Here is a 47,346-nt window from a genome sequence, read left to right on the forward strand (position 1 = left end):
CGGCGGGCGACGGGGCGTCAACGCGGGGCCGAATGCGATGGTCGCACCTCGTTGGCGCGCTTTCGGCTGCCGGTGTCATGCCGCGCCTGCAGCATGCCTTCCTCGGTCTGGACGGCGACGGCCTCGCCATGCTCGACGACCGCGCCCGAGGACGCGTCCGGGCGGTCCGGCCGCGGGCGCTGGTTCTCGCCGTCGGCGCGGTCGAACGCGTGCTGCCCCGACCCGGCTGGCAATGGCCCGGCGTCATGACGGCCGGCGGCCTGCAGCTGCTTCTCAAGGAGGGCGTCAGCGCGCCCGATGGCGACATCCTGATCGCCGGCAACGGCCCTCTCACCATTGCGCTCGCCGCCGATCTCGCACGGCTCGGCCGCCCCCCGGTCGCGCTGGTGGAAGCAGGCGATCCGTTCGTCCGCTTCGCCGCGGCGCTGCGCCTCTCGGCCCATCCCGGACTGGTCGCCGAAGCGGCAAGCCATCTCCTGCGGGTCTTCGCTTCGCGAACGCCCTGGCTGCGGGGAGCGCAACTGACGTCGATCGAGCGCCGCGACGGGCGGCTCGTCGCAAGCGTGCGGGACCGAAAGGGCCGGACGCAAGCCATCGAGGCGGACATGATCGCGCTGCACGACGGCATCCGGCCGAACGATGTCGGTCTGCCGGCCGTCTCCAGTCGTGAGCCTTTCGTGGTGCGGGCGGGCGACTGCCGGGAAGCGCTGGGCATTCGTGCCGCCGCGGCCGACGGGCGGCATGCGGCACGGCGGGTGATCGCGCTCCTTTCTACACGAGAAGCCGTCTTTGCAGAGCCGGTCGTGGAAGCGCAACGCCGGGCGCAATCGGTCCTCGCCGATCTCTTCAGGCCCGTCGACGATGGCAATCCGCTGTCGACTCTCCCCGACGAGACGATCCTGTGCCGCTGCGAAGGCCGCACCGTCGGCGAACTGCGCGCCATGCTCGCCGAAGGCGAACCGAGCGCGCGGGAAATCAAGCTCAACGGCCGCTTCGGCATGGGCCTGTGTCAGGGACGGTTCTGCGCCGACAATGTCCTGCAACTGATGGCATCCACGCGCGACGACGCTGGAATTCCGGTCGACCGACTGAGCCGCGACCGCTGGCCGCTTCGGCCCGTCACGATCGCGGCGCTGGCAGCCGACGATGAACAACGGGAGAGATCATGACCCAGACTGCTCGCAACCATGCAACGGCCACGCCACCGGCGATCCTCGTGCGCAATCCCTTCGACGGAACCCTGGTGGCCGAGGTCGCGGCCAGCACCCCGACCGAGATCGCGCAGGCCGTCGCAGCCGCCGGTCGTGCGCAGGCCGGGTTCAAGCACTCATCGCCCTTCGAACGCCGCAGCTTGCTCGATGCGCTGGCCGATCGCATCGCCGCCAACGCGGAGGAACTGGCGCAAACCATCCGCCTCGAGGTCGGCAAGACCATCCGCGAGGCGCGCAACGAGGTTCGGCGTTCGCAGAACACGCTTCGCCTTTCCGGCGACGCCGCAACCTTTCTCGATGGCGAGGTGCTGCATTGCGGCATCGTGGCGGGCGGGGCCGACCGGCGCGCGACCGTCACCTATGTGCCGACCGGGGTCGTCGGGGCCATCACGCCCTTCAATTATCCGCTCAATCTCCTCTGCCACAAACTCGGGCCGGCGATCGCGGCCGGAAATGCCATGGTGGCAAAGCCCTCGCCGAAAGCGCCGCTTGCGGCAGCGCGCCTGGCGGAACTGGCAGTGGAGGCCGGGTTCCCCAAGGGTTTGTTCCAGGTCGTCCACGGCGGCGCCGACGCGGCGCTGGCGCTCGCCCGCGCGCCGATCGACCTCCTCTCCTTCACCGGCGGTCCCAAGGCCGGCCTGGCGCTGAAGAACGCCAGCGGACTGGTGCGCTGCCTGATGGAGCTTGGCGGCAACGATCCATTGTTCGTCTTTCCGGACGGCGATCTTGAAAAAGCGGTCGAGACGGCGGTGACGCATCGCTTCGAGATCGCCGGCCAGAGCTGCGCGGCCGTGAAGCGGCTCTACCTTCACCGCGACATCGAGGCCGCGTTCACCAATCGTCTGCTGGAGGCGGTCGCGGCCGTGCGCTTCGGTGATCCGGCTTCCGAGGCGACCGACATGGGACCGGTGATCGACGAGGACGCGGCCAGCCTCGTCAGGCACCGCATCGCGGCGACGCTGTCCAACGGCGCGACGCTGCTCGCAGGCGGCGGCGGGGAGGGAACGCTGGTCGAGCCGACCGTGCTTGCCGGCGTCGATCCCGCCTCGCCGGTGATCGCCGACGAGACCTTCGGCCCGGTGATCGCCATCCGCAGCTTCGACGATGCCTCTGACGTGATCGCCGAGGTGAATGCCGGCGCCTATGGATTGCAGGCCGGAATCTTCACCAACGACCACGCGCGGGTGAAGCGGTTTTCGCGCGAACTCGCGGTCGGCGGCGTGATGGTCAACGAAGGCCCCGACTTCCGCGCCGAACACGTGCCCTTCGGTGGCATTAAATCGAGCGGCCTTGGCCGGGAAGGCGTCCGCATCGCGATCCGCGAGATGTCGGAAACGCGCGTGGTGATCGACTGACATGGAGACGACGATGACATTCGACGCAGAACGGCTCAAAGGCGTGTTCACCGCACTGGTGACGCCCTTCAGGGACGGCAAGGTGGACACCGCCGCCTTCGAGGCGCTGGTCGAGCGCCAGATCGCGGCCGGCGTCGCCGGCCTGGTGACGGCCGGCACGACCGGCGAAGCCGCCACGCTGCGGCAGGACGAGATCGACGATCTGGTTGCCCGCACCGTGCGGATCGCGCGTGGCCGGGTCATGGTCATCGCCGGGGCAGGGACCAACGACACCCTCGCCACCATCGAGAAGGCGCGACGGGCCGAGTCATCGGGCGCCGACGGTCTTCTGGTCGTCACGCCCTACTACAACAAGCCGTCCCAGCGCGGGCTCTTGCAGCATTACGGCGCCGTGGCCGACGCGACCGGCCTGCCGGTCATGCTCTACAGCGTGCCCGGCCGCTGCGGCGTCGAGATCGCGGTGGAGACCTGCGCCGCCCTGCGCGACCGTCACGACAACATCGTCGCCATCAAGGAAGCCGGCGGATCGGTCGAGCGGGTGACCAGGCTTCGACGCCAATGCGGCGGCGACTTTCCGATCCATTCCGGCGACGACGCGCTGACGCTCGCCTTCCTCGCCGCAGGCGCGGTCGGCGTGACCAGCGTGGTGTCCAACGTCGCACCGGAGGGAATGGTCGCGCTGGTCCGCGCCTGGCAAGCGGGCGACGCGGCGAGGGCGCTGGCCCTGCACGAGCAACTGGCCGAACTGGCCGAAATCCTCTTCATCGAGCCCAACCCGGTTCCGGCCAAGGCGGCGCTCGCGCTCGAGGGCCTCGCGAATGCCGACCTCCGATTGCCGCTGACGCCGATGGAGCCTGCCAACCTCGACAGGCTGCGCGGCGTCATGCACCGCTATCGCTCGTCGGGCGCCACGCCGCTGCGGCAAGGCGCGGTCGGCGGCGGGTGAGGGTGTCGACACCAGGGACCGGACACATCATGCGGTGTTCGAACACGAACCGCAGCGAGGGGGTTTAGCGATGTACAGATGGGATTTCAGCGTAATCTGGCAGTATTGGGACCTGTTCATGTACGGGCTATGGCTGACGGTGGTCTACACCTTCGGCTCCATCGTGCTCGGTGTGCTGATCGGGCTTCTCGTTTGCGCAGCGCGGCTGTCGGGCTGGATGATCTTCTCGCTCATCGCGCGGACCTATCAGGAGATCTTTCGCTGCACGCCGCTCCTGGTGCAGCTTCTCTGGTTCTACTACGCCTTCCCGCTGCTGGTCGGGATATCGATCGACAACCGTGTTGCCGCGATGCTGACGCTGTCGCTCTATGTCGGGGCCTTCTATGCCGAAATCTTTCGGGGCGGCATCCTGTCGATCGACCGCGGCCAGCGCGAGGCCGCCGCCGCCATCGGCATGAGCAACTGGCAGGCGATGCGGCGCATCGTCATGCCGCAGGCCTTCAAGCGCATGCTGCCGGCCTTCATCAACCAGTCGGTGATCCAGTTCAAGAACACCTCGCTGGTGTCGGTCATCTCGGTCGCCGATCTCGCCTACATGGCAGCGGTGGTGAACGGCCAGACCTACCGCCCGCTCGAATCCTACACGGTCATGGCCGCGCTCTACATCGCGGTGCTTTTCCCGCTCACGCAGATCGCCGACTGGATCGAGCGGCGCCTGCGCGTCAGCGACTGACGAGAATGGAGTCCAGCATGACCAACGTGCAACAAACCGCAGCCGGGCCTCAAACCGTCCTCGAAGCGCGCGGCATCCGGAAATCCTTCGGCGGGCTCGAGGTGCTGAAGGGCGTCGACGTGACGCTCGCGCGCGGCGAGGTCGTCGGACTGATCGGCCCCTCGGGCTCGGGCAAGTCGACGCTGATCCGCTGCCTCAACATGATGGAGAAGCCGACCGGCGGCTCGGTGATCTTCCGCGGCCACAAGATCGGCAAGTCCTTCCGCGACCGGGACGGAACCACCGGCATCGGCACCCTGCGCCGCCATGTCGGCATGGTGTTCCAGCACTTCAACCTGTTTCCGCACAAGACGGTGCTGCAGAACGTCACCGAAGGGCCGATCGTGGTCTGCAACACGCCGAGGGCGGAAGCCGAGGAACGCGCCATGGCGCTCCTGGCCGAGGTGGGGCTCGCCGAAAAGCGGAATGCCTATCCGAGCCACCTGTCGGGCGGCCAGAAGCAGCGCGTCGCGATCGCCCGCGCGCTCGCCATGCAGCCCGAGGTGCTGCTGCTCGACGAGGTGACGAGCGCGCTCGATCCTGAACTGGTCGGCGAGGTGCTCAACGTCATCCGGCGGCTCGCCGACGATGGCATGACCATGGCGATCGTCACGCACGAGATGGCTTTCGCCGCCGATGTCGCCGACCGCATCCTGTTTCTCGACGAGGGCCGGATCGTGGTCGAGGGAAAACCCGACGAGACGATCCGCAACCCGACCAACGAGCGGCTGGCTAGCTTCGTCTCCCGCTTCAACCATTGAGGATCGAGCGATGACGGAGGCCAGGCCCGTGCGCAATGTGACGATCTTCGGCGCGGGCCGCGTCGGGCTGTGCCTCGCTGATCTTCTGGCCGGAAGCGGCGACTACGACGTCACGCTCGCCGACTGCACCGAAGAAGCGCTGGCAGCCGCCTCGGCCGCCGGGCACGCTGCGTCCCATGCGGATGTGTCCCGTGGCGAAGACATCAACAGGATCCTGCCCGGATCGGATCTGGTCGTGGCCGCCGTTCCCGACCGCCTGGTCCATCGTCTGGCCGCTGCTGCGGCCGATGCCGGCCTTCACTACCTCGACTTCAGCGAGGCCGGCGAAGAGACCCGCGCGGCCGCTGCCCGCGCCAGGTCCGACCGCGCCTTTCTCCCCGGCTGCGGCGTTTCGCCCGGCGTCGTCGATTCGATCGCCTACGGACTGGCCCTGCGGCTCGACCAGGGTTGCGACATCGACATCCGCGTCGGTGCGATCCCTGCCGCTCGCACCAACCGCCTGGGATACGGCCTGATCTGGAACCTGGACGGGTTGCTGGCGGAGTACACGAAGCCCTGCACGGCCATCGTCGACGGCAACCGCGTCACCCTGCCGCCGTTGTCGGGGCTCGAGGAGTTCACCGTCGACGGCGTCCGCTACGAAGCTTTTCTCACCGCCGGAAGCATCGAAGGGCTCGCCACCCTTGTTGCGCCGCACGCCCGCAACCTCGTCTTCCGCACCATTCGCCATCCCGGCCATCTCGACTACATGCTGCTCCTGCTCGACGATCTGGGGCTGCGCTCGCGCCGCGACCTTCTGGGGACCGTGCTACGCAACGGTCTGCCGGCCGGCGGCGCGGATGTCGTGCTGATCGACGTGCGGGCGAGCGGAAGCCGCGCCGGGAAGCCCGCCGAGGAGCGCTTCGCGATGCGCCTCAAGTCGCAAGCTGGCGGCGCCGACCACGGCGCCCTGGCGGCCGGAAGTGCGGCGCACGCCGCAGCCCTGATCGATCTCACGCGTGCAGGCACCCTTCTGGGCGAGCGCCTGCGAATCCCCGCGCTGGTCCCCCACGAGGACGTCTTCGAGAACCGCTTCTTTGTCGATCTGTGCACGTGAAAGCGTGGGAAACCGTGCTCGCCCGTGCTTTTCAGGTCCTCGGATAGGGCCATTGGTCCACGGCATTTTCGTGTTGAATATGCGGCGTTGAAGCACTGGCCTTTTGCGGTGCGTGTGTTAGAACGCGCCGCAACATAAGCAGCAAAAAACATGGGGCGCCATGTCGGTCCGCCGTCTCGCAGAGCCAGCCGTTCAGCCAGCAGCCTTCGCCTTCGACAAGACGAAATCGGCTGAAGCCGGAACCTGGATCGCCAAATACCCCAAGGGCCGCGAACAATCCGCGGTGATTCCGCTCCTCATGCTGGCGCAGGAGCAGGAAGGCTGGGTCACCAAGGCCGCCATCGAGCATGTCGCCGACATGCTCGCGATGCCCTACATCCGCGTCCTCGAAGTCGCGACCTTCTACACGCAGTTCCAGCTGAAGCCGGTCGGGACCCGCGCCCACATCCAGGTATGCGGCACGACGCCCTGCATGCTGCGCGGCTCCGAGGCGCTGATGGACGTGTGCCGCACGAAGATCCATCCGGACCAGTTCCATCCCAATGCCGACGGCACGTTGTCATGGGAAGAAGTGGAGTGCCTGGGCGCCTGCGTGAACGCACCGATGGTGATGATCTTCAAGGACACCTACGAGGATCTGACGCCGGAGCGACTGGCCGAGATCATCGACGAGTTCGAGGCCGGACGCGGCGATGCCGTGAAGACGGGACCGCAGACCGACCGCTGGTTCTCCGCGCCCGCGAGCGGCTTCACCGCCTTGAAAGACGAAAAGAACGTCCTCAAGGACACGCGTGCCGCCCCGTCGGAGCCGTCGGCGGCAGCACCGGCCGCCGAGGCCCCCGCGCCGTCGAGGGCGGCCCGGCCGAAAACCGATGCGCCCGAAACCAATCCCGCGGTGAAGTCGCCTTCCGACGTCAAGGTCAGCCCTGCCGTCGAGAAGGCCGCGAGCGTGCCGTCGCCAAAGGAAGACGCCGCCGCCGCCAACAAGGCCGAGCCCTTGGTGGAGGGCGTCGCCAAGGTCCGCACCGCCCGCATGCCTTCCGATGCGGAGGTTCCCTCCGCCGAAGGCCTGAAGGCGCAGGCCGGCGCCGATCCCTTGCCGGTCGAGGGCTCGACCGCTTCCGACGTCGCGGCGCCGTCGCTCGACGACGCGAGCCGTCCGGCCGGCATCGAGCGCCCGGCCGCGCCCGACGATCTGCAGCTGATCTCTGGCATCGGTCCCAAGATCGAGGGCACGCTTCATTCGATCGGCATCTTCACCTATGCCCAGATCGCTGGCTGGACGCCTGAGCAGCGCGCGTGGGTCGATGGCTACCTTCGCTTCCGCGGCCGAATCGAGCGCGAGAACTGGGTGGCCCAGGCCAAGGCGCTCGCTGATGGCGGCCGCGAGGAGTACGTCCGCGTCTTCGGCAAGGAGCCTCGCTGATGGCGAGCTGTCCCGCGGCTTCCGGCAGCACGCGCTTCGGCCTCACCGAATGCGCGCGCATGACGCTCCTGAAAACCGCCGTCGCGCTCGTGGTGATCCTCGGGGCGGGGGTCTATACTGGCGAGACCGGCTGGCTCGTGCTTGCGGCCGTTCTCGTCTCCTTCTCGACGCTCGTCGTCGGCTTCCAGGTGCTTCTGTCGGGCAAGCGCCCGTTCGCAGCCCAGAACTCATCGGTGAACCGCCATGCTCGCTGACAAGGATCGCATCTTCACCAACATCTATGGTCGGTTCGACAAGTCGTTGAAGGGCGCGCAGGCGCGCGGCCATTGGGATGGCACCGCCGGGATCATCGAGAAGGGCCGCGACTGGATCATCAACGAGATGAAGGCGTCGGGTCTGCGCGGTCGCGGCGGCGCCGGCTTCCCGACCGGTCTCAAATGGTCGTTCATGCCCAAGCAGAGCGACGGGCGTCCGTCCTATCTGGTCGTCAATGCCGATGAATCCGAGCCGGGAACCTGCAAGGATCGCGAGATTCTGCGCCACGATCCGCACACGCTGGTCGAGGGCTGCCTCATCGCCGGTTTCGCCATGGGGGCCATCGCCGCCTATATCTACGTGCGCGGCGAGTTCATCCGCGAGCGCGAGGCCTTGCAGCGCGCCATCGACGAGGCCTACGAGGCCGGGTTGATCGGCAAGGGCAACAAGAACGGCTACGACTTTGACATCTACGTCCATCACGGCGCGGGTGCCTATATCTGCGGCGAGGAGACGGCGCTGCTCGAAAGCCTCGAGGGCAAGAAGGGCCAGCCGCGCCTGAAGCCGCCGTTCCCGGCGAATGTCGGCCTCTATGGCTGCCCGACGACGGTCAACAACGTCGAGTCGATCGCGGTCGCGCCGACCATCCTGCGCCGCGGTGCATCCTGGTTCTCGTCGATCGGCCGGCCCAACAATGTCGGCACCAAGCTGTTCATGCTGGTGGGGCACGTCAACACGCCGTGCACCGTCGAGGAAGCGATGGGCATCACCTTCCGCGAACTGGTCGAGAAGCATGGCGGCGGCATCCGTGGCGGCTGGGACAACCTGCTCGCGGTCATCCCCGGCGGCGCGTCGTGCCCGGTCGTCAAGGCCGAGGACATCATCGATTGTCCGATGGATTTCGACGGTCTGCGCGAGAAGAAATCGTCCTTCGGCACGGCGGCCGTCATCGTCATGGACAAGTCGACCGATATCGTGAAGGCGATTGCCCGCCTGTCCTATTTCTTCAAGCACGAGAGCTGCGGCCAGTGTACGCCGTGCCGCGAAGGCACCGGCTGGATGTGGCGCGTCATGGAGCGGCTTGTCCGGGGCGAAGCCCACAAGCGCGAGATCGACATGCTCCTCGACGTGACCAAGCAGGTCGAGGGCCACACGATCTGCGCGCTCGGCGATGCCGCCGCATGGCCCATTCAGGGCCTGATTCGCAACTTCCGGCCCGAGATCGAGCGCCGCATCGACGAGTTCAGCCGCAACGCCCACCGCCACGAGCCGGTGCTGGCGGCTGCCGAGTAGCAAGAACGGGCCGAACGGCCGCGTGAATTGGAGACGACCGAGCGAGGGGCCACCAAAACGAGGAGACTTGCCATGTCGACCGATCCGGTGCCACCCCGGCCATTGCCCGAGACGATGATGATGGATGCGAAGTTTCAGCAGCTTGGGCGCGATTTCTCCGCCGCGTTGCCCCTGCCTTTCGGGGCCGACGCCGAGGCTGTGAAGCGCAACATCGCGACGTCGGCGGCCATGGCCGCTCTCGGTGCGGGCATGGCCGGCCATGCCTTCGGTGTCTGGCTGAGCGCGGTGTCGACGTCGATGGACGTGGCACAGCGCTTGTCGGGTCTCGCGACCGGGCATCTCTCGCCAGAGGTCCAGGCGCCGGACGCGGCCGATGGCGTGGCTGAACCGGCTGGGGCTGAACCGGTGGCGAACGCCGCTGGACCGACGGCGCCGCTGGGGATCGAACGGCCCGACGCGCCGGACGACCTCAAGGCGATCGGCGGCATCGGGCCGAAGCTGGAAAGGGTCCTGAACGGTCTTGGCATCTGGACCTACGCCCAGATCGCCGGCCTGGGCGAGGGCGAGGTCCTCTGGCTCGACGAGCACCTGGGTTTCCGGGGGCGGATCGCGCGGGACGAATGGTTGAAGCAGGCGGCAGTGCTGGCTGGCGCGAAGGCCTGAGAGGTCGACGGGTCCGGACGTGACCCGGCCGATCGGGGGATTGGTCCACCGGGATGTTGCGCTGCGGCGAAATTCCGGTTGATGGGGCCGGTCGAAAGACTATGAAGACGGAAATGCAGCGCCGCTGGAGCGCTGTGGAGATCGGAAGACGGCATGGCTAAGATCAAGGTCGACGGGAAAGAGATCGAGGTGCCCGACCACTACACGCTGTTGCAGGCAGCGGAAGAGGCCGGTGCCGAGGTTCCCCGTTTCTGTTTCCACGAACGTCTGTCGATTGCCGGCAACTGCCGCATGTGCCTGGTCGAGGTGAAGGGCGGCCCGCCCAAGCCGGCGGCCTCCTGCGCCATGGGCGTGCGCGACCTGCGTCCCGGTCCCAACGGCGAGGCGCCCGAGATATTCACCAACACGCCGATGGTGAAGAAGGCGCGCGAGGGGGTTATGGAGTTTCTCCTCATCAACCACCCGCTCGACTGCCCGATCTGCGACCAGGGCGGCGAGTGCGACCTTCAGGACCAGGCGATGGCCTTTGGCGTCGACGCCTCGCGCTACCACGAGAACAAGCGCGCGGTCGAAGACAAGTACATCGGCCCACTGGTGAAGACCATCATGACGCGCTGCATTCACTGCACGCGCTGCGTGAGGTTCACGACGGAAGTCGCTGGAATCTCCGAGCTCGGCCTGATCGGCCGTGGCGAGGACGCAGAGATCACCACCTATCTCGAACAGGCGATGACCTCCGAACTCCAGGGCAACGTCATCGACCTGTGCCCGGTTGGGGCTCTCACGTCGAAGCCCTACGCCTTCCAGGCACGGCCGTGGGAACTGACCAAGACCGAATCGATCGACGTGATGGATGCCGTGGGTTCGGCGATCCGCGTCGACACGCGCGGCCGCGAGGTCATGCGCATCCTGCCGCGCGTCAACGAGGCGGTGAACGAGGAGTGGATCTCCGACAAGACCCGTTTCATCTGGGACGGCCTGCGCTCGCAGCGTCTCGACCGGCCCTATGTGCGCCGCAACGGCCGGCTCGCGCCCGCCTCCTGGGCCGAGGCTTTCGCCGCCATCCGCGACAAGGTGGCGGCGGCGAAGCCGGAGCGGATCGGCGCGATCGCCGGCGATCTCGCCAGCGTCGAGGAAATGTTTGCGCTGAAGCAGCTGATGGCCGCACTCGGCTCCACCAGTATCGACTGCCGGCAGGATGGCGCCGCGCTCGATCCCTCGCTCGGCCGGGCCTCCTACCTGTTCAATCCCACGATCGAGGGCATCGAAAACGCCGACGCGCTGCTGATCATCGGCTCCAATCCGCGCTTCGAGGCCTCGGTGCTCAACGCGCGTATCCGCAAGCGCTGGCGCATGGGCGGTTTCCCGATCGGCGTCATCGGCGAGGCGGCAGACCTGCGCTACGACCACGAGATGCTGGGCGCCGGCACCGAGACGCTGAAAGACCTGGCCGGCGGCGGTCTGTCCTTCCTCGACGTGCTGAAGCAAGCCGAGCGCCCGATGATCATCATCGGCCAGGGCGCGCTGGCGCGTCCAGACGGCGCAGCCGTGCTGTCGATGGCGGCGAAGATCGCGGCCGACGTGGGCGCCGTCGCAGACGGCTGGAACGGCTTTGGGGTTCTCCACACGGCGGCTTCGCGTGTCGGCGGCCTCGACATCGGCTTCGTGCCGGGCGAGGGCGGCAAGGACGTCGCGGGCATGATGGGCGCGGTCGACGTGCTCTTCCTCCTCGGCGCCGACGAACTGGCCACCGACGCCATCGGTGCGGCCTTCACGATCTATATCGGCAGCCATGGCGACAAGGGCGCACACCGCGCCGACGTCATCCTGCCGGGCGCCACCTATACCGAGAAGTCGGGCACCTACGTCAACACCGAAGGCCGCGTCCAGATGACCACCCGCGCCGGCTTCGCGCCGGGCGAGGCCCGGGAGGACTGGGCGATCCTGCGGGCGCTGTCGGACGTGCTGGGCAAGAAGCTGCCCTACGATTCGCTGGCGCAGCTGCGCGCGGCGCTGCACGAAAAGCACCCGCATCTGCGCGACATCGACGACATCGCGGCCGGCGACCCCGGCGACATCGCCAGGCTGGCCACCATCGGCGGCGAGATCGGCAATGCCCGCTTCGTGCCTTCGATCGGCGATTTCTATCTGACCAACCCGATCGCTCGCGCCTCTGCGGTGATGGCCGAGTGCTCAGCGCTGGCCCGGGACGGCTTCAAGCAGGCTGCGGAATAGGGCAGGGACCATGGAAGAGTTCTTCACCATCTATGTCCTGCCGGCGCTGATCATCCTGCTCAAGTCGGTGGTGCTGATCGTCGTGCTGCTGATCCTGGTGGCCTATCTGCTCTATGCGGACCGCAAGATCTGGGCGGCGGTGCAGCGCCGCCGCGGGCCTAACGTGGTCGGCCCCTGGGGCCTGCTGCAGGCCTTTGCCGACCTTCTGAAATTCGTCTTCAAGGAGCCGGTGATCCCATCCGGCGCCAACAAGGGCGTGTTCCTGCTCGCACCGCTGGTCTCGGCGGTGCTGGCGATCGCCGCCTGGGCGGTCATCCCGGTCGCGCCGGGCTGGGCCATCGCCGACATCAACGTCGGCATCCTGTTCGTCTTCGCCATCGCTTCGCTCGAGGTCTACGGCGTGATCATGGGCGGTTGGGCGTCGAACTCGAAATACCCCTTCCTCGGCGCCCTGCGGTCGGCCGCGCAGATGGTGTCCTACGAGGTGTCGATCGGTTTCGTCATCGTGACCGTGCTGCTGTGCGTCGGCTCGCTCAACCTGACCGACATCGTCATGTCCCAGGTCACCGGCCTTGGAACCATGGTCGGCCTGCCGAACACCTTCCTCGACTGGCACTGGCTCGGCCTGTTCCCGATGTTCGTCATCTTCTTCATCTCGGCACTGGCCGAGACCAACCGTCCCCCCTTCGATCTGGTGGAGGCCGAGTCGGAACTCGTCGCCGGCCACATGCTCGAATATTCGTCGACGCCGTTCCTGCTGTTCTTCCTCGGCGAATACGTGGCGATCGTGCTGATGTGCGCGCTGACCACGATCCTGTTCCTCGGTGGGTGGCTGCCGCCGTTCGATTTCGCGCCGTTCACATGGGTGCCGGGCGTCATCTGGTTCGTGCTCAAGGTCTGCATGGTGTTCTTCATGTTCGCCATGGTGAAGGCCTTCGTGCCGCGCTACCGCTACGACCAGCTGATGCGCCTGGGCTGGAAGGTGTTCCTGCCGATCTCGCTCTTCATGGTCGTCGCCACGGCGTCGTTCCTGAAGATCACGGGGCTGTCGTGATGAGCGCGGGCATCATCGGCGCCCTCGTCGGCCTCGTCATCGCCATCGCTGATTTCGCGCTGCTGCGGCTGCTCGCCACGCGTGTCGAGCTTCCCGAGACCAAGCGCGTCCTGAACGTCACAGGCCTGAGCCAACTGGTGCTCCTGCCGATCGTGGGCTATTTCGTGGCCCCCCTGTTTTCCGGAGAATAGCCATGTCGGCCCTTGCTCAAGCCGCCAAGTCACTGCTCCTGAAGGAATTCGTCGGCGCCTTCTTCCTGTCGATGCGCCAGCTGTTCGCGCCGAAGTACACGGTCAACTACCCGCACGAGAAGGGGCCGCTCAGCCCGCGTTTCCGTGGCGAGCACGCGCTGCGCCGCTATCCCAACGGCGAGGAGCGCTGCATCGCGTGCAAGCTCTGCGAGGCCATCTGCCCGGCGCAGGCCATCACCATCGAGGCCGGGCCGCGCCGCAACGACGGCACGCGCCGCACGGTGCGGTACGACATCGACATGGTGAAGTGCATCTATTGCGGCTTCTGCCAGGAAGCCTGCCCGGTCGACGCGATCGTGGAAGGCCCGAACTTCGAGTTCTCCACCGAGACGCGCGAGGAACTCTACTACGACAAGGACAAGCTGCTCGCCAACGGCGATCGCTGGGAGCGTGAGCTGGCGCGCAACATCGCGCTGGATTCGCCATACAGGTGATCCGCCAATGATGGACGGGCGGGTTTCGCTCGTCTAAGGGACAACGCGGCTGCGGACGGGCAAGACCCGATCCGGACCGCTCAAGGGTGCGGCGCAGGCTGCGCCGTCGAAACCGGGGGAAACCCATGCTGACAGGACTAGGGGCGATCTTCTTCTATGTGTTCGCCTTCATTGCGGTGGCGAGCGCCTTCATGGTGATCACGGCGCGCAACCCCGTGCATTCGGTGCTGTACCTGATCCTGACCTTCTTCAACGCGGCCGGACTCTTCCTGCTGACAGGGGCAGAGTTCCTCGCGCTCATCCTGCTCGTCGTCTATGTCGGCGCGGTAGCCGTGCTGTTCCTGTTCGTGGTCATGATGCTCGACGTCGATTTTGCCGAGCTGAAGCAGGGCGCCCTGCAATACGCGCCGATCGGCGCGCTGGTCGGGCTGATTCTCGCGGCCGAGCTGATCATCGTGATCGGCGGCTACACGCTGGCGCCCGAACTCGCCACCGAGATCAGCCGTCCGATCCCTCCGTTGGCGGAGCGCACCAACACCGCCGCGCTCGGCGACGTGCTGTATACGGACTACCTCTTCTTCTTCCAGATCGCCGGCATGGTGCTGCTGGTGGCAATGATCGGCGCCATCGTGCTCACGCTGCGCCACAAGGAAGGCGTGAAGCGCCAGTCCATCCCCGATCAGGTGGCGCGCACGCCGGCCACGGCGATCGAGGTCGTCGACGTCGAGACCGGCAAGGGAATCTGAGGCAGGATCATGGAAGTCGGCATCTCGCATTTTCTCACCGTCTCGGCGATCCTGTTCACGCTCGGCGTGTTCGGCATCTTCCTGAACCGCAAGAACGTCATCATCATCCTGATGTCGATCGAGCTGATCCTGCTCGCGGTGAACCTCAACTTCGTCGCCTTCTCGGCCGAGCTCGGCGACCTCGTCGGACAGGTTTTTGCCCTGTTCGTGCTCACCGTCGCCGCCGCCGAGGCCGCGATCGGGCTTGCCATTCTCGTCGTCTTCTTCCGCAACCGCGGCTCGATCGACGTCGAAGACGTCAACATGATGAAGGGCTGATCGGCAGACCATGTATCACGCGATCGTCTTCCTCCCGCTCCTCGGCTTCCTGATCGCCGGCCTGTTCGGCAACGCGATCGGCGCGAAGGCTTCGGAATATGTGACCTCGGGCCTGCTCGTCGTCGCCGCGCTTCTGTCGTGGGTGGCCTTCTTCAGTGTCGGCTTCGGCGACGGCGCCTCCTTCACCGTGCCTGTCCTGCGCTTCATCGAGACCGGCGGCCTCAACGTCGCATGGGCGTTCCGCATAGACACGCTGACGGTGGTCATGCTGGTCGTCGTCAACAGCGTCTCGGCGCTCGTCCACATCTACTCGATCGGCTACATGCATCACGACCCGCATCGGCCGCGCTTCTTCGCCTATCTGTCGCTCTTCACCTTCGCCATGCTGATGCTGGTGACGTCGGACAACCTCATCCAGATGTTCTTCGGCTGGGAGGGCGTCGGCCTTGCGTCCTACCTCCTGATCGGCTTCTGGTACAAGAAGCCGTCGGCCAACGCCGCCGCCATGAAGGCTTTCGTCGTCAACCGCGTCGGCGATTTCGGCTTCGCACTGGGCATTTTCGGCGTCTTCGTGCTGTTCGGCTCCGTCGAGTTCGACACCATCTTCGCCAGCACCCAGGCCTTCATCCCGGCCGAGGGGGGCGCTGCAGCCGAGAACGGCGCCGCCGTGCTGAACTTCCTCGGCTACGAACTCGACCGTGCCTCAGCGCTCACCGTCGTCTGCCTGTTGCTGTTCATGGGCGCCATGGGCAAGTCGGCGCAGGTGCCGCTGCACACATGGCTGCCGGACGCGATGGAAGGCCCGACGCCGGTATCGGCCCTCATCCACGCCGCCACCATGGTCACCGCAGGCGTGTTCATGGTCGCGCGCCTCTCGCCGATCTTCGAGCTGTCGCATACAGCGCTTCTCGTCGTCACCATCATCGGCGCCTTCACCGCCTTCTTCGCCGCGACCGTCGGCCTGGTGCAGAACGACATCAAGCGCGTCATCGCCTACTCGACCTGCTCGCAGCTCGGTTACATGTTCGTGGCGATCGGCCTCGGCTTCTATTCGGCCGCGATCTTCCACCTGTTCACGCATGCCTTTTTCAAGGCGCTGCTGTTCCTCGGCTCCGGTTCGGTCATCCACGCCGTTTCCGACGAGCAGGACATGCGCCGCATGGGCGGGCTGCGGAAGCTCATACCGGGCACCTACTGGATGATGATCATCGGTACGCTGGCGCTCACCGGCGTCGGCATTCCCGCCACCATCATCGGCACCGCCGGCTTCTTTTCCAAGGACGCCATCATCGAGGGCGCGTTTGCCGCCCACGGCGCGGCCGCGCCCTTCGCCTTCGTGCTGCTGGTCGTCGCTGCCCTGTTCACCAGCTTCTACTCCTGGCGTCTGATCTTCATGACCTTCCACGGCAAGCCGCGCGCCACCGCCGACGTCATGCACCACGTGCACGAATCGCCGATGGTCATGCTGGTGCCGCTGTTCATCCTGGCCTTCGGCGCGCTGTTCGCCGGCATCATCTTCCACGACTTCTTCATCGGCCATGGCTATGACGGCTTCTGGAAGGGCGCGCTGTTCATCCTGCCCGAGAACCACATCCTGCACGAGTTCCACGACGTTCCGTTGTGGGTGAAACTCGCACCGCTGGTGGCCATGCTGTCCGGCTTCGGGCTGGCCTGGCAGTTCTACATCCGCTCGCCGGAGACGCCGAAGCGGCTGGCCGCCCAGCATCGCGGGCTCTACGCCTTCCTGCTCAACAAGTGGTATTTCGACGAGCTCTACGACTTCCTGTTCGTGCGCCCGGCCATGCGCCTTGGCCGCTTCCTGTGGAAGACGGGCGACGGCAAGGTCATCGACGGGCTCGGGCCCGATGGCGTGTCGGCCCGCGTAGGCGACATCACCGCCCGCGTCGTCAAGCTGCAGAGCGGCTACCTCTACCACTACGCCTTCGCCATGCTCATCGGCGTCGCCGCGCTCGTGACCTGGATGATGCTGGGGAGCAATTTCTGATGTCTGAGTGGCCCATTCTCTCCACGGTCACGTTCCTGCCCCTCGTCGGGGCGTTCCTGATCCTGATGATCAAGGACGAGGGTGCCGCCGCGCGGCGCAACATCCGCAATGTCGCGCTGTTCACGACCGCCTTCACTTTCGTGCTGTCGCTGTTCATCTGGGCCGCCTTCGACCCGAGCAATGCCGGCTTCCAGTTCGTCGAGAAGGTCGAATGGCTCGGCTCGGGCGTCACCTACCACATGGGTGTCGACGGCATTTCGATGCTGTTCGTCATCCTGACCACCTTCCTGATGCCGCTCTGCGTCCTGGCCTCGTGGGTCTCGGTGGAGAAGCGCGTCAAGGAATACATGATCGCCTTCCTCGTGCTGGAGACGCTGATGATCGGCGTGTTCTGCGCGCTCGACATCGTGCTGTTCTACGTTTTCTTCGAGGCCGGCCTGATCCCGATGTTCATCATCATCGGCGTCTGGGGCGGCAAGCGGCGCGTCTACGCCTCCTTCAAGTTCTTCCTCTACACGCTGCTCGGCTCGGTGCTGATGCTGCTCGCCATCATGGCCATGTACTGGCAGGCCGGCACCACCGACATCCCGACGCTGCTCGCGCATGATTTCCCGGCCAGCATGCAGACTTGGCTGTGGCTTGCCTTCTTCGCCTCCTTCGCGGTGAAGATGCCGATGTGGCCGGTCCACACCTGGCTGCCCGACGCGCACGTGGAGGCGCCGACGGCGGGCTCCGTCATCCTGGCGGGCATTCTCCTGAAGATGGGCGGCTACGGCTTCCTGCGCTTTTCGCTGCCGATGTTCCCGCTGGCCTCGGCCGATTTCGCGCCCTTCGTCTTCGCGCTGTCCGTCATCGCCATCATCTACACCTCGCTGGTGGCGCTGATGCAGGAGGACATCAAGAAGCTGATCGCCTATTCGTCGGTCGCCCATATGGGCTTCGTCACCATGGGCATCTTCACCATGAACGACATCGGCATCCAGGGCGCGATCTTCCAGATGCTGTCGCACGGCCTCGTCTCCGGCGCGCTGTTCCTGTGCGTCGGCGTGGTCTACGACCGCATGCACACCCGCGAGATCTCGGCCTATGGCGGCCTCGTCAACAACATGCCGAAATACGCGGTCGTGTTCCTCATCTTCACCATGGCCAATGTCGGCCTGCCGGGCACGTCGGGCTTCGTCGGCGAATTCATGACGTTGCTCGGCGCCTTCCAGGCCAACACCTGGGTCGCCTTCTTCGCCACCACCGGCGTGGTCCTGTCGGCAGCCTACGCGCTGTGGCTCTACCGCCGCGTGGTGTTCGGCGCCCTGACGAAGGACAGCCTCAAGGGCCTGCTCGATCTCTCGACCCGGGAGAAGGCGGTGATTTATCCGCTGGTCATCCTGGTGATCTTCTTCGGCGTCTATCCGTCGCCGATCCTCGACGCGACGGCCGCTTCGGTCGAAGCGCTCGTCAGCAATGTCACTGCCTCGATCGATGCCGGGCGGGCCACCGCCGCGGCGGCTCTGGCGCAGTAAAGGTTTGGTGGGACGATGACGCCTGAACTCTCCTTCAGCCTGACGCTGGCCACCCCCGAACTGATGCTCGCCATCGGCGCGATGGCGATGCTCATGGTCGGTGTCTTCAGCGGCGAACGGTCGACGACGCTGGTCAATGGCCTGTCGGTCGCCATCCTCATCGCGGCCGGCGCATGGATGCTGTTCTTCGGCCAGAACGGCCTGGGCTTCAACGGCGTCTTCGTCAGCGATCCCTTCGCCCGCTTCATGAAAATGCTGACGCTGATCGGTTCGATCGTCACCCTGGTCATGTCGGTCGGCTTCGCCAAGGCCGAGAAGTTCGACAAGTTCGAATTCCCGGTGCTGATCCTGCTGTCGACGCTCGGCATGCTGCTGATGGTGTCGGCCAACGACATGATCACGCTCTATATGGGCCTCGAGCTGCAGTCGCTGGCGGCCTACGTCATCGCAGCGATCAACCGCGATTCCGTGCGCTCCACCGAGGCGGGCCTGAAGTATTTCGTGCTCGGTGCGCTGTCGTCGGGCATGCTGCTCTACGGCATCAGCCTCGTCTACGGCTACACCGGCAACACCGGCTTCGACGCCATTGCCGCCGCGCTCGCCGGCGGCGAGCGCCAGCTCGGCCTCGTCTTCGGCCTCGTCTTCGTGCTGGCTGGCCTCGCCTTCAAGATCTCGGCCGTGCCGTTCCACATGTGGACGCCCGACGTCTATGAAGGCGCGCCGACTCCGGTGACGGCCTTCTTCGCCGCGGCGCCGAAAATGGCGGCCATGGCGCTGATCGTGCGCGTCACCATGGGCGCCTTCGAGCCGATCGCGTTCGACTGGCAGCAGATCGTCGTCTTCATCTCGATCGCCTCGATGCTGCTCGGCGCCTTTGCCGCCATCGGCCAGCGCAACATCAAGCGCCTGATGGCCTATTCGTCGATCGGCCACATGGGCTATGCGCTGGTCGGCCTTGCCGCCAATTCCGAGGCGGGCGTGCGCGGTGTTGCGCTCTACATGCTCATCTACCTGATCATGACGCTCGGCACCTTCGCCTTCATTCTCGCCATGCGGCGCAAGGAAGGCAATGTCGAGCAGATCGACGACCTGTCGGGCCTGTCGTCCACCAACCCCATGATGGCGACCGTCCTGACCATCATGATGTTCTCGCTGGCCGGCATACCCTGGCTCGCCGGCTTCTGGGCCAAGTGGTACGTCTTCCTCGCCGCGATCGACTCCGGGCTCTACGCCCTCGCGGTCATCGGCGTGCTCGCTTCCGTCGTCGGCGCCTATTACTATCTGCGCGTCATCAAGATCATGTGGTTCGACGAACCGGCCGGCGGCTTCCAGCCCATGGCGGGTGAGTTGCGCCTGGTCATGACGGTCACCGGCGCCTTCGTCTTCTTCTATGTGCTGATCGGCGGGCCGATCGAGACCATGGCGGAAGCGGCGGCCGGCACCTTCTTCTGAGCCGATGGGGTTTGCGCTCGCGCCGACTGCCCTGACCGAAGGCTACCGACTGGAGGCCTTCGAAAGCGTCGGCTCGACCAACGTCGTGGCGCTGGACCGGGCCCGCGAAGGCGACCGCGGTCGCCTCTGGATCGCGGCCCGGCGCCAGGAAACGGGCCGAGGCCGGCGGGGGCGCGTCTGGGAGACGCCGTCCGGCAATCTCGCAGCAACGCTGCTCCTCGTCGATTGCTGTCCGCTTCCAGCGGCCGCCACGCTCGGCTTCGTGGCCGGCCTGGCGCTTTCCGACGCACTGTCGGCAGTCGCGCCGTCCACGCGCATCGCCGTCGGTCCCGATGGCGGGCAGGGTCGGGACGGCGCAGGCCGCTACGAGCTCAAATGGCCCAACGACGTGCTCGCCGACGGCGCCAAGCTGGCCGGTATCCTGCTGGAATCGATCGTTCTGACCGAAGACCGTTTCGCCGTGGCCGTCGGTATCGGCGTCAACGTCGTCGCGCATCCGCAGGGTCTGCCCTATCCGGCAACGTCTCTGGCCGGTCTCGGTGCGGCCTGCACCGCCGAGACGCTTTTCCTTGCGCTGTCCGACGCCTGGCTGCGGCACGAACGGATCTGGAACCGGGGCAGGGGCCTCTCGGCGATCCGCACGGCATGGCTGGCCCGCGCCGCCGGCCTCGGTTCGGAAGTCGCCGTCAATCTGGGCGGCGGCGTGGTGCGCGGTGTTTTCGAGACGATCGACGAGGAGTGCCGCTTCCTCGTCCGCGACAAGACGGGCCGGCTCTGGCCCGTGGCGGCAGGTGACGTGCATTTCGGAGCCGTGGCATCGGCCGCGGCCACATAGACTGGAGACAAGATGGCGAAGAACTCGGGCGACGAACTGGTCTTCGCGCCGCTCGGCGGCGTTGGCGAAATCGGAATGAACTTCGCGTTGTACGGCTTCGGGCCGCGCGACCGGCGTGAATGGATCATCGTTGACTGCGGGGTGACCTTCCCCGGGCCCGACCTGCCGGGCGTCGATCTCGTGCTGCCCGACATCCGCTTCATCGTGTCGGAAAAGAAGAACCTGCGCGGCATGATCATCACCCATGCGCACGAGGATCACTACGGGGCGCTGCTCGATCTGTGGCCGCAGCTCGGATGTCCCGTGTGGATGTCGCCCTTCACGGCGGGCCTTCTCGAGGCCAAGCGCCAGTCGGAGCCCGGGCCGAAGCCGAAGATCCCGGTCGAGATCTATCGCGGCGGCGATCGTTTCACCGTCGGACCGTTCGAAATCGAGGCCATCCCGGTCACCCACTCGATTCCCGAGCCCGTGTCGCTCGCCATTTCGACGCCGGTCGGCAAGATCATCCACACCGGAGACTGGAAAATCGATCCTGCGCCGGAAATCGGCCCCATGACCGACGAGGCGCGTTTTCGTGCGCTGGGCGACGAAGGCATCACCGCGCTGATCTGCGATTCCACCAATGCCATGCGCGACGGCGATTCGCCGTCCGAGCAGGCCGTGGGGCAGGGTTTGCGCGAGGTCATCGAGGCGGCCCCCGGGCGTGTCGCCGTCACCACCTTTTCCTCGAATGTCGGGCGCATCCGCTCGATCGCCGAGGCCGCGCGCGACGCCGGGCGGCAGGTGCTCGTGCTCGGCCGGTCGCTGAAGCGCGTCATCGACGTCTCCACCGAGCTCGGCTACATGGACGGGCTTCCCGACTTCATCGCCGAGGAAGACTACGGCTTCATTCCGCGCGAAAACCTCGTCGTCATCTGTACCGGCAGCCAGGGCGAAGCCCGCGCCGCGTTGGCGAAGCTCGCGCGCGACGAGATGCGCAGCGTCGCACTCACCGCCGGCGACATCGTCGTCTTCTCCTCTCGCACCATTCCCGGCAACGAAAAGGCCATTCTCGAGATCAAGAACCGGCTGATCGAGCAGGGCATCCGGATCATCGAGGACAACGAGGCGCTGATCCACGTCTCCGGCCACCCGCGCCGGGCCGAGCTGAGGCGCATGTATGAATGGGTTCGCCCCAAGGTGCTGGTGCCGGTGCACGGCGAGGCCGCGCACCTCGTCGCGCAGGCCGCCCTGGGGATCGCGGCCGGCATTCGCCATGTTCCGCGGGTTCGCAACGGCGACGTGCTGAAGATCGCGCCCGGGGATCCCGAAGTCATCGACCAGGTACCCTTCGGCCGCGTCTTCAAGGATGGCCTGGTGATCGGCAGCGAAGAGGATGTCGGGGTCAAGGACCGCCGCAAGCTGTCCTATGTCGGCCACGTGGTCGTGAACGTCGTGCTGGACGAGAAGTTCGACCTCGCCGGCGATCCCGACCTGATCGCAATCGGCCTGCCCAAGGCCGATCGCGCTGGAAAGCTTTTCGAGGATCTGCTCCTGGATGCGGCGATTGGCGCATTTGAAAGCATCCCCCGTATCAGGCGAAAAGACCTCGACCTCGTGCTGGAAGCGGTTCGCCGGGCCGTGCGCAATTCCGCCAACCAGTCCTGGGGAAAGAAGCCGATCGTCACGGTGTTCGTGACGAGGTGAGGCGGAGGGGTGAATGGCGAATAGCGAACAGCAAATGGTGGGAGCGCGGATCGTCCGGTCGCATTGACCACCCGCTGCGGTCCCGACGGGATCGACAAGGTGTCCGCAATCCACGCTTTCGTCATCCGCCACTCCCCATTCGCCATTCGCATTCGTCGATCCACCCACGGAGGACCCGATGCTTGGACGCCTGAACCACGTGGCCATCGCCGTGCCGGACATCGCCGTGGCCAGCGCCATGTATCGCGAGACGCTGGGGGCCACCGTGACCACGCCGCAAATGCTGCCGGAGCATGGCGTCACGGTCGTCTTCATCGAACTCGGCAACACCAAGGTGGAACTTCTGGAACCCCTCGGCGAGGCGTCGCCCATCGCCGCCTTTCTGGCGAAAAACCCGGCCGGCGGGCTGCACCACGTCTGCTATGAGGTCGACGACATCATCGCTGCGCGCGACCGGCTGAAGACCTCGGGCGCCCGGATTCTCGGCGACGGCGAACCGAAGATCGGTGCGCACGGCAAGCCGGTGCTGTTCCTTCATCCCAAGGACTTTCAGGGGACGCTCGTCGAGCTGGAACAGACCTGATCTCGACTGAAGGAGCACGACGCACGTGACCTGGGTATCCTATTTCGCCGTCTACTTCCTGATCTGGTGGGTCACGCTGTTTGCGATCCTGCCATTCAGCCTGCGGACGCAGGACGAGGACGGCGACGTCACGCTCGGTACGACCGCGAGCGCACCGCGCGGCTCGCATGTCCGGCGCGCCGCACTGCGCACCACCATCGTGTCCTTGCTGATTTTCGGGGCGCTGTGGGTGCTCACCGTCCAGCTCGGTTACAGTTTTGACGACATCCCGCGCATCGCGCCGATCATCGACTGAACGGCAGCAGCGACCTGACGGGAACCCCCTCGGGCGGTTAACGAGCAATGCACAAAAAAAAGCAAGGCCGAAGCCTTGCAATATTTAACGCGTCCGATCTGTTTCCGGTTTCCGGCGGCAGCGTATAATCGCGCCTAGATCGCATCCTCCCAAGACTTTGACCGCGTGAGGAAAACGGATTGTGTCTCCGTCTTCTCGTTTATGACGAGACATTACCGCAAGCTTCACACGTCTGTCACGATGTTTTTCGTCAGCGTGGGCGCAAATATGTGCTGCGCTGCACAAAAAAACAGCAAGGTTTCCTTATAATTATAGCGCGAAACCTTCTTCGCCGGACCCGCCGGGACGGGATCCGCGTCGGGTTTCCATCCGGCCACGAAATGGCTATGAAGCGCGTGCAGACACCCTGCCGAACGCCCGATTCTCAAGGGCACTGCCTTCAGATTTCGACGGATCCTTCCATGCGATTGTCGCGCTTTTTCCTGCCCATCCTGAAAGAGAACCCGCGCGAGGCGGAGATCGTCTCGCATCGACTTATGCTGCGGGCGGGCATGATCAAGCAACAGGCCGCGGGCAGCTTCTCCTGGCTGCCGCTCGGCAAGCGGGTGCTGGACAAGGTTTGCCGGATCATCCGCGAGGAACAGAACCGCGCCGGCGCGCTCGAGATCATGATGCCCACCATCCAGTCGGCCGAACTCTGGCGCGAGAGTGGCCGCTATGACGACTACGGCGACGAGATGCTGCGGCTGAAGGATCGCCAGAAGCGCGACATGCTCTACGGACCGACCAACGAGGAGATGGTGACCGACATCTTCCGCTCCTACGTCAAGTCCTACAAGGACCTGCCGCTGAACCTCTATCACATCCAGTGGAAGTTCCGGGACGAGATGCGCCCGCGCTTCGGCGTCATGCGCAGCAGAGAATTCCTCATGAAGGACGCCTATTCCTTCGATCTCGACTATGAGGGCGCGAAAGCCGCCTACAACCGCATGTTCGTCTCCTACCTGCGCACCTTCACGCGCATGGGCCTGCAGGCGATCCCGATGCGGGCGGACACCGGCCCGATCGGCGGCGATCTCTCCCACGAATTCATCATCCTGGCCGACACCGGCGAGAGCCAGGTCTACTGCCACCGCGACTATCTCGGCCTGCCGGTGCCCGGCGCCGACACCGATTTTGGCAACGACACGGAGATCGCCGGCATCGTCAGGGAGTGGACGACACCCTACGCCGCCACGGACGAGATGCACGACGAGGCAGCCTGGAGCGGCGTTTCGGCCGACGACCAGGTGTCGGCGCGCGGCATCGAGGTCGGCCACATCTTCCACTTCGGCGAGAAATACTCGAAACCCATGGGCGCCAGCGTGACCGGGCCGGATGGCAAGGAACATCACGTCTCGATGGGCTCCTACGGCATCGGGCCTTCGCGGCTGATCGCCGCCATCATCGAAGCCTTCCACGACGACGCAGGCATCATCTGGCCCGAGAGCGTGGCGCCGTTCGACATCGCGCTGATTAACATGAAGCCCGGCGACCAGGCCTGCGACGCGGTCTGCGAAGACCTCTACGCGCGGCTGACCAATGCCGGCAAGGACGTGCTCTATGACGACACCGACCAGCGCGCCGGCGGCAAGTTCGCCACCGCCGACCTGATCGGCTTGCCCTGGCAGGTCATCGTGGGCCCGCGCGGCGTTGCCGCTGGCGAGGTCGAGATCAAGAACCGCAAATCCGGCGAGCGCGAGACGCTGTCTGCAGCCGGCCTGCTGGCCCGTTTCGGCGGCCACTGATGAGCGGCACGGCGGCGACACCGGGCGGCGCTGGTCCCTTTTCCGCCTTCGAGCGCATGGTGGCGTGGCGCTACCTGCGCTCGCGGCGCAAGGAAGCCTTCATCTCCGTCATCGCGTCGATCTCCTTCATCGGCATCATGCTGGGCGTCGCCACGCTCATCATCGTCATGGCGGTCATGAACGGCTTTCGCGCCGAACTGCTCACCCGCATCCTGGGCATCAACGGACATCTGGTCGTCCAGCCGGTGGACACGCCGCTCGACGACTTCGCCGAGGTCGCGGCGCGTATCAACGGCATCCAGGGCGTGCGCTATGCCATTCCGCTCGTCGAAGGCCAGGTGCTGGCGACCGGCAACATCGGATCCGGCTCGGGCGCGCTCGTGCGCGGCATGCGCGAGGAAGACCTGCGCAAGGTCGATCTCGTCGCCGGAAACATCCGCCACGGCACGCTGGACGATTTTTCCAACGGGGAGGGGGTCGCCATCGGCCAGCGCATGGCCGAAAGCCTGGGACTCGTGGTCGGCGACGTGATCACGCTCACCTCTCCAGACGGCGACGTGACGCCGTTTGGCACGACAGCGCGGCAGAAGGGCTACCCGGTCACCGCCGTCTTCCAGGTCGGCATGTCGGAGTATGACGCCTCCATCATCTTCATGGCGATGTCGGAGGCCCAGCTCTACTTCAATTCGGAAGGTCGCGCGCAGACCATCGAGATCTTCGTCGACGACCCCGATCGGGTCGACGAGATCCGGCCGCTCGTGGAGGTTGCCGCGCAACGCCCGCTGTTCATGATCGACTGGCGGCAGCGAAACCACACCTTCTTCTCCGCGCTCGAGGTCGAGCGCAACGTCATGTTCATGATCCTGACGCTCATCGTCATCGTGGCGGCCCTGAACATCATCTCCGGCCTGTTCATGCTGGTGAAGGACAAGGGCCGCGACATCGCTATCCTGCGCACGATGGGGGCGACACGCGCCGCGATCCTGCGCATCTTCGTCATGACCGGGGCGGCCATCGGCGTGGTGGGAACCCTGGCCGGGGTCGTGCTGGGCGTCGTCGTCGGCCTCAACGTCGAGTCCATCCGCCGGTTCTTCTCCTGGCTGTCGGGAGAGATGCTGTTCAATCCCGAGCTCTATTTCCTCAGCCAGCTTCCAGCCAAGATCGACGTCAGCGAAACGATATCGGTCGTTCTCATGGCGCTGGCGCTCTCCTTCCTCGCCACGCTCTTTCCTGCCTGGCGGGCCGCCAGCCTCGATCCCGTCGAAGCGCTGAGGTACGAGTGATGTGGGGCGAACTGGCCCTCGAACTGATCGGGGTGGAACGACGCTATCAGCAGGGCGCGAAGGAACTGGTCATTCTCGACGGCGCGGACTTCACGCTGCAACGCGGCGAGACGGTCGCGCTCGTCGCGCCGTCGGGCGCCGGCAAGTCGACCCTGCTCCACACCGCCGGATTGCTTGAGCGGCCGGACGCGGGCGAAGTCCTACTCAGCGGCATTCCCTGCAGCCGCCTGTCGGATGACAAGCGCACCACGATCCGCCGCAACGAGGTCGGTTTCGTCTATCAGTTTCACCATCTGCTCCCAGAGTTCTCGGCGCTGGAAAACATCATGCTGCCGCAACTGGTCCGGGGACTGGGGCGCGCGGAAGCCGAGGAACGGGCGCGCCAACTCCTCGACTACATGAAGATCGGTCCGCGCGCCGAGCATCGCCCGGCCGAACTGTCGGGCGGCGAACAGCAGCGCGTCGCCATCGCGCGCGCCGTCGCCAACGCGCCGCTGGTGCTGCTCGCCGATGAGCCCACCGGCAATCTCGACCCCAACACGGCCTCCTACGTCTTCGACGCCATGGAGGCACTGGTGCGCCATTCGGGGCTTGCGGCCCTCATCGCCACCCACAACCACGACCTGGCCGCCCGCATGGACCGTCGCGTGACGCTCCGGGCCGGCAAGATCGTCGAGATGTAGGCCCGCGTCAGCGCGGCACGATCCCCGCACGTCCGGCCGAATCAACCGCCACAACACCCTGCGGTGTGCCCTGTCAGGCGATGCGTATCGCCTGAGAGGGCGCCATCCGTCCCATCGGCATGCGTAGCCGGGAGGGGACGGCCACACTCGATCCCGGGAGCTGTGCACAGGCCGCCGGCGCGCAACCTTTCGTTTACCCTCCTGTCAGCAGACGTCAGCGTCGGACTCGTAGCGGAACGAATCCGCTTGCGACAAGAACATAACGCGAACATAATGAGATCATAGACAGAAACGGGAGAGATTCATGTCCGCACTGCTTCAAGACGTCGCTTCGCTCGTCGCCGTCAGCCTGTTCATCGTCTCGATGGCGATGTGGATCGGCGCCTACTGATCCGCGCGCTGATCGCGCCAGCAGCAATCCATCCATTTTCATTTCCCGGTCCGCCATGCCGCCGCGTCGCGGCCCGGGAAGCAGGGCAGGCATGCGGGCGAACAGGTCCCCGCGCCTTGCCCCCGGCGTTCCTCCGGTTCCCCTCCGGAGCACTGTCACAGCCCCGGGCCTGCCCTGCATCATCAATCGCCCACCGCCACCCCCTCGCGGCGCGGGTCGGCGCCGCCTTCGAGAGTGCCATCGTCGAGGAAGGCGACGCCGTGCAGGCCCGAGTTCATGGCGGTTGCGCGGACGTCATAGCCGAGCGCGGTGAGATCGTCGGCGAGCGCTTCCGCCGTCGTGCCGGCCTCCACCTCGTAGCGGCCGAATCGGTTGGCGAAATGCGGCAGCGAGATCGCCTCCTGCATGTCCATGCGCCAGTCGATCAGCGCCATCAGCGTTTGCGCGACATAGGGAATGATCGTGCTGCCGCCGGGCGAGCCCAGCGCGAAGGCCGGCTTGCCGTTCTTCATCACGATCGTCGGCGCCATCGACGAGCGCGGCCGCTTGCCCGGCTCCACCCGGTTGGCCACCGCCTCGCCATTCTCCTCGGGCGCAAACGAGAAGTCCGTCAGCTGGTTGTTGAGCAGGAAGCCGGCCGCCATCAGCCGAGCGCCGAAGGCGTTTTCCACCGAACTCGTCATCGAGGCAACGTTGCCGTCCGCGTCGACGATGACGAAATGCGTGGTCGCGGGCACGTCGGGGCCGAAGCCGTCGATGCGCAGCTCCGCCTTGTCCCAGGGCGGTTCGCCCGGACCGGCGAGCTCCGCCGGCAGCGCCGTTTCGCGTTTCAGGAGTTCGGCGCGTGCAGCGAGATAGTCCGAATCGAGCAACCCTTTCGGAATGTCGACGAAGTCGGCGTCGGCGATATAGCGGCCGCGGTCGGCGAAGGCCAGGCGCGTCGCGTCGCCGAAGAGACGCCAGCCTTGCGGATCGGACGGTCCGAGCGTTCCAAGGTCGAAGCCCGACAGCAGGCCGAGGGTCTGGCCGACGGCCAGGCCGCCGGAGGAGGGCGGTCCCATCCCGCAGACGTCATACTCCCGATAGGGCATGCAAACCGGCTCACGGTCCTTGGCCTCGTAGGCGGCCAGATCCGCAAGCGAGAGCCGGCCGGGATTGGTCGGGTGGCCGCTGACGGCATCGACGATGGCCTGCGCGATCGGTCCCTGGTAGAAGGCGTCGGCACCGGACCGGCCGATCAGCCGCAGCGTGTCGGCATAGTCGGGATTGGCGAGCCGCGCACCCGCTTCCAGAGGTTCGCCGGACGCGTCGAAAAAATAGGCCCTGGTACTCGGCTGGCCGCCAAGGCGCTCGGCGTCCTCGGCGATCAGCGTGGCGAGCCGCGGCGAGACGGCAAAGCCTGCCTCGGCCAGCGTCGCCGCCGGCTCGAACAGCGCCGCCCATGGCAGCTTTCCATGCGAGCCATGGATCGTCTCCATCAGCCGCATGACGCCCGGCGTCCCCACCGAACGCCCTCCGACCACGGCCTCGAAAAAGCCGAGCGGCTTGCCGTCCGCGCCGAGAAAAAGGTCGGGCGTTGCGGCCAGCGGCGCGGTTTCGCGCCCGTCGATGGTCGTGATCGTTCCGGTCGCTCCGTCATGCCAGACGAGAAAGGCGCCGCCGCCGATCCCGGAGGATTGCGGTTCGACGAGCCCGAGCACGGTCTGCACGACCACCAGCGCATCGGCCGCGCTGCCGCCCTCGCGCAGCACCTGGAGCCCCGCTTCGGCGGCGAGCGGGTTGGCGGCCACCACCATCTGGCTGCGGGCGCGCACGGCGGTCTTCGCCTCGACCCCCGTCGGCGCTTCTGGCGCCACCGTATCGGCCGCCTGCTGCGCAAAGGCGGGGGTGGATGTCCCCGCCCAGAGCGCGACGAGTGCCGCGCCGAGAAGATGTGTCCGCATGGACATGGCAGCCTCCTTGATCCGAGGCCGATGCGGACGCGTGTCCGGCCGGCCAGTCCTCAGTCGGTCGCGGCGGCTCCGAACACTTCTTCGAAGGCCTGCTTCAGCGCCACGTCCAGATCGGCCATGGTAACCGGCAATCCGAGATCGACAAGGCTGGTCACGCCATGGCCGACGATACCGCACGGCACGATGCCGCCGAAATGCGACAGGTCGGGCTCGACATTGATGGCGATGCCGTGAAAGCTGACCCAGCGCCGCAGCCGGATGCCGATCGCCGCGATCTTGTCCTCGGCCGGGACGCCGGGTGCGAGCGACGGACGGTCGGGCCGCACCACCCAAACACCGACCCTGTCCTCGCGCCGCTCGCCCTTGACGTTGAAGCGGCCGAGCGTGCGGATGATCCACTCCTCCAGCGCGCCCACGAACACGCGCACGTCCTCGCGCCGCCGCTTCAGGTCGAGCATGACGTAGGCCACGCGCTGTCCCGGCCCGTGATAGGTGTATTCGCCGCCGCGGCCAGCGTCGAAGACCGGGAACCGGTCGGGCTGCAGCAGGTCGGAGGGCCGCGCGCTCGTGCCGGCGGTGTAGAGCGGCGGATGCTCGACCAGCCACACCATCTCGCCCGCCGTCCCATCGCGGATGGCGGCGGCACGCGCTTCCATGAAGGCCAGCGCATGCGAATAGTCTACGGGCCGGTCCTCGATGCGCCACTCCACCGGGGCGCTGCCCGGAGCGGGGTGAAAATCGAGGCCGAGCTGGTTGCGCTGGAGCATCGTCGAAAAATCCTTCCGGGCCAGATATGGCGGCAAAGCCCGGGGCCGTCCACCCAGGCGATCGGACCAATCGTCATGCCATTGTCGAAACGGCGATTTATTCGTTTCGGCGCTCTTGTTTCCCGACAGGTGATTTGCTAAACGCCGCGAGCCGGTCAGGACCGGCCCTACCACGTGCGGTCGTGGCGGAATTGGTAGACGCGCAGCGTTGAGGTCGCTGTGGGGCAACCCGTGGAAGTTCGAGTCTTCTCGACCGCACCAAAACAACCCGCTTCGGCGGGTTTTTTCATGGCATCCGGTCATCGATGGGCACCGTCGCCTCGCCGCACGGAACGCCTCTGGCTCGGGCTCGTTCTGCCTTCGAATGGAGGCTGCCATGACCAACGACCACAACCCCGACGACAAGAAGAGAAAGCTCCCGTCCGACGGCGTCGAGCGCAAGGCGCTGCGCCTCGCCGAAACCACCGATGTATCGGTGGGGCAGGCGCGGGAAATGATCCTCGAGCACGGCAAGGACAATCCCAGGGTCGAGCAGGAAGCGAAGAACTTCAAGGCCGAGGGCTGACGGCGCAGGGCAGGGGATATCTGACCACGTTCGACCGCAAGTCCTCATTGCCGCTTGCCTGACTTGCGCCAAACCGCGAAGCTTTCTGGCGGGACAGGAGGGGACGCGACGATGGCGGGGAGAATCAGGTTCTGGTCCGGGGCATTCGGGGCCAGCGTGCTCGCAGTCGTCCTGTCAGGCTGCACCACGCTGCCCGATTTCGCCGAGCGCGATTTCATCAAGATGGAATCGCTCTTCTATTCGGTCGAGCAGGAACTCTGCGAATCGCTCGCCCTGATCAAGGGCGAGCCGGGCGTCGCGGCGAAACTCCGGGAAGCCGGCGTCTCGATCGACCGGCAGTACGCGAAGGTCACCGCCGGCCTCGAACTCATGAAGGTTCTGGATGCGGGCGGCAACGCCACCTTCGTCATTCCCGTCAACAACGGCAATGCCGGGCTGGGTCTTGGCGCCACCAGCCGCAGGGTCAATTCGGTCCGCACCACGGTCTCCGTCTATTACCCCTTCACCGAGCTCGAATGCACCGGCCAGATCGCCAATCCCCCGGAGCGCATCGCCGGCGGACTCGGCCTCAAGGAGTGGATCCTCAACACCACGGTGGCGCTGATCAACGTGCGCGAGACGCCGGCTGCCTATTCCTACGAGGTCAGTTTCGACGTCACTCGAGACGCGCGCGCGCGGCCGACGATTTCGCTGGCGACCTCGGGCTTCACCCTGATCGGTGGCGATCTGTCGCTCGGCGGCGCCCGCAAGCTCACCCATTGGCTCAGCGTCACCGTGCGCGATGTCGCGCTCGATGATGCGCCAGCCAGCCGCGGCGGCATCCCGACCGGGGTACGCGACGCGCTGGACCGGGAGGAGGGGCTGGCGATCCTGCGCCGCGTCAAGGAATGAAAGCGACACGAGCTTGCGATAGGCTTTGAGTTCGCCTCGCCGGCAGGCTAGACGGGTCGCTCAACCCTTTGCTCGCTGCCCTGGAGGTCGCCTTGGCCGAACTGGACGAAAACGTCGCCGAAGGCGCCGAGCCGCACATCGATGCCCCCGACATCTACAACGAGGATGGCGTCATAAAGCCGTCCTACGTCGCCCATATCGGCGCCGCCATCGCCGATCGCGACATCCTCACCCTCAAGCAGGACGTCGCCACCCTGCACCAGTCCGAGCTCGGCGATCTGCTCGAGGCGCTGATTCCCGACCAGCGCCGCGCGCTGGTGGAACTGCTCGGCGCCGACTTCGACTTCACCGCGCTCACCGAGGTGGACGAGGCGATCCGCATGCAGATCGTCGACGCCATGCCGAACGCGCAGATCGCGCAGGGCGTCCAGGAGCTGGATTCGGACGACGCGGTCTACATTCTCGAAGATCTCGACGAGGACGACCAGAACGAGATTCTGGCGCAGCTGCCCTTCACCGAGCGCATCAGGCTGCGTCGATCGCTCGACTATCCCGAAGAATCGGCCGGTCGGCGCATGCAGACCGAGTTCGTCGCCGTGCCGCCGTTCTGGACGGTCGGGCAGACCATCGACTACATGCGCGAGGACCAGAACCTCCCCGAGCACTTCTTCCAGATCTTCGTCATCGACCCGACCTTCAAGCTGCTCGGCGCGGTCGATCTCGACAAGATCCTGCGCACCCAGCGATCGGTAAAGATCGAGGACGTGATGCACGAGACGCGCCACGCCATCCCGGCCACGATGGACCAGGAGGAGGCCGCGCGCGAGTTCCAGCAGTACGATCTTCTGTCCGCGGCCGTCGTCGACGAGAACGAGCGACTGGTCGGCGTGCTCACCATCGACGACGTGGTCGACGTCATCCAGCAGGAGGCCGAGGAAGATTTGATGCGCATGGGCGGCGTCGGCGACGAGGAACTGTCCGACAGCGTGCTCTCGACCTCGCGCTCGCGCGTGCCATGGCTGCTCGTCAACCTCGTGACGGCCTTCCTCGCGGCCTCGGTCATCAGCCTTTTCGACGCGACGATCGAGAAGGTCGTGGCGCTCGCCGTGCTGATGCCGATCGTCGCCGGCATGGGCGGCAATGCCGGCTCGCAGACGATGACGGTCACCGTGCGCGCGCTCGCCACGCGCGATCTCGACATCTACAATGCTTGGCGCATCATCCGCCGCGAGATGCTGGTCGGCTTCATCAACGGCATCATCCTCGGGTTCCTGATCGGCCTCGTCGCCGGTGCCTGGTTCTCGCCGTCTATCGGCGTCATCATCGGGATCGCCATGGTCATCAACATGTTCGTGGCCGCGCTGGGCGGAATTCTCATCCCGCTGACGCTCGACCGCTTCAAGATCGATCCCGCCGTCGCGTCGGCCGTCTTCGTGACGACGGTCACCGATGTCGTCGGCTTCTTCGCCTTCCTGGGGCTTGCCACTCTCTGGTTCAACTTCGGCTGAGCCAGCGACTCGGGGCGGCGGCGTGCTTCAGTTCGAAACGACGCCGAAGGTCTCGAACGTATCGGCGTTGGGACAGAACCCGGGCGCGTTCTCCCGCGCCGTGCCGGCTTCCAGTTCTTCTTCGCAACGCCCCTTCGACTGGCAGCGCGAGCACAGCAAGGCGATGTCGCGCAGCATGCCCGGCGCCTGGCGGTCGACATCGCCCGCGTCGATCCCGTAGGCGGCCATCATCCGCCGCATCAGGCGGTTGGCGCCGACTCCATGCGAGATGACGTCCCGCAGGTCGCGAACCGACAGGCCGGCTTCGGCCGCGATCTCGGCGGCCAGCGCGGGATCCATCCCATCGATCTCGCGCAGCGAGACGACGGCATCGCGATGGTTGCGCCAGCGCCTGGCGATGCTTTCCAGCAGATGACGTACGCCGGTGGTGACGGCTGCTTGTGCGGGCATGGCGATCCTCCTTTTGGACGGATGCTAGACCACGCGGTCAACCGCGCCTTGATCAGGATCAACCGGCCCGCTGGAGCTTCGGCGCCGATCCGGGGCGGGGATGGCGTTCGCCGACACGATGCGCTATCTGCACCGCTTGATCACCACCACTTTCCCGCATTCCCGGAACCCGCTCATCATGGCCACGGACACGTTCTACATCACGACCGCGATCTCCTATCCCAACGGCAAGCCCCATATCGGCCACGCCTACGAGATGATCGCGACGGATGCGATTGCGCGCTTCCAGCGTTGCGACGGCAAGGACGTCTATTTTCTCACCGGCACCGACGAGCATGGGATCAAGATGCTGCAGACGGCGCGCAAGGAGGGCATGACCCCGCGCGAGCTCGCAGACCGTAATTCGTCTGAATTCAAGAAGATGGCGGCTTCTCTCAACATATCGAATGATGATTTCATTCGCACGACCGAAGAGCGCCACTATCGCTCCAGCCAGGCGATCTGGTCGGCGATGGCGGCCAATGGCGACATCTACAAGGACAGCTATGCCGGCTGGTACTCCGTGCGCGACGAAGCCTATTACGGCGAGGAGGAGACCGAGCTCCGCGACGACGGCGTCCGCTATGGGCCGCAGGACACGCCCGTCGAATGGGTCGAGGAGGAGAGCTACTTCTTCCGCCTGTCCGCCTATGGCGACAGGCTTCTGAAGCTCTACGACGAGCAGCCCGACTTCATCGCCCCGCCCGAGCGCCGCAACGAAGTCGTCAGCTTCGTCAAACAGGGCCTGAAGGACCTGTCGGTTTCACGCACCACCTTCGACTGGGGCGTGCCGGTGCCCGGCGACGAGAAGCACGTCATGTATGTCTGGGTCGACGCCCTGACCAACTACATCACCGGTGTCGGCTATCCCGATGCCGACGCGCCGCTGTGGCATCGCTGGCCGGCCGACATCCACGTCATCGGCAAGGACATCGTGCGCTTTCACGCCATCTACTGGCCGGCCTTCCTGATGTCGGCCGGCGTCGAGCTGCCGAAGCGGGTCTTCGGCCACGGCTTCGTCTTCAATCGGGGTGAGAAGATGTCGAAGTCGGTCGGCAACGTCATCGACCCCTTCGCGCTCGCAGAGCATTACGGGCTCGACCAGCTGCGCTATTTCCTGCTGCGCGACATTCCCTTCGGCCAGGACGGCAACTACAGCCACGAGGGCATCGTCACCCGCACCAACGCCGACCTCGCCAACGGCATCGGCAATCTGGCACAGCGTTCGCTGTCGATGATCGCCAAGAACTGCGGCGGCGTCGTTCCGCAGAAGGGCACGCTCGCCGCGGAGGACGAAGCTATTCTCACCGTCGCGACCGAAGCGCTCGACGTCGCGCGCAAGGCGATGGCCGGGCAGGCGATCCACCAGGCACTGGCGGCCGTCATCAACGTGGTGGCCGAGGCCGACCGCTACTTCGCCGGCCAGGCGCCGTGGGGGCTCAAGAAGACCGACCCCGATCGCATGGAGACGGTGCTTTGGACAACCGCCGAGGTGGTGCGCCGCATCGCTCTGATGCTCCAGCCCTATGTGCCGGACTCCGCGTCCAAGCTTCTCGACCTGCTGGCGGTTCCAGCCGACGTGCGGCTCTTTGCCCATGCCGGAGACGCCGACTCGCTAGTGCCCGGTACGCCGCTTCCGGCGCCCTCGGGCGTCTTCCCGCGCTATGTCGAGCAGGACTCGGCGGGTGACTGAGAGCATGCTCGTCGACAGCCACTGCCATCTCGACTTCCCGGATTTCGCACAGGAGCGCGACGCCGTGATCGCGCGCGCCGCCGCCGCGGGTGTCGGCATGATGGTGACGATCTCGACGCGTGTCCGGCGCTTCGACGAAATCCGCGCCATCGCCGAGGCCCATGACCATGTCTGGTGCTCCGTCGGCACGCATCCGCACAATGCCGGCGAAGAGATGGAGGTCACCACCGAAGATCTCGTGCGGCTTTCCGCACACCCCAAGGTCGTGGCGATCGGGGAGGCCGGGCTCGACTATTTCTACGACAAGGCGCCGCGCGACGCGCAGGCACAAGGCCTGCGCCGTCACATCGCCGCCGCCCGCCAGACGGGGCTGCCGCTGGTCATCCATTCGCGCGACGCCGACGACGACATGGCGGCGATCCTGAAGGAGGAAACAGGGAAGGGGGCCTTCCCCTTCGTCCTGCACTGCTTTTCGTCCGGCGCGCCACTGGCCGAGGCCGGCGTGAAACTCGGCGGCTACGTGTCCTTCTCCGGCATCCTGACCTTCAGGAAGTCGACAGAACTGCGCGACATCGCGGCGCGGGTTCCGCATGAGCGCCTGCTGGTCGAGACCGACGCGCCCTATCTGGCGCCGATGCCGCATCGCGGCCAGCGCAACGAACCGGCCTATGTCGCCCACACTGCAGGCGTTCTCGCCGAAACGCTCGGCCTCACCGCCGAGGCGATCGCGCGCCAGACGACCGCCAATTTCCTGCGTCTCTTTTCGAAGGTGACGCCGCCCGCCGGGTACGCCGCCTGATGCCGGGCGACGTCGTCCGCCTGACCATCCTTGGCTGCGGATCGTCGCCGGGCGTACCGCGCATCACGGGCGACTGGGGCAATTGCGATCCGTCGAACCCGAAGAACGTTCGCACCCGCGCATCGGCGCTGATCGAGCGCATCGCCGCGGATGGCAGACGGACGGTCGTCGTGGTCGACACCGGACCGGACTTCCGTGTCCAGATGCTCCGCTCCGGCACGCGACGCCTGGACGCCGCCGTCTTCACCCACCCGCATGCCGACCACATGCACGGGATCGACGACCTGCGCGGTTATGCTCTGGAGCAGCGACGCCTGATGGACGTCTATGCCGACACCACCACGCTGAAGCGCCTGAACGATGCCTTCGGCTATTGCTTCCGCACGCCGCCGGGCAGTTCCTATCCGCCAATCCTCAACGCGCGCGCCATCGACCACGACACGCCGTTCACGATCGACGGGGAGGGCGGTCCCCTCACCCTTGAGCCTTTGCCGCTGATCCATGGCGACATTCTCTCGCTCGGATACCGCATCGGCGACATCGCCTACTGCCCCGACGTGTCGGATTTCCCAACCCAGACCATTGCCCGCCTTGCCGGCGTCGACACGCTCGTCATCGACGCCTTGCAGCACAAGCCGCACCCGTCGCACCTGTCACTGGCGCAGGCGCTGGCCTGGATCGAACGCCTTGCGCCGCGCCGCGCCGTCTTGACCCACATGCACATTCCGCTGGACTACGAGACGACGAAGCGCGACACGCCGGACCATGTTGAGCCCGGCTTTGATGGTATGATGATCGAGCATCCCGCGAGAACAAATTGATTTCGCTCTATTTTAGGTGATCGTATGAGCAAGAGCATCGAACGGGTTCGCCAGGCTGCAGATGCCGCCGGTCTCGCCATCGAAATCCGGCGCATGGGCGAATCGACCCGCACCGCCGAAGAAGCCGCCACGCAGTGCGGCGTGTCGGTCGGCCAGATCGTCAAGTCGCTGATCTTCAAGGGCGAAGCCACCGGCAAGCTCTACCTGTTCCTGGTTTCCGGCGACAAGCGGCTCGATGGCGCCAAGGCCGCTGCGCTCACCGGCGAAGCGCTCGGCCGCGCCGATCCGCGCGAGATCCGCGATAGAACCGGCTTCGCCATCGGCGGCGTTTCACCACTCGGTCACCTCGAACCCATCAAGGCCTGGGGCGACCGGACGCTAGCCGCCTACGACATCGTCTGGGCCGCGGCCGGCGCGCACGACGCGGTATTTTCCGCTGAGCCGAATGCGCTGCTCGCCGCCGCTGGCGCGACGATCGCCGATGTCGCGGTGTAGGCGTCGCGGCGCCGTCCATCGGTCCACGTCCGACAGATCGCGTGGCATCTACACGGGCTCGTCGTCGAGGCTCGCATACGTCGACAGGGCGACGAAGAGTACCATTCGGCAGAGGCGCTGCAGACGCGCTGCCGGCCATCATCATTGCCTGACATATCTGCGTTAGTTCCATAATCTATCTTATGCGGCATTGACATCACGGCGTCGCGTCGCTCTTCGATCCGGTCTCCACCGGCCAGGCGCCCGATCCCGCTCCTCCCTGCCGGGACCTTTGCCCACAGACCGAACGCGGCGACGAGCCGGCCGCCCCCGCCGCGTCATCCAAGGCCTCCTTCCGAACGACGCGCAACGCCCGAAGGCGTCACGGCATCTCTTCATCCGGTTCCGTCCCGTCCGGATCCGCTGCAGCCCCGTTGGGAACGCCCGACAGATCCTCGTCCGTGGGCGGCAGCGCATACACCACGAGGTAGTCGCCCTCCGTGGTCTCGAACCGGGCGTGGCCGGTCGCCGTCATCGCGACATACTGGCGGCCTTCGTGCTCGTAGGTCATCGGCCCGGCCTGCGAGCCCGCCGGTAGCCTGGCCTCCCAGACGAGCCGGCCGGTCGCCGTCTCGAAAGCGCGAAGATAGTTGTCCTGCGCCGCGCCGATGAAGGTCAGCCCGCCAGCCGTCACCAGCGGTCCGCCGAGATTCGGCGTGCCCATCGCGATCTTGATTCGCGTCGGGATGCCGAGCGGGCCGGTGTCGTAACCGGTGCCGAAAGGCTTCGACCAGACGAGTTCGCCCGTGTCGACATTCGTGGCGTTGAGGTAGCCCCAGGGCGGTGCGAGGCACGGCACGTCGAGAATGGACAGCCACATCGGCCGCGTCACGCCGAACGGCGTGGAGGATTGTGGCGCGATTTCCTGATCAGGGCGGGTACCACCGGAACCGGCCGCCCGGTCCTCGACGTCCGCGCGCGGATGCATATCGACGATGTTGGGCAAGCGCGAGTGATTGGAGATGATGAGCCGCTGCGCGGGATCGAAGCCGAGGCCGCCCCAGTTCATGCCGCCGACCGTGCCGGGCAGCAGCACCATGCCCTTTTGCTCCAGCGTCGGAGGCGTGAACATACCCTCATATCGGCGCTGCAGGAATTCGATGCGGCACAGCGCGGCGTCGATCGGCGTCAGGCCCCACAGATGGCGCTCGTCGATCCGCTCCGGTTCTTGTCCCGGAACGCCACCAAGGTTTGGATAGAACACGGATTGCGGCTGCGTAGGCTCCAGTCGCTCGCCCGGAAGTTCGCCTCCTTGCGGCACTGGACGGTATTCGACCGGCCGGAGCGGTTCGCCAGTGGCGGCGTCGAGCACGAACAGGTCGCCGGCCTTCGTCCCCTGCAGAACCGCCCGCCGCACCGTACCATCGATTTCGAGATCGAGGACCATCGGCTGGGCGCCGAGGTCATAATCCCAAAGGTCGTGGACGACCGTGGTGAAGACCCAGCGTGTCTCGCCCGTCACAAGGTCGACCGCCACCACGGCGGCCGTGAAGCGGTCCTCCTCCTCCGTCCGGTTGCCACCCCAGTGGTCGCCACCGCCGTTTCCCGTGCCCAGGAAGGCCAGTCCCAGTTCCTCGTCGGCCGAGATGACGTTCCAGACGTTTGGCGTCCCGCGCGGATAGATGTCGTTTTCGTCCAGCGGCGCCTGCGGGTCGGGGCGCAGCGCGTCCCAGGCCCAGCGAAGTTCGCCCGTTTCGGCGTCGTAGGCGCGAACGACACCGGACGGCGCGTCGCGACGCTGGTTGTCGCTCACCTGCTGGCCGACGATGACGAGGCCGCCGGCAACCGTCGCCCCGGAGGTGTTCGAGGCGAAGCCCGGCTCGCGCAAGCCCATGCCGAGCGTGAGGTCGACCACGCCTTCCGCCCCGAAGCCGCGGCAAAGATGGCCGCCGATGGCGTCGAGCGCAATCAGACGGCCATCGGCCGTGGCGACGAAGATGCGGCGCGCGCAGGCACTGCCGCCGCGCGGCACGGCCGGCATGATGCCCGGCACTTCCGGAATCACGTCCATGGTGACATCTGCGCCACTGTCGAAATAGCCGACGGCGCGGCAGGCGACGCTGAACAACTGCTCCAGCGCCGGCTCCGGCACATCCGGATCGTAACGCCATCTGACGTAGCCCGTGGCCGGGTCGAGCGCGTAGACCTGCGCGCTGCTGGTGCAGGTGTACAGGCTGCCGCCGACCTTGATCGGGGTGTTCTGCGACGAGTAGAAAATCCGCCCCGGTGCTGGCGTGAGGTCGCCGCTCCTGAACGTCCAGGCGACGTCGAGCTCGTCGATGTTGCCGGCGTTGATCCCCGAAAGCGTCGAATAGCGGCGCCCGTGCGTGGTGCCGCCAAAATGGGTCCAGTCCGCGCTGGCTTCCCGGGGACCGACTGCGACAGGTGCCGCCGGCGCGGCGGCCACGCTTGCGGGCGCTTCGCTCCTCTCCCAGTGAATTGCCACCACCGCAGCAACCGCCACGAGCACGACTGCCACCCCGCCCAACGATGCAAGGCTGGCGCCGCTGCGCACCGACGTGCGCCAGAACAGGTATGACATGCCGGCGGCGACGACCAGACCGGCCACGAGGCCGACGCGGGCCGCGAGGTCGAAGCCCCATGTCGGCATCCACCCCTTCCCGGCAATCTCGATCAGGGCCCAGGCCAGCGTCACGACGAGAGCCAAAGCCATGGCGCCGAGCGCCAGCTTGTGCCGTCCGAGGAAGGCGAGGACACCGCCCACCAAAAGCAGAAGGCCGGTCGCGAGGTAGTAGACCGTGCCGCCAAGCATGAGGAGCCATCCGCCAAGACCCGCCGTCGCCGCCCCCAGAAGAAGGATGAGGGCCGCCAGAACGAGATAGAGCCAGCGCCAGACGATGTGGCCTTCGGTCGAATGTCGCATGGTTGGAGCTCCCCTCCCGGCCCCCAGAGCCGGGTTGTACGATCATGCAGTCGCGCGGCGTCGCGACACGCGTTATTCGCCAAACCAGCGGGAGTTGAAATGGTTCCCGCCGGCTCCGGTTGCGCCGGGCCGTCGCGCGCGTCCCCACCGGTGCGCAGTTCGGGCACTGTTGCCCAGCTGCAACTTTCGGGTGATTCTTCGTCCCGCCCTGAACTTTGCGCTCGGACGTAGCGGTCCTGACGTCCTAAGGGGACGGCAGCGCCCTCGCCCATCACCATCGGAACCCGCCGTGCCCACCTTGGACAATCTGTACGAAGCCTATGTCCTCTGCACCGCACCGCGCAGCGGCAGCACCCTTCTGTGCAAGCTTCTGGCCGCTACCGGCATCGCCGGCCGGCCGGGATCGCATTTCCACGAACCGTCGCTTGCGGAGTGGCTGGAGGATTACGACCTGCCGGACGTTCCGGGCCGATCGGAGCGCGACACGGTCGCGGCGGTTTTCGCTGCCGCAATCGACAAGGGCCGCGGCGGCACGCCGATTTTCGGCTTGCGCCTTCAGCGGCACAGCTTCGCCTTCTTTTCCGAAAAACTCGCTTTGCTCCATCGCGAGCCGGCGGGCGACGTCGCGCGCATGCGGGCTGCTTTCGGCCGCACGCTGTTCATTTATCTGACTCGTGCCGACAAGGTCGACCAGGCCGTTTCGCTGGTCCGCGCCGAACAGACCGGCCTCTGGCACCGAGCGGCTGACGGCTCCGAACTGGAGCGCACCGCGCCGCCGCGCGAGCCCGCCTATCACGGCGAGGCCATCAGCGCGGCCTACGAGCGGTTGCTGGGCTACGAGCGCGAATGGGCCGCGTGGTTCGACCGTGAGGGTCTGGCGCCGCTCCGGCTCACCTATGCCGACCTGTCGGCCGATCCGGCGGGGACGCTGGCCAGAGTGCTTAAAGCACTGGGGCTCCCGCCCGAAACCGCCGACGGGATCACGCCAGGCGTGGCCAAGCTTGCCGATGAAACGAACCGGGCGTGGGTCGCCCGGTTCCGCGCCGAACGGGGGCTTTCCCCCAACGAATAAGCGGCACCGTGCGGACGCGCCCGGGCGGGCGAAAATCCCTCGCCGCTATTCCGCAGCAGCCGTTTCCGGATGTCCGGTCGCGCCGTGCATGAAATCCTCGAGAGCGGCGGCCTCTGCTTCTGTCAGGCGCAGGCCCCGCTTGGTGCGCCGCCACAGGACGTCGTCTGCCGAAAGCGCCCACTCCCTTTCGATCAGGTAGCGCACCTCCGCCTCGTAGAGATCCGCGCCGAAGTGCCGGCCGAGATCGGCCGTGGAACGCGCCCCGCCGAGCAAGACAGCCGCCTTCGTGCCGTAGAGCCGGACGAGCCTCTGCGCATGGGCGGGGTCGAGGAAGCCGTAGGCTGCTTTCAGGCGCTCCACCTCCGTGTCGAAGCCGTTGGGCGGGAAATCGCCGCCCGACAGGGTTGTGCCGGCCGTCCAGGGTTTCCCCTTGCGCCCGAGGAAGCCCTCGATCTTCTCGATCATCGCTTCCGCCAACCGCCGGTAGGTGGTGATCTTGCCGCCGAAAATGTTGAGAAGCGGCGCCTGGCCGCCCTCGCCTTCCGCCGTCAGCACGTAGTCGCGTGTGGCCTCCTGGGCTTTCGACGCGCCATCGTCGAACAGCGGCCGTACCCCGGAATAGGTCCAGACGATGTCCTCGCGCCGCACCGGCTCGGCGAAGTATTCGCTCGCCGCCTCGCACAGATAGGCGACCTCCGAATCGGTGATCGCCACCTCGCCCGGTTCTCCGACATAATCCTGGTCGGTGGTCCCAATGAGGGTGAAATCCTGCTCGTAGGGGATCGCGAAGATGATGCGGCCGTCGCGATTCTGGAAGAAATAGGCGCGCGGGTCGTCGAACTTGCGCTTCACGACGATGTGGCTGCCCTGCACGAGACGGACATTGTGGATGTCGTTCTTGCCCAGCGTCGAGCCGAGCACCTTGTCGACCCAAGGCCCGGCAGCATTTACGAGCAGCCGCGCCTTCACCGTATCGGAGGTTCGGCCGCGCATGTCCTCGACGACAACCGTCCAGATCCCGTTCTCCCGCCGCGCCGACGTCACGCGGCTGCGGGTCCGGATCGTCGCGCCGCGATCGGCCGCGTCACGCGCGTTCATCACCACCAGGCGGGCATCGTTCACCCAGCAATCCGAATATTCGAAGGCGCGCGAAAACAGCGGCTTCAGCGGCTTGCCCGCCGGATCGGTGCGCATGTCCAGCGTCCGTGTTGGCGGCAGCAGCTTGCGGCCGCCGATATGGTCGTAGAGAAACAGCCCCAGCCGCAACAGCCAGGCGGGCCGCAGGCCCTTGTGGTGCGGCAGCACGAAGCGCATCGGCCAGATGATGTGCGGCGCCATGCGCCATAGCACCTCGCGTTCCATCAGGGCCTCGCGCACCAGCCGGAACTCGTAGTGCTCCAGATAGCGCAAGCCGCCATGGATCAGCTTCGTCGACCAGGACGACGTTCCGCTGGCCAGATCGTTCATTTCGGCCAGATAGACCGAATAGCCTCGGCCCGCCGCATCGCGCGCCACGCCGCAGCCATTGATCCCGCCGCCGATGATCAGGATGTCGTAGATAGCGCCGTCCAAGCGTCTCTCCCGGGCATTCGTCTTGAGCTTTTAGAATTTTCGTTCGCCCTTGTTTGAAGCGTAAAGCGAACTTTAGATGAATGTCAAACGAAAACAGGAAGAAGAGTCGAAGTTGACCGAGCGTCAAGTGGGCACCGGAGGGGCGCTCATTTGGGGCAACCGGAACGGAGAGAACGGAAAAAGAACGGCGCGGGCGCGCCTGCCTGAAGACGCGCCTGAAAGGACGGTCGAGCCCGAGTTCATACGCCGATTGCGAGCGTCCTAACGAGAGCCTGCCGACCGACCGGCAAGGCCCGGACGCGGCGCCGCAGGGCACGAGAAGAGGCGTACGCCGACCCCCGAAGATCTCCCTGCCACCGGGCCGGAAGTGGTCGACTAGCGGTCGACCTCGCCGAACACGATGTCGAGCGAGCCCAGAACGGCCGAGACATCGGCGAGCATGTGGCCGCGGCACATGAAATCCATCGCCTGCAGATGCGCGAAGCCCGGAGCCCGCAGCTTGCAGCGATAGGGCTTGTTGGTGCCGTCGGACACGAGATAGACGCCGAACTCGCCCTTCGGCGCCTCGACGGCCGCATAGACTTCGCCCTCGGGCACGCGATAGCCTTCGGTATAGAGCTTGAAGTGATGGATCAGCGCTTCCATCGAGCGCTTCATGGCGGCGCGCTTGGGCGGCACCACCTTGCCATCGGTGTTCGACACCGGGCCGGTCCTTTCCGTCGACAGCAGCCGGTTGACGCACTGCCGCATGATCTCCGCCGACTGGCGCATCTCCTCCATGCGGATCAGGTAGCGATCGTAGCAGTCGCCGTTCTTGCCGATCGGGATCTGGAAATCCATTTCCGAATAGCACTCATAGGGCTGCGACTTGCGCAGGTCCCACCGCGCGCCGGAACCGCGCACCATCACCCCCGAAAAGCCCCAGGCCCAGGCGTCTTCGAGGCTGACGACGCCGATGTCGACGTTGCGCTGCTTGAAGATGCGGTTCTCGGTCAGGAGCTCGTCGAGATCGGTCACCGTCTGCAGGAACGGATCGATCCACTTGCCGATGTCCTCGACAAGCTTCTCGGGAATGTCCTGGTGCACGCCGCCGGGCCGGAAATAGGCCGCGTGCATGCGTGCGCCCGACGCCCGCTCGTAGAACACCATCAGTTTTTCGCGCTCCTCGAAGCCCCACAGCGGCGGCGTCAGCGCGCCGATGTCCAGGGCCTGCGTGGTCACGTTGAGCAGGTGCGACAGGATGCGACCGATCTCGGAATAGAGCACGCGGATCACCTGCCCGCGCTTCGGCACCTCGATGCCGAGCAGCCGTTCGGTGGCGAGCGCGAAGGCATGCTCCTGGTTCATCGGCGCGACATAGTCCAGCCGGTCGAAATAAGGCACGGCCTGGAGGTAGGTCTTCTGCTCGATCAGCTTTTCGGTGCCGCGGTGCAAAAGCCCGATATGCGGGTCCACGCGGCTCACCACTTCACCGTCGAGTTCCAGCACCAGCCGCAGAACGCCATGCGCCGCCGGGTGCTGAGGACCGAAATTGATGTTGAAGTTGCGTACGTTGTGCTCGGTCATTGTCCTGCTTCCCGAACCAGTCCCGACGCATCGGCGTCGAAAGAGAAATTCCACGCCTGCGCGTCCGTCGCCCACGTCATCATTGCGACAAGAGTGCTCCGCCGCCGAACAGCCAGAAGCCCAGCGCGGCGATGATCAGCGCCACCAGCACCTTGCCTGTCGCGTCGCTGGCGAAGGGCCGTCCCGAAAGTTTCGACACGCCGAACCAGATCGCAGCGATGGCCAGGATGGCCACCAGCGCGAAGAAGACGAGTCGCACCACGGGCCGCCCTCACCCCTGCCTGGCCTTCTCGTCTCCCGGCAGCACGTAGTCGGTGCCTTCCCACGGGCTGAGAAAGTCGAAGTTGCGGAACTCCTGCTTCAGTTCCACCGGTTCGTAGACGACGCGTTTCACCTCGTCGTCGTAGCGAACTTCGACGAAGCCCGTCACCGGAAAGTCCTTGCGGAGCGGATGCCCCTCGAAGCCGTAGTCGGTGAGGATGCGGCGCAGTTCCGGGTGGCCCGTGAACAGGATGCCGTAAAGGTCATAGGCCTCGCGCTCGAACCAGTCGGCGCCCGGAAACACCGACGTCGCCGACGGCACAGGCGTGTCCTCGTCCGTCGTCACCTTGACCCGGATGCGCTGGTTCTGTCGCGGCGACAAGAGATGGTAGACCACGTCGAACCGCTTCTCGCGCGTCGGGTAGTCGGCACCGCAGATGTCGATGAACGAGATGAACTGGCACTGCACGTCGCGCTTCAGGAACGACAGCACATCGACGATGTCGGACGCAGCCACGTTCAAAGTCAGTTCGCCATGCGCGACCACGGCCGTCTCGATCTTGCCGTCGAGACGCTCTTCGATATAGCCGGCCAGATCTCTCAGCGCTTCGCTCATTTTTGCTCTTCCAGTTCCCGGAGCCTCTGTTCGATGGCTTCGATACGTTCCTCGAATTCACCGGCGAGGAGCTTGCTCTTCAGGCTATCGCCGGCGAGTGCCTGGCGAAACGAGACCCGCACTTCCTTGAGCTTCTGAATCCGCTGCTCGATCCGCTCCAGTCGACCATCGACGCCGTCGAACCGACCACCGATCTCCGCCCGCATTTCCTTCAGCAAGGGAATGATCATGTGGGCCGGTTCCGCCATCGCCCTACCTCTCGATCGTGCCCGTACGACGGATCTTCTTCTGCAGGAGCAGAATGCCGTAGAGCAGCGCCTCGGCGGTCGGAGGGCAGCCCGGCACGTAGATGTCGACCGGCACCACACGGTCGCATCCGCGCACCACCGAGTAGGAATAGTGGTAGTAGCCACCGCCGTTGGCACACGATCCCATCGAGATGACGTAGCGCGGCTCGGGCATCTGATCGTAGACCTTGCGCAGCGCCGGCGCCATCTTGTTGGTCAGCGTGCCGGCCACGATCATCACGTCCGACTGGCGCGGCGATGCACGCGGCGCGATGCCGAAGCGCTCGGCGTCGTAGCGCGGCATGGAGATGTGCATCATCTCGACCGCGCAGCAGGCCAGGCCGAAGGTCATCCACATCAGCGAGCCGGTGCGCGCCCAGGTGATCAGCGCCTCCGACGAGGTGACGAGAAAGCCCTTGTCGGCCAGTTCCGAATTGATCTCGCCGTAGAACCGGTCGTCAGAGCCGATCGGCTTGCCGGTGTTCGGATCGATGATCCCCCGCGGCTTCGGCGCCACCAGGGTCTGCGAACTCTCGTTCAATCCCATTCCAGCGCTCCCTTCTTCCACTCATAGATAAAGCCGATCGTCAGGACGCCAAGGAAAACCATCATCGACCAGAAGCCGAGCATGCCGATTTCCCCGAACGAAACCGCCCAGGGGAACAGGAACGCCACTTCGAGATCGAAGATGATGAACAGGATCGAGACCAGGTAGAAGCGGATGTCGAACTTCATGCGCGCATCGTCGAAGGCGTTGAAGCCGCACTCGTATGCCGACAGCTTCTCGGGGTCGGGATTCTTGTAGGCGACCAGGAACGGTGCGGCCAGAAGCGCGACGCCGACGAACAGCGCCACCCCGATGAAGATCATGATGGGTAGATACGAAACGAGAAGTTCGTCCATGCCTGAGCCTTCCGCGGCATGCCGTCCAGTTCGACCGACCGTATCGCCCCGGACCCTGGCCGACGCGATGGGACGGGAAAGGTGCGCGGCCTGCCCGTGTTGCAACGCGGCGAGGGTTAGCGCAGGCCACCGGTCGACGCAAGACTAAGCTTGGCGATTGCCACCGCTGCCGCGCCGTTCAGGGCCGTCACGCAGGAAGCGGTCCGGTTCGACCGGGCCGCGCCCCCAGGCTCCCCCGCCGAGCGCCAGTGCCGCGAGGTCGTCGATCGTCGCCGAAACGGTCTCGTATCCCAGCGATCGCAGCAAGGTGTTGTCCGCCACGATTCGTTGCCTGGCCGATGCTTCCGTCCCGCGATCCTCTCGAAGCCCGAGGTCGCGTCCCGACAGGCGGATGGCCGCGGCCACGAGGTCGCGAAGCGGCGTGCCCAGTCCCGAGCCGAGGTTGATCCACGGCGGCAGGTGTGGGCGCGTCAGCGCCAGCGACGTCATCAGCGCGGCAGCCTCACCCACGGGCAGATAGTCCCGCTCGCCGTCCAGACCGCCGGTTTCAACCGAAGTCCCGCCGGGCTCGCGCAACTGCCTGACGACCGACCCCAGCAGGCTGTGAGGCGGCATGGCGGGTCCGATTGCGGCAAACAGGCGCAGCCCCGCCACGTCGCCGCCGGCAAGCGCACATTCGGCAATCTCGTCCATCAGACGTGCCTTGGCGCGGCCGTAGGCCGACTGCGGCGCGCGGGGCGCGTCCTCGCGAAGCGCGGTGGGACCGGCGGCCGGCCCGTATTCGGCGGCACTGCCGACGGCGACGAACCGGCAGCCGTCGACCGCTCGCGCCG

The 47,346-nt window shown here is 66.0% G+C and carries 46 protein-coding genes and 1 tRNA gene; 35 read left to right on the plus strand and 12 right to left on the minus strand.

The annotated features are described in order from the left end of the window. The 26 genes from EJC49_RS17915 to EJC49_RS18040 form a co-directional block, all read left to right on the plus strand. On the plus strand, positions 1 to 1,169 hold a 1,169-nt coding region (locus EJC49_RS17915; protein ID WP_210211821.1), incomplete at its 5' end, for an FAD/NAD(P)-dependent oxidoreductase. Then, positions 1,166 to 2,566, plus strand: a complete 1,401-nt coding sequence (locus EJC49_RS17920; protein ID WP_126701309.1) for an aldehyde dehydrogenase family protein — start codon at positions 1,166 to 1,168, stop codon at positions 2,564 to 2,566. The genes EJC49_RS17915 and EJC49_RS17920, both read left to right, overlap by 4 nt. A gap of 13 nt (positions 2,567 to 2,579) precedes the next feature. After that, complete coding sequence (gene dapA / locus EJC49_RS17925; RefSeq protein WP_126701310.1) at positions 2,580 to 3,512, plus strand: 4-hydroxy-tetrahydrodipicolinate synthase; 933 nt, start codon at positions 2,580 to 2,582, stop codon at positions 3,510 to 3,512. A 70-nt stretch (positions 3,513 to 3,582) separates the two neighbouring features. Next, positions 3,583 to 4,245 carry an amino acid ABC transporter permease gene (locus EJC49_RS17930; protein ID WP_126701311.1) on the plus strand — a complete coding sequence of 221 codons (663 nt, stop codon included), beginning with the start codon at positions 3,583 to 3,585 and terminating at the stop codon, positions 4,243 to 4,245. 17 nt (positions 4,246 to 4,262) lie between these two features. Further along, a complete protein-coding gene (locus tag EJC49_RS17935; protein WP_126701312.1) occupies positions 4,263 to 5,045 on the plus strand; it encodes an amino acid ABC transporter ATP-binding protein in 783 nt (260 codons plus the stop codon). A gap of 10 nt (positions 5,046 to 5,055) precedes the next feature. Next, positions 5,056 to 6,141 carry a saccharopine dehydrogenase family protein gene (locus tag EJC49_RS17940; RefSeq protein WP_170314780.1) on the plus strand — a complete coding sequence of 362 codons (1,086 nt, stop codon included), beginning with the start codon at positions 5,056 to 5,058 and terminating at the stop codon, positions 6,139 to 6,141. A gap of 160 nt (positions 6,142 to 6,301) precedes the next feature. Next, positions 6,302 to 7,567 carry an NADH-quinone oxidoreductase subunit E gene (locus tag EJC49_RS17945; protein WP_126701314.1) on the plus strand — a complete coding sequence of 422 codons (1,266 nt, stop codon included), beginning with the start codon at positions 6,302 to 6,304 and terminating at the stop codon, positions 7,565 to 7,567. Continuing rightward, positions 7,567 to 7,821 (plus strand): hypothetical protein, encoded by a 255-nt coding sequence (locus tag EJC49_RS17950; protein ID WP_126701315.1) that lies wholly within the window; start codon positions 7,567 to 7,569, stop codon positions 7,819 to 7,821. The genes EJC49_RS17945 and EJC49_RS17950 overlap by 1 nt, the downstream gene beginning before the upstream one ends. Next, positions 7,811 to 9,115, plus strand: coding sequence for an NADH-quinone oxidoreductase subunit NuoF (gene nuoF, locus EJC49_RS17955; protein ID WP_126701316.1), 1,305 nt, complete (start codon positions 7,811 to 7,813; stop codon positions 9,113 to 9,115). Before EJC49_RS17950 ends, nuoF begins: the two co-directional genes overlap by 11 nt. 72 nt (positions 9,116 to 9,187) lie before the next feature. Next, on the plus strand, positions 9,188 to 9,778 hold the full coding sequence (locus EJC49_RS17960; RefSeq protein ID WP_245453459.1) for an NADH-quinone oxidoreductase subunit E: 591 nt from the start codon (positions 9,188 to 9,190) through the stop codon (positions 9,776 to 9,778). Positions 9,779 to 9,931: 153 nt separating this feature from the next. Further along, positions 9,932 to 12,013 carry an NADH-quinone oxidoreductase subunit NuoG gene (gene nuoG / locus EJC49_RS17965; RefSeq protein WP_126701317.1) on the plus strand — a complete coding sequence of 694 codons (2,082 nt, stop codon included), beginning with the start codon at positions 9,932 to 9,934 and terminating at the stop codon, positions 12,011 to 12,013. A 10-nt stretch (positions 12,014 to 12,023) separates the two neighbouring features. Continuing rightward, positions 12,024 to 13,067, plus strand: a complete 1,044-nt coding sequence (gene nuoH / locus EJC49_RS17970) for an NADH-quinone oxidoreductase subunit NuoH (RefSeq protein ID WP_126701318.1) — start codon at positions 12,024 to 12,026, stop codon at positions 13,065 to 13,067. Next, positions 13,067 to 13,258, plus strand: coding sequence for a hypothetical protein (locus EJC49_RS17975; RefSeq protein ID WP_126701319.1), 192 nt, complete (start codon positions 13,067 to 13,069; stop codon positions 13,256 to 13,258). Before nuoH ends, EJC49_RS17975 begins: the two co-directional genes overlap by 1 nt. 2 nt (positions 13,259 to 13,260) lie before the next feature. Beyond that, entirely contained in the window at positions 13,261 to 13,752 is a 492-nt protein-coding gene (gene nuoI / locus EJC49_RS17980; protein ID WP_126701320.1) for an NADH-quinone oxidoreductase subunit NuoI, read from the plus strand. A gap of 125 nt (positions 13,753 to 13,877) precedes the next feature. Continuing rightward, on the plus strand, positions 13,878 to 14,498 hold the full coding sequence (locus EJC49_RS17985; RefSeq protein ID WP_126701321.1) for an NADH-quinone oxidoreductase subunit J: 621 nt from the start codon (positions 13,878 to 13,880) through the stop codon (positions 14,496 to 14,498). Positions 14,499 to 14,507: 9 nt separating this feature from the next. Then, positions 14,508 to 14,816, plus strand: a complete 309-nt coding sequence (gene nuoK, locus EJC49_RS17990; protein WP_126701322.1) for an NADH-quinone oxidoreductase subunit NuoK — start codon at positions 14,508 to 14,510, stop codon at positions 14,814 to 14,816. Between the two features lie 10 nt (positions 14,817 to 14,826). After that, positions 14,827 to 16,821, plus strand: a complete 1,995-nt coding sequence (gene nuoL, locus EJC49_RS17995; RefSeq protein ID WP_126701323.1) for an NADH-quinone oxidoreductase subunit L — start codon at positions 14,827 to 14,829, stop codon at positions 16,819 to 16,821. Further along, positions 16,821 to 18,338: an NADH-quinone oxidoreductase subunit M gene (locus EJC49_RS18000; RefSeq protein ID WP_126701324.1), complete on the plus strand. Its 1,518-nt coding sequence runs from the start codon at positions 16,821 to 16,823 to the stop codon at positions 18,336 to 18,338. The genes nuoL and EJC49_RS18000 overlap by 1 nt, the downstream gene beginning before the upstream one ends. A 15-nt stretch (positions 18,339 to 18,353) precedes the next feature. Beyond that, entirely contained in the window at positions 18,354 to 19,790 is a 1,437-nt protein-coding gene (nuoN, locus tag EJC49_RS18005) for an NADH-quinone oxidoreductase subunit NuoN (RefSeq protein ID WP_126701325.1), read from the plus strand. Positions 19,791 to 19,794: 4 nt separating this feature from the next. Next, entirely contained in the window at positions 19,795 to 20,625 is an 831-nt protein-coding gene (locus EJC49_RS18010; protein ID WP_126701326.1) for a biotin--[acetyl-CoA-carboxylase] ligase, read from the plus strand. Between the two features lie 12 nt (positions 20,626 to 20,637). After that, positions 20,638 to 22,311, plus strand: a complete 1,674-nt coding sequence (locus EJC49_RS18015; protein WP_126701327.1) for a ribonuclease J — start codon at positions 20,638 to 20,640, stop codon at positions 22,309 to 22,311. A gap of 178 nt (positions 22,312 to 22,489) precedes the next feature. After that, positions 22,490 to 22,894: a methylmalonyl-CoA epimerase gene (gene mce, locus EJC49_RS18020; RefSeq protein ID WP_126701328.1), complete on the plus strand. Its 405-nt coding sequence runs from the start codon at positions 22,490 to 22,492 to the stop codon at positions 22,892 to 22,894. Positions 22,895 to 22,919: 25 nt separating this feature from the next. Beyond that, a complete protein-coding gene (locus tag EJC49_RS18025) occupies positions 22,920 to 23,189 on the plus strand; it encodes a DUF1467 family protein (RefSeq protein ID WP_126701329.1) in 270 nt (89 codons plus the stop codon). A 461-nt stretch (positions 23,190 to 23,650) separates the two neighbouring features. After that, the gene (gene proS / locus EJC49_RS18030; protein WP_126701330.1) at positions 23,651 to 24,976 is read left to right on the plus strand and encodes a proline--tRNA ligase; all 1,326 of its coding nucleotides are present in this window, start codon (positions 23,651 to 23,653) and stop codon (positions 24,974 to 24,976) included. After that, positions 24,976 to 26,259: a lipoprotein-releasing ABC transporter permease subunit gene (locus EJC49_RS18035; protein WP_126701331.1), complete on the plus strand. Its 1,284-nt coding sequence runs from the start codon at positions 24,976 to 24,978 to the stop codon at positions 26,257 to 26,259. The genes proS and EJC49_RS18035 overlap by 1 nt, the downstream gene beginning before the upstream one ends. Further along, positions 26,259 to 26,942, plus strand: a complete 684-nt coding sequence (locus tag EJC49_RS18040) for an ABC transporter ATP-binding protein (RefSeq protein WP_126701332.1) — start codon at positions 26,259 to 26,261, stop codon at positions 26,940 to 26,942. Before EJC49_RS18035 ends, EJC49_RS18040 begins: the two co-directional genes overlap by 1 nt. 573 nt (positions 26,943 to 27,515) lie before the next feature. On the opposite strand, the gene ggt is transcribed toward EJC49_RS18040, so the two are convergent. Together ggt and lipB are read right to left on the minus strand one after the other, a co-directional pair. Beyond that, the gene (ggt, locus tag EJC49_RS18045) at positions 27,516 to 29,276 is read right to left on the minus strand and encodes a gamma-glutamyltransferase (protein ID WP_126701351.1); all 1,761 of its coding nucleotides are present in this window, start codon (positions 29,274 to 29,276) and stop codon (positions 27,516 to 27,518) included. A 59-nt stretch (positions 29,277 to 29,335) separates the two neighbouring features. Then, positions 29,336 to 30,052: a lipoyl(octanoyl) transferase LipB gene (gene lipB, locus EJC49_RS18050; protein ID WP_126701333.1), complete on the minus strand. Its 717-nt coding sequence runs from the start codon at positions 30,050 to 30,052 to the stop codon at positions 29,336 to 29,338. Between the two features lie 176 nt (positions 30,053 to 30,228). On the opposite strand from lipB, the gene EJC49_RS18055 reads away from it, so the two are divergent. The 4 genes from EJC49_RS18055 (at position 30,229) to mgtE (ending at position 33,016) form a co-directional block, all read left to right on the plus strand. Further along, a tRNA-Leu gene (locus tag EJC49_RS18055) sits at positions 30,229 to 30,313 on the plus strand. Between the two features lie 115 nt (positions 30,314 to 30,428). Further along, positions 30,429 to 30,617, plus strand: coding sequence for a hypothetical protein (locus EJC49_RS18060; protein WP_126701334.1), 189 nt, complete (start codon positions 30,429 to 30,431; stop codon positions 30,615 to 30,617). Positions 30,618 to 30,728: 111 nt separating this feature from the next. Further along, positions 30,729 to 31,508 (plus strand): hypothetical protein, encoded by a 780-nt coding sequence (locus tag EJC49_RS18065; RefSeq protein ID WP_126701335.1) that lies wholly within the window; start codon positions 30,729 to 30,731, stop codon positions 31,506 to 31,508. A gap of 101 nt (positions 31,509 to 31,609) precedes the next feature. Continuing rightward, positions 31,610 to 33,016, plus strand: coding sequence for a magnesium transporter (gene mgtE / locus EJC49_RS18070; RefSeq protein WP_170314781.1), 1,407 nt, complete (start codon positions 31,610 to 31,612; stop codon positions 33,014 to 33,016). A gap of 27 nt (positions 33,017 to 33,043) precedes the next feature. On the opposite strand, the gene EJC49_RS18075 is transcribed toward mgtE, so the two are convergent. Further along, complete coding sequence (locus EJC49_RS18075; protein WP_126701337.1) at positions 33,044 to 33,466, minus strand: DUF6455 family protein; 423 nt, start codon at positions 33,464 to 33,466, stop codon at positions 33,044 to 33,046. Between the two features lie 178 nt (positions 33,467 to 33,644). Here EJC49_RS18075 and metG point away from each other — a divergent pair, with 178 nt between their 5' ends. From metG to EJC49_RS18095, 4 genes are read left to right on the plus strand one after another with little or no spacing between them, the layout of a single operon-like run. Next, on the plus strand, positions 33,645 to 35,198 hold the full coding sequence (gene metG / locus EJC49_RS18080; protein WP_126701338.1) for a methionine--tRNA ligase: 1,554 nt from the start codon (positions 33,645 to 33,647) through the stop codon (positions 35,196 to 35,198). A gap of 4 nt (positions 35,199 to 35,202) precedes the next feature. Then, positions 35,203 to 35,997 (plus strand): TatD family hydrolase, encoded by a 795-nt coding sequence (locus EJC49_RS18085; protein ID WP_126701352.1) that lies wholly within the window; start codon positions 35,203 to 35,205, stop codon positions 35,995 to 35,997. Next, a complete protein-coding gene (locus EJC49_RS18090; protein WP_126701339.1) occupies positions 35,997 to 36,818 on the plus strand; it encodes an MBL fold metallo-hydrolase in 822 nt (273 codons plus the stop codon). Before EJC49_RS18085 ends, EJC49_RS18090 begins: the two co-directional genes overlap by 1 nt. 24 nt (positions 36,819 to 36,842) lie before the next feature. Continuing rightward, a complete protein-coding gene (locus EJC49_RS18095) occupies positions 36,843 to 37,313 on the plus strand; it encodes a YbaK/EbsC family protein (RefSeq protein ID WP_126701340.1) in 471 nt (156 codons plus the stop codon). A 361-nt stretch (positions 37,314 to 37,674) separates the two neighbouring features. On the opposite strand, the gene EJC49_RS18100 is transcribed toward EJC49_RS18095, so the two are convergent. Further along, a complete protein-coding gene (locus tag EJC49_RS18100; protein WP_126701341.1) occupies positions 37,675 to 40,236 on the minus strand; it encodes a pyrroloquinoline quinone-dependent dehydrogenase in 2,562 nt (853 codons plus the stop codon). A 289-nt stretch (positions 40,237 to 40,525) separates the two neighbouring features. On the opposite strand from EJC49_RS18100, the gene EJC49_RS18105 reads away from it, so the two are divergent. Next, positions 40,526 to 41,308: a Stf0 family sulfotransferase gene (locus EJC49_RS18105; protein ID WP_245453460.1), complete on the plus strand. Its 783-nt coding sequence runs from the start codon at positions 40,526 to 40,528 to the stop codon at positions 41,306 to 41,308. Between the two features lie 45 nt (positions 41,309 to 41,353). On the opposite strand, the gene glpD is transcribed toward EJC49_RS18105, so the two are convergent. From glpD to EJC49_RS18145, 8 genes are all read right to left on the minus strand, one after another. Continuing rightward, positions 41,354 to 42,880: a glycerol-3-phosphate dehydrogenase gene (gene glpD / locus EJC49_RS18110; RefSeq protein WP_126701343.1), complete on the minus strand. Its 1,527-nt coding sequence runs from the start codon at positions 42,878 to 42,880 to the stop codon at positions 41,354 to 41,356. 375 nt (positions 42,881 to 43,255) lie between these two features. Next, the gene (locus EJC49_RS18115) at positions 43,256 to 44,446 is read right to left on the minus strand and encodes an NADH-quinone oxidoreductase subunit D (protein WP_126701344.1); all 1,191 of its coding nucleotides are present in this window, start codon (positions 44,444 to 44,446) and stop codon (positions 43,256 to 43,258) included. A gap of 79 nt (positions 44,447 to 44,525) precedes the next feature. Continuing rightward, positions 44,526 to 44,708, minus strand: coding sequence for a hypothetical protein (locus EJC49_RS18120; RefSeq protein ID WP_126701345.1), 183 nt, complete (start codon positions 44,706 to 44,708; stop codon positions 44,526 to 44,528). A 9-nt stretch (positions 44,709 to 44,717) separates the two neighbouring features. Beyond that, positions 44,718 to 45,323 carry an NADH-quinone oxidoreductase subunit C gene (locus tag EJC49_RS18125; RefSeq protein WP_126701346.1) on the minus strand — a complete coding sequence of 202 codons (606 nt, stop codon included), beginning with the start codon at positions 45,321 to 45,323 and terminating at the stop codon, positions 44,718 to 44,720. Beyond that, a complete protein-coding gene (locus tag EJC49_RS18130) occupies positions 45,320 to 45,553 on the minus strand; it encodes a restriction endonuclease subunit S domain-containing protein (protein ID WP_245453461.1) in 234 nt (77 codons plus the stop codon). The genes EJC49_RS18125 and EJC49_RS18130 overlap by 4 nt, the downstream gene beginning before the upstream one ends. 22 nt (positions 45,554 to 45,575) lie before the next feature. After that, on the minus strand, positions 45,576 to 46,157 hold the full coding sequence (locus tag EJC49_RS18135) for a NuoB/complex I 20 kDa subunit family protein (protein WP_126701348.1): 582 nt from the start codon (positions 46,155 to 46,157) through the stop codon (positions 45,576 to 45,578). Continuing rightward, positions 46,148 to 46,513, minus strand: coding sequence for an NADH-quinone oxidoreductase subunit A (locus tag EJC49_RS18140; RefSeq protein WP_126701349.1), 366 nt, complete (start codon positions 46,511 to 46,513; stop codon positions 46,148 to 46,150). The genes EJC49_RS18135 and EJC49_RS18140 overlap by 10 nt, the downstream gene beginning before the upstream one ends. A 144-nt stretch (positions 46,514 to 46,657) precedes the next feature. Then, positions 46,658 to 47,346, minus strand: a 689-nt coding sequence (locus tag EJC49_RS18145) for an NAD-dependent epimerase/dehydratase family protein (RefSeq protein WP_148106312.1), incomplete at its 5' end; no start/stop codon positions are given.

Origin of the sequence: Aquibium carbonis, from assembly GCF_003970795.1 — a bacterium.
In the GTDB taxonomy this organism is placed as follows: domain Bacteria; phylum Pseudomonadota; class Alphaproteobacteria; order Rhizobiales; family Rhizobiaceae; genus Aquibium; species Aquibium carbonis.

What these genes read in the sequence shown, in the direction of transcription:
- EJC49_RS18125 (WP_126701346.1), bottom strand. Translation starts at nt 45,323, where the DNA reads ATGAGCGAAGCGCTGAGAGATCTGGCCGGCTATATCGAAGAGCGTCTC.
- EJC49_RS17935 (WP_126701312.1), top strand. Translation starts at nt 4,263, where the DNA reads ATGACCAACGTGCAACAAACCGCAGCCGGGCCTCAAACCGTCCTCGAA.
- dapA (WP_126701310.1), top strand. Translation starts at nt 2,580, where the DNA reads ATGACATTCGACGCAGAACGGCTCAAAGGCGTGTTCACCGCACTGGTG.
- nuoF (WP_126701316.1), top strand. Translation starts at nt 7,811, where the DNA reads ATGCTCGCTGACAAGGATCGCATCTTCACCAACATCTATGGTCGGTTC.
- EJC49_RS17940 (WP_170314780.1), top strand. Translation starts at nt 5,056, where the DNA reads ATGACGGAGGCCAGGCCCGTGCGCAATGTGACGATCTTCGGCGCGGGC.
- nuoN (WP_126701325.1), top strand. Translation starts at nt 18,354, where the DNA reads ATGACGCCTGAACTCTCCTTCAGCCTGACGCTGGCCACCCCCGAACTG.
- EJC49_RS18040 (WP_126701332.1), top strand. Translation starts at nt 26,259, where the DNA reads ATGTGGGGCGAACTGGCCCTCGAACTGATCGGGGTGGAACGACGCTAT.
- EJC49_RS18095 (WP_126701340.1), top strand. Translation starts at nt 36,843, where the DNA reads ATGAGCAAGAGCATCGAACGGGTTCGCCAGGCTGCAGATGCCGCCGGT.
- EJC49_RS18035 (WP_126701331.1), top strand. Translation starts at nt 24,976, where the DNA reads ATGAGCGGCACGGCGGCGACACCGGGCGGCGCTGGTCCCTTTTCCGCC.
- EJC49_RS17960 (WP_245453459.1), top strand. Translation starts at nt 9,188, where the DNA reads ATGTCGACCGATCCGGTGCCACCCCGGCCATTGCCCGAGACGATGATG.
- EJC49_RS18115 (WP_126701344.1), bottom strand. Translation starts at nt 44,446, where the DNA reads ATGACCGAGCACAACGTACGCAACTTCAACATCAATTTCGGTCCTCAG.
- EJC49_RS18090 (WP_126701339.1), top strand. Translation starts at nt 35,997, where the DNA reads ATGCCGGGCGACGTCGTCCGCCTGACCATCCTTGGCTGCGGATCGTCG.
- proS (WP_126701330.1), top strand. Translation starts at nt 23,651, where the DNA reads ATGCGATTGTCGCGCTTTTTCCTGCCCATCCTGAAAGAGAACCCGCGC.
- metG (WP_126701338.1), top strand. Translation starts at nt 33,645, where the DNA reads ATGGCCACGGACACGTTCTACATCACGACCGCGATCTCCTATCCCAAC.
- nuoK (WP_126701322.1), top strand. Translation starts at nt 14,508, where the DNA reads ATGGAAGTCGGCATCTCGCATTTTCTCACCGTCTCGGCGATCCTGTTC.
- EJC49_RS18085 (WP_126701352.1), top strand. Translation starts at nt 35,203, where the DNA reads ATGCTCGTCGACAGCCACTGCCATCTCGACTTCCCGGATTTCGCACAG.
- EJC49_RS18140 (WP_126701349.1), bottom strand. Translation starts at nt 46,513, where the DNA reads ATGGACGAACTTCTCGTTTCGTATCTACCCATCATGATCTTCATCGGG.
- mce (WP_126701328.1), top strand. Translation starts at nt 22,490, where the DNA reads ATGCTTGGACGCCTGAACCACGTGGCCATCGCCGTGCCGGACATCGCC.
- EJC49_RS17930 (WP_126701311.1), top strand. Translation starts at nt 3,583, where the DNA reads ATGTACAGATGGGATTTCAGCGTAATCTGGCAGTATTGGGACCTGTTC.
- EJC49_RS18065 (WP_126701335.1), top strand. Translation starts at nt 30,729, where the DNA reads ATGGCGGGGAGAATCAGGTTCTGGTCCGGGGCATTCGGGGCCAGCGTG.
- EJC49_RS17975 (WP_126701319.1), top strand. Translation starts at nt 13,067, where the DNA reads ATGAGCGCGGGCATCATCGGCGCCCTCGTCGGCCTCGTCATCGCCATC.
- EJC49_RS17945 (WP_126701314.1), top strand. Translation starts at nt 6,302, where the DNA reads ATGTCGGTCCGCCGTCTCGCAGAGCCAGCCGTTCAGCCAGCAGCCTTC.
- EJC49_RS18100 (WP_126701341.1), bottom strand. Translation starts at nt 40,236, where the DNA reads ATGCGACATTCGACCGAAGGCCACATCGTCTGGCGCTGGCTCTATCTC.
- nuoI (WP_126701320.1), top strand. Translation starts at nt 13,261, where the DNA reads ATGTCGGCCCTTGCTCAAGCCGCCAAGTCACTGCTCCTGAAGGAATTC.
- nuoL (WP_126701323.1), top strand. Translation starts at nt 14,827, where the DNA reads ATGTATCACGCGATCGTCTTCCTCCCGCTCCTCGGCTTCCTGATCGCC.
- EJC49_RS18060 (WP_126701334.1), top strand. Translation starts at nt 30,429, where the DNA reads ATGACCAACGACCACAACCCCGACGACAAGAAGAGAAAGCTCCCGTCC.
- lipB (WP_126701333.1), bottom strand. Translation starts at nt 30,052, where the DNA reads ATGCTCCAGCGCAACCAGCTCGGCCTCGATTTTCACCCCGCTCCGGGC.
- nuoH (WP_126701318.1), top strand. Translation starts at nt 12,024, where the DNA reads ATGGAAGAGTTCTTCACCATCTATGTCCTGCCGGCGCTGATCATCCTG.
- EJC49_RS17920 (WP_126701309.1), top strand. Translation starts at nt 1,166, where the DNA reads ATGACCCAGACTGCTCGCAACCATGCAACGGCCACGCCACCGGCGATC.
- EJC49_RS17950 (WP_126701315.1), top strand. Translation starts at nt 7,567, where the DNA reads ATGGCGAGCTGTCCCGCGGCTTCCGGCAGCACGCGCTTCGGCCTCACC.
- EJC49_RS18000 (WP_126701324.1), top strand. Translation starts at nt 16,821, where the DNA reads ATGTCTGAGTGGCCCATTCTCTCCACGGTCACGTTCCTGCCCCTCGTC.
- EJC49_RS18130 (WP_245453461.1), bottom strand. Translation starts at nt 45,553, where the DNA reads ATGATCATTCCCTTGCTGAAGGAAATGCGGGCGGAGATCGGTGGTCGG.
- ggt (WP_126701351.1), bottom strand. Translation starts at nt 29,276, where the DNA reads ATGCGGACACATCTTCTCGGCGCGGCACTCGTCGCGCTCTGGGCGGGG.
- EJC49_RS18135 (WP_126701348.1), bottom strand. Translation starts at nt 46,157, where the DNA reads ATGGGATTGAACGAGAGTTCGCAGACCCTGGTGGCGCCGAAGCCGCGG.
- EJC49_RS18010 (WP_126701326.1), top strand. Translation starts at nt 19,795, where the DNA reads ATGGGGTTTGCGCTCGCGCCGACTGCCCTGACCGAAGGCTACCGACTG.
- nuoG (WP_126701317.1), top strand. Translation starts at nt 9,932, where the DNA reads ATGGCTAAGATCAAGGTCGACGGGAAAGAGATCGAGGTGCCCGACCAC.
- EJC49_RS17985 (WP_126701321.1), top strand. Translation starts at nt 13,878, where the DNA reads ATGCTGACAGGACTAGGGGCGATCTTCTTCTATGTGTTCGCCTTCATT.
- EJC49_RS18015 (WP_126701327.1), top strand. Translation starts at nt 20,638, where the DNA reads ATGGCGAAGAACTCGGGCGACGAACTGGTCTTCGCGCCGCTCGGCGGC.
- EJC49_RS18075 (WP_126701337.1), bottom strand. Translation starts at nt 33,466, where the DNA reads ATGCCCGCACAAGCAGCCGTCACCACCGGCGTACGTCATCTGCTGGAA.